The sequence below is a fragment of the Rhodococcus opacus genome (genome assembly GCF_012396235.1).
GTDB lineage: Bacteria > Actinomycetota > Actinomycetes > Mycobacteriales > Mycobacteriaceae > Rhodococcus_F > Rhodococcus_F opacus.
Genome location: NZ_JAAXPA010000026.1, coordinates 57672 through 114434 on the forward strand (window position 1 = coordinate 57672; position 56763 = coordinate 114434).

Annotated in this window: 55 protein-coding genes and 3 pseudogenes (2 of these 58 running past the window's edge); 40 read left to right on the forward strand and 18 right to left on the reverse strand. The window is 65.9% G+C overall.

Features of this window, described 5'->3' with window-relative positions:
* The 3 genes from HGB39_RS28185 to HGB39_RS28195 form a co-directional block, all read left to right on the forward strand.
* Window positions 1–1603, forward strand: the 3' portion of a protein-coding gene (locus HGB39_RS28185; protein WP_064080548.1) for a TniQ family protein. 1373 nt of this gene lie to the left of the window's left edge; only the last 1603 of its 2976 coding nucleotides appear in the window; its start codon lies beyond the left edge, outside the window; the stop codon is at window positions 1601–1603.
* Between the two features lie 453 nt (window positions 1604–2056).
* A complete protein-coding gene (locus tag HGB39_RS28190) occupies window positions 2057–2644 on the forward strand; it encodes a hypothetical protein (RefSeq protein ID WP_064080547.1) in 588 nt (195 codons plus the stop codon).
* Window positions 2645–2656: 12 nt separating this feature from the next.
* A complete protein-coding gene (locus tag HGB39_RS28195) occupies window positions 2657–3238 on the forward strand; it encodes a hypothetical protein (RefSeq protein WP_064080546.1) in 582 nt (193 codons plus the stop codon).
* A gap of 187 nt (window positions 3239–3425) precedes the next feature.
* Here the strand turns inward: HGB39_RS28195 and pgfA are convergent, their stop codons facing one another.
* Window positions 3426–4499, reverse strand: coding sequence for a cell envelope lipid trafficking protein PgfA (gene pgfA, locus HGB39_RS28200; protein WP_248949845.1), 1074 nt, complete (start codon window positions 4497–4499; stop codon window positions 3426–3428).
* A 91-nt stretch (window positions 4500–4590) separates the two neighbouring features.
* Here pgfA and HGB39_RS28205 point away from each other — a divergent pair, with 91 nt between their 5' ends.
* From HGB39_RS28205 to HGB39_RS28215, 3 genes are read left to right on the forward strand one after another with little or no spacing between them, the layout of a single operon-like run.
* Window positions 4591–5757 carry a cytochrome P450 family protein gene (locus HGB39_RS28205; protein ID WP_064080544.1) on the forward strand — a complete coding sequence of 389 codons (1167 nt, stop codon included), beginning with the start codon at window positions 4591–4593 and terminating at the stop codon, window positions 5755–5757.
* Window positions 5758–5794: 37 nt separating this feature from the next.
* The gene (locus HGB39_RS28210; RefSeq protein WP_064080543.1) at window positions 5795–6880 is read left to right on the forward strand and encodes a GAF domain-containing protein; all 1086 of its coding nucleotides are present in this window, start codon (window positions 5795–5797) and stop codon (window positions 6878–6880) included.
* Between the two features lie 29 nt (window positions 6881–6909).
* Window positions 6910–7473 carry an inner membrane-spanning protein YciB gene (locus HGB39_RS28215; RefSeq protein ID WP_064080542.1) on the forward strand — a complete coding sequence of 188 codons (564 nt, stop codon included), beginning with the start codon at window positions 6910–6912 and terminating at the stop codon, window positions 7471–7473.
* Between the two features lie 292 nt (window positions 7474–7765).
* Here the strand turns inward: HGB39_RS28215 and HGB39_RS28220 are convergent, their stop codons facing one another.
* Window positions 7766–8197, reverse strand: coding sequence for a helix-turn-helix domain-containing protein (locus HGB39_RS28220; RefSeq protein WP_064080541.1), 432 nt, complete (start codon window positions 8195–8197; stop codon window positions 7766–7768).
* A 367-nt stretch (window positions 8198–8564) separates the two neighbouring features.
* On the opposite strand from HGB39_RS28220, the gene HGB39_RS28225 reads away from it, so the two are divergent.
* The 8 genes from HGB39_RS28225 (at window position 8565) to HGB39_RS28265 (ending at window position 18794) form a co-directional block, all read left to right on the forward strand.
* Window positions 8565–9254, forward strand: coding sequence for a hypothetical protein (locus tag HGB39_RS28225; protein ID WP_248949843.1), 690 nt, complete (start codon window positions 8565–8567; stop codon window positions 9252–9254).
* A 501-nt stretch (window positions 9255–9755) separates the two neighbouring features.
* On the forward strand, window positions 9756–10013 hold the full coding sequence (locus tag HGB39_RS28235; protein WP_043827435.1) for a hypothetical protein: 258 nt from the start codon (window positions 9756–9758) through the stop codon (window positions 10011–10013).
* A 2046-nt stretch (window positions 10014–12059) separates the two neighbouring features.
* Complete coding sequence (locus HGB39_RS28240; RefSeq protein ID WP_064080540.1) at window positions 12060–12647, forward strand: hypothetical protein; 588 nt, start codon at window positions 12060–12062, stop codon at window positions 12645–12647.
* 339 nt (window positions 12648–12986) lie between these two features.
* Window positions 12987–14222 (forward strand): hypothetical protein, encoded by a 1236-nt coding sequence (locus HGB39_RS28245; protein WP_064080539.1) that lies wholly within the window; start codon window positions 12987–12989, stop codon window positions 14220–14222.
* Window positions 14223–15512: 1290 nt separating this feature from the next.
* Window positions 15513–16295: a ParA family protein gene (locus HGB39_RS28250; RefSeq protein WP_011600537.1), complete on the forward strand. Its 783-nt coding sequence runs from the start codon at window positions 15513–15515 to the stop codon at window positions 16293–16295.
* Window positions 16292–16663 (forward strand): hypothetical protein, encoded by a 372-nt coding sequence (locus HGB39_RS28255; RefSeq protein ID WP_064080538.1) that lies wholly within the window; start codon window positions 16292–16294, stop codon window positions 16661–16663. Before HGB39_RS28250 ends, HGB39_RS28255 begins: the two co-directional genes overlap by 4 nt.
* A gap of 156 nt (window positions 16664–16819) precedes the next feature.
* Window positions 16820–18112 (forward strand): DUF2637 domain-containing protein, encoded by a 1293-nt coding sequence (locus HGB39_RS28260; RefSeq protein WP_064080537.1) that lies wholly within the window; start codon window positions 16820–16822, stop codon window positions 18110–18112.
* 373 nt (window positions 18113–18485) lie between these two features.
* A complete protein-coding gene (locus HGB39_RS28265; RefSeq protein ID WP_005574595.1) occupies window positions 18486–18794 on the forward strand; it encodes a hypothetical protein in 309 nt (102 codons plus the stop codon).
* Between the two features lie 772 nt (window positions 18795–19566).
* On the opposite strand, the gene HGB39_RS28270 is transcribed toward HGB39_RS28265, so the two are convergent.
* Window positions 19567–20511, reverse strand: a complete 945-nt coding sequence (locus HGB39_RS28270; RefSeq protein WP_064080536.1) for a phospholipase D family protein — start codon at window positions 20509–20511, stop codon at window positions 19567–19569.
* Window positions 20512–20778: 267 nt separating this feature from the next.
* Here HGB39_RS28270 and HGB39_RS28275 point away from each other — a divergent pair, with 267 nt between their 5' ends.
* From HGB39_RS28275 to HGB39_RS28305, 7 genes are all read left to right on the forward strand, one after another.
* Window positions 20779–21006: a hypothetical protein gene (locus tag HGB39_RS28275; RefSeq protein ID WP_064080535.1), complete on the forward strand. Its 228-nt coding sequence runs from the start codon at window positions 20779–20781 to the stop codon at window positions 21004–21006.
* A gap of 112 nt (window positions 21007–21118) precedes the next feature.
* Entirely contained in the window at window positions 21119–21304 is a 186-nt protein-coding gene (locus tag HGB39_RS28280; protein ID WP_155756050.1) for a hypothetical protein, read from the forward strand.
* A gap of 238 nt (window positions 21305–21542) precedes the next feature.
* Complete coding sequence (locus HGB39_RS28285; protein ID WP_064080534.1) at window positions 21543–21887, forward strand: hypothetical protein; 345 nt, start codon at window positions 21543–21545, stop codon at window positions 21885–21887.
* Window positions 21884–23971 carry a hypothetical protein gene (locus HGB39_RS28290; RefSeq protein ID WP_081276565.1) on the forward strand — a complete coding sequence of 696 codons (2088 nt, stop codon included), beginning with the start codon at window positions 21884–21886 and terminating at the stop codon, window positions 23969–23971. The genes HGB39_RS28285 and HGB39_RS28290 overlap by 4 nt, the downstream gene beginning before the upstream one ends.
* Entirely contained in the window at window positions 23971–24768 is a 798-nt protein-coding gene (locus HGB39_RS28295; protein WP_064080533.1) for a hypothetical protein, read from the forward strand. The genes HGB39_RS28290 and HGB39_RS28295 overlap by 1 nt, the downstream gene beginning before the upstream one ends.
* 208 nt (window positions 24769–24976) lie before the next feature.
* Entirely contained in the window at window positions 24977–26971 is a 1995-nt protein-coding gene (locus tag HGB39_RS28300; RefSeq protein ID WP_064080532.1) for a cutinase family protein, read from the forward strand.
* Between the two features lie 523 nt (window positions 26972–27494).
* Window positions 27495–27830 carry a hypothetical protein gene (locus tag HGB39_RS28305; protein ID WP_210753029.1) on the forward strand — a complete coding sequence of 112 codons (336 nt, stop codon included), beginning with the start codon at window positions 27495–27497 and terminating at the stop codon, window positions 27828–27830.
* A gap of 809 nt (window positions 27831–28639) precedes the next feature.
* On the opposite strand, the gene HGB39_RS28310 is transcribed toward HGB39_RS28305, so the two are convergent.
* The 4 genes and pseudogenes from HGB39_RS28310 to HGB39_RS28325 form a co-directional block, all read right to left on the reverse strand.
* Window positions 28640–29131: a helicase associated domain-containing protein gene (locus HGB39_RS28310; protein WP_064080550.1), complete on the reverse strand. Its 492-nt coding sequence runs from the start codon at window positions 29129–29131 to the stop codon at window positions 28640–28642.
* A 296-nt stretch (window positions 29132–29427) separates the two neighbouring features.
* Window positions 29428–29703 (reverse strand): annotated as a pseudogene (locus HGB39_RS28315) (TetR family transcriptional regulator); the annotation flags it as partial.
* A 1831-nt stretch (window positions 29704–31534) separates the two neighbouring features.
* Complete coding sequence (locus HGB39_RS28320; protein ID WP_155756049.1) at window positions 31535–31708, reverse strand: hypothetical protein; 174 nt, start codon at window positions 31706–31708, stop codon at window positions 31535–31537.
* A gap of 641 nt (window positions 31709–32349) precedes the next feature.
* Window positions 32350–32487 (reverse strand): hypothetical protein, encoded by a 138-nt coding sequence (locus HGB39_RS28325; protein WP_247607525.1) that lies wholly within the window; start codon window positions 32485–32487, stop codon window positions 32350–32352.
* Between the two features lie 175 nt (window positions 32488–32662).
* Here HGB39_RS28325 and HGB39_RS28330 point away from each other — a divergent pair, with 175 nt between their 5' ends.
* Window positions 32663–32959 (forward strand): hypothetical protein, encoded by a 297-nt coding sequence (locus tag HGB39_RS28330; protein ID WP_064080528.1) that lies wholly within the window; start codon window positions 32663–32665, stop codon window positions 32957–32959.
* A gap of 611 nt (window positions 32960–33570) precedes the next feature.
* On the opposite strand, the gene HGB39_RS28335 is transcribed toward HGB39_RS28330, so the two are convergent.
* Window positions 33571–34137 (reverse strand): TetR/AcrR family transcriptional regulator, encoded by a 567-nt coding sequence (locus HGB39_RS28335; RefSeq protein WP_168442972.1) that lies wholly within the window; start codon window positions 34135–34137, stop codon window positions 33571–33573.
* Between the two features lie 251 nt (window positions 34138–34388).
* Here HGB39_RS28335 and HGB39_RS28340 point away from each other — a divergent pair, with 251 nt between their 5' ends.
* Genes HGB39_RS28340 through HGB39_RS28350 form a run of 3 tightly spaced genes read left to right on the forward strand, consistent with a single transcriptional unit; the run spans window position 34389 to window position 37271 of the window.
* Window positions 34389–35294, forward strand: a complete 906-nt coding sequence (locus HGB39_RS28340; protein ID WP_210753030.1) for an alpha/beta fold hydrolase — start codon at window positions 34389–34391, stop codon at window positions 35292–35294.
* On the forward strand, window positions 35291–36163 hold the full coding sequence (locus HGB39_RS28345) for a metal-dependent hydrolase (RefSeq protein WP_168442973.1): 873 nt from the start codon (window positions 35291–35293) through the stop codon (window positions 36161–36163). Before HGB39_RS28340 ends, HGB39_RS28345 begins: the two co-directional genes overlap by 4 nt.
* Before the next feature lie 25 nt (window positions 36164–36188).
* Complete coding sequence (locus HGB39_RS28350) at window positions 36189–37271, forward strand: PDR/VanB family oxidoreductase (RefSeq protein WP_168442974.1); 1083 nt, start codon at window positions 36189–36191, stop codon at window positions 37269–37271.
* Between the two features lie 387 nt (window positions 37272–37658).
* On the opposite strand, the gene HGB39_RS28355 is transcribed toward HGB39_RS28350, so the two are convergent.
* On the reverse strand, window positions 37659–38264 hold the full coding sequence (locus HGB39_RS28355) for a TetR/AcrR family transcriptional regulator (RefSeq protein ID WP_247607526.1): 606 nt from the start codon (window positions 38262–38264) through the stop codon (window positions 37659–37661).
* A 211-nt stretch (window positions 38265–38475) separates the two neighbouring features.
* Here HGB39_RS28355 and HGB39_RS28360 point away from each other — a divergent pair, with 211 nt between their 5' ends.
* Window positions 38476–40095 carry an MFS transporter gene (locus HGB39_RS28360; protein ID WP_064080826.1) on the forward strand — a complete coding sequence of 540 codons (1620 nt, stop codon included), beginning with the start codon at window positions 38476–38478 and terminating at the stop codon, window positions 40093–40095.
* A 65-nt stretch (window positions 40096–40160) separates the two neighbouring features.
* On the opposite strand, the pseudogene HGB39_RS28365 reads toward HGB39_RS28360, so the two are convergent.
* A pseudogene (locus tag HGB39_RS28365) lies at window positions 40161–40582 on the reverse strand (pyridoxamine 5'-phosphate oxidase family protein).
* A gap of 920 nt (window positions 40583–41502) precedes the next feature.
* On the opposite strand from HGB39_RS28365, the gene HGB39_RS28370 reads away from it, so the two are divergent.
* Both HGB39_RS28370 and HGB39_RS28375 read left to right on the forward strand, forming a co-directional pair.
* The gene (locus tag HGB39_RS28370; RefSeq protein ID WP_064080828.1) at window positions 41503–42009 is read left to right on the forward strand and encodes a hemerythrin domain-containing protein; all 507 of its coding nucleotides are present in this window, start codon (window positions 41503–41505) and stop codon (window positions 42007–42009) included.
* Between the two features lie 813 nt (window positions 42010–42822).
* Window positions 42823–43050, forward strand: coding sequence for a hypothetical protein (locus tag HGB39_RS28375; protein WP_064080830.1), 228 nt, complete (start codon window positions 42823–42825; stop codon window positions 43048–43050).
* Between the two features lie 234 nt (window positions 43051–43284).
* Here HGB39_RS28375 and HGB39_RS28380 read toward each other — a convergent pair whose 3' ends face one another.
* Entirely contained in the window at window positions 43285–43506 is a 222-nt protein-coding gene (locus HGB39_RS28380) for a DUF3263 domain-containing protein (protein WP_064080831.1), read from the reverse strand.
* A 241-nt stretch (window positions 43507–43747) separates the two neighbouring features.
* Between HGB39_RS28380 and HGB39_RS28385 the strand changes: the two are divergent.
* From HGB39_RS28385 to HGB39_RS40335, 3 genes and pseudogenes are all read left to right on the forward strand, one after another.
* Window positions 43748–44149, forward strand: a pseudogene (locus HGB39_RS28385) (MerR family transcriptional regulator).
* Window positions 44079–44303, forward strand: coding sequence for an Rv3202a family protein (locus HGB39_RS28390; protein ID WP_064080833.1), 225 nt, complete (start codon window positions 44079–44081; stop codon window positions 44301–44303). The pseudogene HGB39_RS28385 and the gene HGB39_RS28390 overlap by 71 nt, the downstream one beginning before the upstream one ends.
* Window positions 44304–44653: 350 nt before the next feature.
* Window positions 44654–44965 carry a hypothetical protein gene (locus HGB39_RS40335; RefSeq protein WP_247607527.1) on the forward strand — a complete coding sequence of 104 codons (312 nt, stop codon included), beginning with the start codon at window positions 44654–44656 and terminating at the stop codon, window positions 44963–44965.
* A 278-nt stretch (window positions 44966–45243) separates the two neighbouring features.
* Here the strand turns inward: HGB39_RS40335 and HGB39_RS28400 are convergent, their stop codons facing one another.
* From HGB39_RS28400 to HGB39_RS28410, 3 genes are all read right to left on the reverse strand, one after another.
* Window positions 45244–45636 (reverse strand): J domain-containing protein, encoded by a 393-nt coding sequence (locus HGB39_RS28400; protein WP_064080834.1) that lies wholly within the window; start codon window positions 45634–45636, stop codon window positions 45244–45246.
* Between the two features lie 395 nt (window positions 45637–46031).
* Window positions 46032–46355 (reverse strand): hypothetical protein, encoded by a 324-nt coding sequence (locus tag HGB39_RS28405; RefSeq protein WP_064080835.1) that lies wholly within the window; start codon window positions 46353–46355, stop codon window positions 46032–46034.
* A 68-nt stretch (window positions 46356–46423) separates the two neighbouring features.
* The gene (locus HGB39_RS28410) at window positions 46424–46846 is read right to left on the reverse strand and encodes an Hsp20/alpha crystallin family protein (protein WP_064080845.1); all 423 of its coding nucleotides are present in this window, start codon (window positions 46844–46846) and stop codon (window positions 46424–46426) included.
* 129 nt (window positions 46847–46975) lie between these two features.
* Between HGB39_RS28410 and HGB39_RS28415 the strand changes: the two genes are divergently transcribed.
* Window positions 46976–47506 carry a MerR family transcriptional regulator gene (locus HGB39_RS28415; protein ID WP_064080836.1) on the forward strand — a complete coding sequence of 177 codons (531 nt, stop codon included), beginning with the start codon at window positions 46976–46978 and terminating at the stop codon, window positions 47504–47506.
* Window positions 47507–47767: 261 nt separating this feature from the next.
* Here HGB39_RS28415 and HGB39_RS28420 read toward each other — a convergent pair whose 3' ends face one another.
* On the reverse strand, window positions 47768–48082 hold the full coding sequence (locus tag HGB39_RS28420) for a hypothetical protein (RefSeq protein ID WP_155756096.1): 315 nt from the start codon (window positions 48080–48082) through the stop codon (window positions 47768–47770).
* Window positions 48083–48461: 379 nt separating this feature from the next.
* Here HGB39_RS28420 and HGB39_RS28425 point away from each other — a divergent pair, with 379 nt between their 5' ends.
* From HGB39_RS28425 to HGB39_RS28455, 7 genes are all read left to right on the forward strand, one after another.
* Window positions 48462–48716: a hypothetical protein gene (locus HGB39_RS28425; protein ID WP_210753031.1), complete on the forward strand. Its 255-nt coding sequence runs from the start codon at window positions 48462–48464 to the stop codon at window positions 48714–48716.
* Window positions 48713–48919 carry a hypothetical protein gene (locus HGB39_RS28430; RefSeq protein ID WP_064080838.1) on the forward strand — a complete coding sequence of 69 codons (207 nt, stop codon included), beginning with the start codon at window positions 48713–48715 and terminating at the stop codon, window positions 48917–48919. Before HGB39_RS28425 ends, HGB39_RS28430 begins: the two co-directional genes overlap by 4 nt.
* Window positions 48920–49067: 148 nt before the next feature.
* Entirely contained in the window at window positions 49068–49598 is a 531-nt protein-coding gene (locus HGB39_RS28435) for a SixA phosphatase family protein (RefSeq protein ID WP_064080839.1), read from the forward strand.
* 213 nt (window positions 49599–49811) lie between these two features.
* Window positions 49812–50303: a hypothetical protein gene (locus tag HGB39_RS28440; protein WP_064080840.1), complete on the forward strand. Its 492-nt coding sequence runs from the start codon at window positions 49812–49814 to the stop codon at window positions 50301–50303.
* A 189-nt stretch (window positions 50304–50492) separates the two neighbouring features.
* Entirely contained in the window at window positions 50493–50771 is a 279-nt protein-coding gene (locus tag HGB39_RS28445) for a hypothetical protein (RefSeq protein ID WP_211281156.1), read from the forward strand.
* A 60-nt stretch (window positions 50772–50831) separates the two neighbouring features.
* Window positions 50832–51179: a hypothetical protein gene (locus HGB39_RS28450; protein ID WP_064080842.1), complete on the forward strand. Its 348-nt coding sequence runs from the start codon at window positions 50832–50834 to the stop codon at window positions 51177–51179.
* A gap of 57 nt (window positions 51180–51236) precedes the next feature.
* On the forward strand, window positions 51237–51374 hold the full coding sequence (locus HGB39_RS28455) for a hypothetical protein (protein WP_155756097.1): 138 nt from the start codon (window positions 51237–51239) through the stop codon (window positions 51372–51374).
* A gap of 378 nt (window positions 51375–51752) precedes the next feature.
* Here HGB39_RS28455 and HGB39_RS38220 read toward each other — a convergent pair whose 3' ends face one another.
* From HGB39_RS38220 to recD2, 3 genes are all read right to left on the reverse strand, one after another.
* Window positions 51753–51956, reverse strand: coding sequence for a hypothetical protein (locus HGB39_RS38220; protein ID WP_064080843.1), 204 nt, complete (start codon window positions 51954–51956; stop codon window positions 51753–51755).
* A gap of 282 nt (window positions 51957–52238) precedes the next feature.
* On the reverse strand, window positions 52239–52553 hold the full coding sequence (locus HGB39_RS28460; protein ID WP_064080844.1) for a type II toxin-antitoxin system PemK/MazF family toxin: 315 nt from the start codon (window positions 52551–52553) through the stop codon (window positions 52239–52241).
* A gap of 501 nt (window positions 52554–53054) precedes the next feature.
* On the reverse strand, window positions 53055–55301 hold the full coding sequence (recD2, locus tag HGB39_RS28465) for an SF1B family DNA helicase RecD2 (protein ID WP_064080847.1): 2247 nt from the start codon (window positions 55299–55301) through the stop codon (window positions 53055–53057).
* A gap of 668 nt (window positions 55302–55969) precedes the next feature.
* Here recD2 and HGB39_RS28470 point away from each other — a divergent pair.
* On the forward strand, window positions 55970–56763 hold the 5' portion of the coding sequence (locus tag HGB39_RS28470) for a plasmid pRiA4b ORF-3 family protein (protein WP_247607539.1). The gene runs 679 nt beyond the window's last position; 794 of the gene's 1473 nt are visible here — the first part of the coding sequence; it begins with the start codon at window positions 55970–55972; its stop codon lies beyond the right edge, outside the window.

The following is a 56763-nucleotide window of genomic DNA, read 5'->3' on the forward strand; positions in this document are numbered from 1 at the left end:
CGCCGAAACCCTCACCTGGGACCAGTGGCGTGACCTCGCCTGTTCGGTCGGAGCGCACCCCGGCAAGCACCGTCAAGGACGGCTGCGGCACGCCCAACGCCACCTGCATCAACTGCTGTCCGGTGCCGACCTCGCCGACCACCGCCACCCACTGGCGTTCCGCAGCCCCAATGACCGCGGCACCTTCGTCGAGTTCACCACCGCCATGGCAGCGCCGCTGCGCCGAGCCCTGAACGAACACGCCGAATCCATACTGGTTAACCTCGCCATCGACGAACCACTGACCTGGTCGCCACCAACCGACCTCGCCGACGGGCTCGCCCTGCCGGGCATCGATACCGGCGACCTCGACCCCGACAAGGTCAGTCGCCTGGTCGTCGACGAACACCGCTCCTCGCGGGAGGCCGCCGAGGTTCTCGGCGTCCACCTCGAACACGTCCGCATCGCGATGGAACGTCTCGACCAACCACGACGACAGTGGGCGCCCCATGCGGCACCCGCCGCATGGTTGCGTGAACAACACGCCGCCAGGCTGTTCACCCGCGAGTTCTTCGATCGCGAATACATCCAGGCCGGACGCAGCCTGAACGACATCGCCGCCGACACCGGCATCGGCCGCCACATCGTCACCCGATTCGCCAAACAAGCCGGGATCTCCCTGCGCAGGGCCCGTGCACCCTTCCGCATCGACCCGGTCTGGCTGCGCGAGCAATACTGCGCGCAGCTTCGTTCGACCGCCGACATCGCCGTCGAACTCGGCACCGAGCAGATGCGCGTCAACAATGCCCTGCATCAGCACGGCATCCCGGTTCGGCCGCAAGGCGTCGCGAGCCGCACCGAGATGATCATGACCTTCGACCACCTCCCACCGATCATCCGCGCATCTGTCGAGGGCACCCTGCACGGTTGGATTCGGCTGCACCGCTTCCGGATCACGATGGCGTTCCCTTCCCTGGGCACCGCCGCCGGCTACCTCGGAATCAAGTCGAACAGCCTGCTCCACCAACTCCGACTCCTCGAACGTCACGTCGGAGCACCCCTGTTCCACCGATCCCGTCGCGGCACCGCGCACAAGCCCACACCACACGGACAGACGCTGCTGCGCGAACTCGACAACGAGCACGTTCAGCCACTGATGACCGCCGCCCTGCATGCCTGCAATGCCCTCGCAATGCCCGACGCGAAGACCCTCGCACACGCGGTGCGCGAAGCAATGACACCGCCACGAAACCCTGGCCTCCTCAAACCTTTCGGAGATATCCCCGTCGGTCGGCTGCGGATGACCCGCACCACGCTCACCCTGCTACGCCACCTCACCACAACCGATGCCGAGGAGTTCTATGGCCACGGCCTGCATCAATGCACCAGCATCCAACACGGCACCCTCTACCCACTCCTGAGAAGTCTCGAACAAGCCGGATGGCTCACCAGCCGCGACGAAGACGAGGCCGACTGGCTCGCGGGCGCCCCACCCGGATGCGGACCAGGACGACGCCGCACCTACTACCGACTCACCCCAAACGGGCGCCGCGCCGCCCTCCGCGAACTCAACACGCCAAGAAAGCGACAGAACAGTGAGAACCCAGGAGCGACAAACCCATGAGAAACCACACCATCAGCCCAGGCCGGCCACGACCAGGACGACAAGAAGGACGAGAACCTACAACTTGTAGGTTCTCAAAATTCATTTCGCCGTTCTCACATAGTTTTCGCCGGCCTTTCGCTTCCGGCCGATCGGTGAGAATCCGGAGGCGTATCTGCGGCCCGTTCGTCATGACGCGCCGGAGCCCCGGACGGACGCGGACTCGGCCTGCGCCGCACCAACTACCGGCTCGTCCCGACGGACTCCGCGCCTCCGCGCCTCGGCAGGCCGAGAAGGCGAATAAACGATGAGAAACCTGGAGCGAAGAACCCATGGGAAACCACACCATCAGCCCAGGCCAGCCACGACCAGGCCGAAAAGAAGGAAGAACCTACAGCCACCCATTCGGAGCAGGAAGGATGTGTCATTTATCCTGGTAAAAGGCCGAATTCGGCCATTGGGAAGGAGGATGATGTGAGGGCACGAAGGCTCGTCGTCGTGGTTCTGGTGGTCGCTGTCATCGGATTCCTGGCGTACATGTATCTCTCCCGAACCAACGATGGCGAGGACTCGGCGAGCGTGGCGGCGTCGACGACCACCAGCGCGCCCACGACCACGCCGGCCGCGACGCCGGCCGATGTCGATACGACCGAGCCGCCGACTGCCTCCCGCGACGCTGAAGAGGCCGCCCAACAGGGCCTGACCGTGGCGTTCACCTGGTACCCGGCCACCGACACCAACCAGAACGACGCATACGGGCGGGCCCGAAACTGGCTGACCGGCAAGCTCGCCGACCGCATGATCATCGACGCCCGCACCGAGCGCGGGCCAGGTGGGCAGTGGGACGAGTGGGCACAGCAGCACGCCAAGGTCATCGCAGACGTCAGTATCGGATGCTCCGGCTGCCCCGAGGACACCGACACCGTCGTCCAGCGCGTGGCCACCATCAAGCAGACCGCGATCGCCGGCAGCAACACCGATACGGTCGAACCTGACACCACCGTGTGGGTCCGGGTCGTCCGCGAGGGCGGCCGTTGGCTCATCGACGACATACGCTACTGACCCGGAGGGCCCGTGACCCGCAAGACCGTTGCCGCAGCACTGATCACCGCTGTTCTCGCCGTCGGCCTGACCGCGTGCAGCAGAGATGAGTCGACCACCGCCACCCCCACCAGCGCACCGATAGCGCCCACGACGGTGTCTGTGTTCGGCACCGACGAGTTCATCGCCAACCGGCTGCTCAACTCATCGAGGGCGATCGTCGAGACAGTGGAGGAACGCGGCGGCACACGAGAACAGGCGATCGCTGCTCTCGTTTCCAGCGAAGCCGAGACGGGCTGGCAATCCGGACTGCGGATGTCCCCGCCAGCAACGGACGTCCGGGACATCTTCGGCTGGCGGCTCGCGTACAACCTTCCGGCCGACTCCGCTGAGATAGTCGTCGCCGCCACCAACACATTCATGGACAACGCCGCCACCGTCACGGTCAGCGCCGACGACCCGGCTGCCTACGCCCTGGCCGTCCAGCTCGCAGACCCCCGCGGCTACAACGAGAAGGAACACTTCTACAAAAAGGGCGAGACCGCCGGCACCGAGTACGGCGCCGCCCTACCCAAGGCCCAGGCCGCGTACGCCGAACTGCGCGGTTCGCAGTAACAAGAATGGGGCCGTGTCGTTTGCGCCAGTCAACGACATTGATCTCTCTCCAGTTCACCGCTGCTGACGCAGTCGCGGGGAGTAGATGATGAGGCCTGGCCCGGCGTCCTGTCCGCCGTTTGATGTGAACGGGGGTGGGTGCCAGGCCAGGTCTCTTCTCGGAATCCGGTGATTGTCTTTTCACCTGCTAGACAAAAGTTTTGGGAGTCATTCGTGACCAGCGGCGCGCGAGGATGATCGCGGTCCCCACCAACCCGATGCCGACCACGGCACCGAGGGCGGGCCCATATCGGGTTCCCCACAGGATCGCGGTACGGGCGTCCTTCGCTTGTTGGGCAAGGCCGTTGATTGTTTCGTTGTCGAAGTGGGTGTGCGCTTCGAGCGTGGTCACAGCATTCGGGTCGTCAACCGACCGCGCCAGCCATCGCCTCGGCTGCTCCTCCACAGCAACGATCGCACCAGATGCAGGCTCGACCCACACATCGCGCGTCGTGGAGTAGTGCAGATCCATCGTTGTCGGCTCCGTGCCAGGTAGCCCCCACTTTTCAGCGGGCAAGGTCGTCGTCGCGACACTGCCGATCGATTTCCCAAGGTTCACGGGGCCGATCGTCTGCTGAAAGTGATACAGCCGCATGCCGTCGACCATGCGATCGTCGTCTACGTACTCGATCGGATGCGTCTCCCGTGCCGTCCCGTCGTAGTACGGGTAGCTGACCTTCTCGACGTCGAACGGAAACTTGTACTGAATTCCGGCGCGAGGCGTCTCGGTCGGGGGCTTGCCCTGCTCGGCTTGAGTGGTCGGGACGGGCTCGGCGAGAGGCATGCCTGATCGTCGGTCGATCGTGACGCGATCGACCATTGCCGAGACCAGGCCCAACCCCTCGCCCCAGTCGGTCCGGACCGTCTTCTGCGCCGCCTGCAGAGTTGTCGAAGCGGCCGAAACTGGATCCTCTGTCGTCACGTACACCTGAATCCGCAGCGGGACACCCCGGTCGGTCTTCAGCGGACCTTTCATAGCCACCGAGGTGGCCTTGAGCACCGCCGCGTCTTCCGCAACCGACACTGTCGCCGATTGCACGTCGAGCGGGATGACCTTCAACCTGGCGGCACCGTAGGTGGGAACCAAGACAGCGACGACGAGCAGGCACGAGCCGAGCGCGACGAGAGTGCAGACCGCTGCGGATCTCCTCCAACCCCGACGGTCGGCGGCATCCGCCTTGTGCACGTTTTCATCCAGTACGGTGTCGACCTGAGCACTCACGTAGCGCACCCTAGCCGCCGGAGCAATGCAGAATCCCGGTCAGCCGGTATCTTCGTCCTGAGGTATTTGCCACATCACAGAAGGGAACCTGGTGCTCGATCCGTTTGCGCCCGGCCTGAGTGTCGCGGAGGCCGATCGCTTGCATGCGCACCTTCGCGCCGTCGGCCCAGTTGTCGAGGCCACCGACGCCGACGGACTGCGCGTCTGGATCATCACCCGGTACGACGACGTCTCTCGACTGCTCGCTGACCCCGGAATCGTCAATGTCCGGCCCGGCGGCCCATCAGGCAGCCCGGGTCTTCCCCTACCACCGGCACTGGCCCGCAACCTGCTCAATATGCTCCCCGATGATCACCGGCGCGTCCGCGCTTTGGCAGCGCCCGCGTTCTCACGGCGACGAATCGGAGCGGTGAGGCAGATGGTGACCGCCCGTGCCGACGGACTCCTGGACGACCTCGACCCGAACGAAACCGGTGTTGTCGACCTCTTTCCCGCCTACGCCGCTCCCCTGCCTGCTGACATCATCGCCGAGATCCTCGGCGTGACCGATACGGACGCCGACGAGTTCCGTACCGCCGCGGCGACCGTGATGGCAATGAATCCTGGCGAACCCACCGCGGACGACCCTCGCATCCCGGCCATGACCACGATCGTTCTCGTACTCATGCGTGTGATCGCGGCCAAACGGAAATCGCCCGGTGACGACGTCATCACCGATTGGATCACCGCCCGCGACGCCGAAGACCGCCTGACCGAAGAGGAACTCATCTCCCTGGCGTTCCTGACGTTTCTCGCCGGATTCGAGAACTCCGTCTACCAGATCGCCAATGCCATCGGCATTCTCGCCGGACTCGATCGGGACCAGCTACTCGTCGAAATCGCCGACGACCAGCTCTGGCGCGCCCGGGTGACGCAGCTTGTCCTCGACGCCGCGCCCGGGTCCTATGCGATACGGCGATTCCCGGTTGAGAACATCACCGTCGGCGGCATTCGCATCCCCGCCGGCAGTCCTCTGTATCTCTCCCTGCGCGCGGCGACCAACGACCCCGCCCGCGGTGAGCGCCCGGACCTGGCCTTCGGCCGCGGACCTCATTACTGTCTCGGCGCCGATCTCGCCGTGATGCAGCTCGACATCGCTACTCGCCGCCTGTTCCAACGCCACCCGGGACTGTCCCTGGTGAAGCCATGGGAAACACTCGACCGGCGACATACGTGGCGCACTCACGGCCCCACTGAGATGCCAGTAAACCTGACCTGACCACCCGAAAGCCAGTACGGGAGAAACGGATAAACCGATGACAGTTGATGCCCTCGTGCGCGCCCCCGCCGAACCCACCCACCCGATCCGCGAATGGACGACCGTCTTCGTCGGCACCGGTGACGAGCACCATGTCGTCGCCGAAGGCCCCAAACACCGCGACTGGCGAAAGATCGGCAATGTCTTTCGCGGACCTGCCCGCACAGCTGTCCTGGGGTTGATCCGTACGTGCATCGCCGATCGCGAGCTCAAGATCGAGTCGTTCGAGGGCAAGGTCGCCGACGCCCTGGGCCCGGTCGGGGCAGCCCACCCCATCCTGACTCCCGACAAGAGCATGGTCGTAGCAGTTCAGATCTGGAGCGGTGACCCGAAGAAGAACCCGCCGGACCGCCCCAATGTCGGGGCATGGGAGTGGGTTCTGAGCTCGGAGGACAACCCGCCCCCACCGCAGCTGCAGTTGGACCCCGGAGCTATCGAGCTCATCGGGATGTCCGCCCGGCATCAGGATCGATCGGTTTTCGGTCCTGCAGATCTCTACACCCGTTCGGCCCGCCTGTCCGACACGTTGCGGCATGTACGCCAAATTCGAGACTGCCAGGTCGATGACACCTTCGACGGCACGTTCACCATCCGGGCTGAGACCGATGTCACCTGCGAGCTGCGCTACGCCGAGCGGTGTGTGGAGGGCCCTGTGGGTAGACGCGTGCGCGGGATCTGCTGGGATGCGGGCACCGACGAAGCCCTTGTCCACGAATCGATGCTCGACGCGTGGTTGTCGACGATGTTGGCATCGACATCGGGGATGTACATCGCGGTCGGGGATCTGTCGTACCAGTACCCGTACTGGCTGAAGTGGGTGACCGAGCACGTTCCCGGTCTCGGACACGGTGTGAGCACCGGACAGACCTTCGCGCTCCATGAGGAAGACTGGCCGAAGATCATCGAGTGGGTCCAGCAGGTGCGTAAGGGGCCGGTCTCCGGCACGGTGCGGGCACGACGCGGCGGTGGCGGCTGGCTGAAGGCCGAATTCCGGGGCTTCCTTCTCGATCCCCTCGTCAGCGACTCGATCGGCGTCGCGGTGATCTCCCCCGAGATCGAAACCATCCCTGACGAAACCTCCTGACGAAGAATATATTTCGGAGGACTGAGCTCGTGTGGAGAGTCTTTTACAACGCCGCGTTGGTTGTTGCGTTCATGGCGACCTACAAGACCGCCGGAATCTTCGCGGCGACGGTCGTGGTCATGGTCGGCGTCGTCGGCGAGGTCATCGTGACGCTGGCCCGACGCCAACGGGTCGACAAACTGCAGTGGATCGGTCTATGCCTTGTGCTCGTCCTCGGTGGTTCGACTCTGTTGTTCCACAACGAGACCTTCATAAAGTGGCGTCCCACAGGGGTGTACTGGCTAATTGCCGGCGCTTTCTTGACGTCGTTGATGGTCGCGAAGCGGGACCCGGTGCGTGTCATCATCGGACGATGTGTGAGCGCACCGGACGCTGTCTGGCGCTTCCTGAGCTGGAGTTGGTTCGTGGCACTGGTCGCGGTCGGCGCCGTCAATATCGTGGTCGCCTACACGATGTCCACGGACACCTGGGTCAACTGGCGTGTCTTCGTCGCACCCGGAAGTCTCTTGGCTCTCGCTGTCGCCCAAGCCACCTGGCATCGCAACTACATCCTCACGGCATGGCGCGACCACCAATCCGAGGAAGCTATGTAATATCCCCTCCGACGTTGGTTCGACATAGAGTCCGCCAAGCGGACTGACTGCGCGATGCCCCCTCCGGCACGTGCCCGGTCGGCCGACGTCAGCGCACCTCACCCGAGGTTGCGGCGCGACCTTCTCGCGTTGCCCGCGCAGCACGCAGAAAGCCCCTCCTCGAAGGGGCTTTTCGTCATGCTCGCGAGAAGGTCGAATGATTACTCACTTTGCTTACTGCACCACCACGGTCGCCAACACCCACGTCCAGTACGACTGGAACCGTCCTCTTCGCATCTGCGGCGCCCGAGGGCTACGCGGGAGTGCCGGCGGGGCGGGTTCGTACCCGCTCGTAGCTCGCCCGCAGTTCGCTTTCAGGAATTTGAAGCGCTGCAGAGAGTTTCCTCGCCACGTTGTCAGACAGCGAAATCTCGCCTCGTTCGACACTTCCAACGATTTGGGTGGTGACGCCGGCAGCGGCGCCGAGCTGTGGCTGGGTGAGCCCTCGCAGAATCCGCCAGTCGCCAGGGTAGCGGTCACCCTCCGGAACCTTCACGAGGTCGGAAATGGGCACCCCAATCGCGGCGGTGACACGGGCGAGCAAATCAACCTGCGGCGACGAGTCGCCAAGCTCCCATCGCCGAATCGTGTCGGCATTGAGTCGCGCCAGGCGCGCGAGTTCGCGCTGCGATACACCAGCAGATCGGCGGGCTTTCTCCAGTTGATCAGGCTGGAATCCGCGCATAACTCGACGGCTCACAGACTGAGCCTTACCAGAAAAGTCGTCATCACTAGACACTGTGCAATCCCCTCGTTACGATGCGCACATAACGGTACCTATGAATCAGTAGGTATAGATTCGGAGAAGGGTGATGGAAAGTTCTCGTCAAACGTGAACGGTCCCCCAGCTGTTAGCGCAGCCAGGGGACCGTCAGAACAGCAAGTCGACTGTTAGCGCAGTCGGACAAGCCATGAGACCAGCGGGTTAGCGGCCCGCGGCCTCGAATGCAGATCGGAGCCTGCAAATGAACACGTTAGATGGCGCTGGTGCTCTACGCCTAGCGACTGCAAGTTCTCATGCCGGTAGAGAGAAGGTCGACGGGCACGACCGCGTGACCAACGGCCCTCTCCGCGAGATCCTGGCCAAGCATCGTCCTAACCATGACCACACGTCCTGCACGGCCTGCGGGTTCGTCTACACCCCGGCCCGCCCACTGTGCCCGCCCGTCGCTGGCGCTCTGCGCGAGCTGTCCACGGGCGCCCTCCGGTCCCAGGACCGGTCTCTGGGCCACTACACGACCGGTCGACTCCGCGCGATAGCGCGCGAACACACCGGCGAGGGCCGGTGCCGGCGGTGCGGGTTCGTCTACGCCAGTCAGGTGCGTCTATGCCCGACGTCGCGGCGGATCGCCGCCGAACTCGAGACCCGCGGCAAGGCGCCCGTGACCCAGCCCCACATAGGTCAGGGGCTGTGCGCGGGTAAGGGTTCCGGTTGGACCGTCACCGGAACAACAGCCGCGGCGTGGAAGCGTGCGATGGCGGCCTGCTCGGTGTGCCCGCTGCTCGCGCAGTGCGAGACGCAACTGGAGGACAGGCTCGCTACTGGTGTGAAAGTTCGCGAGCAGATCATGGCCGGACGGCTGTTCACCGTCACCGGCCGCGAGATCGAAGCCGCTGGGGTCGATGCGTTCGCAGTTGCCCGAGGGAGGACGAAGAAGAAGCAGAAGCCCCCTGCCTCACTCCCGGCCCCCACTCCGGCTCCGGCGCGGCAGCCCGCGCACTTCGGGAACGGGGCGGCATGAGAGCCCGCACGGGTTTCCGCCTGTTGGACGCGCCCGCACAGAATGCCCTCGAACGACCGGCCAGCGGCAACTCAATCCGGAGATCCGAGCAACTTCTCGCCGAATGTCCTCTGGTGATCTCGGCTGAGGCGCCGACTCTGAGTGTGGGCGCCCGAGAGAAGCTCACCGATGTCATCGACTTGGTCGTGACGAACCCTGAAACGGCTTCCGTTGAGCAGATCCGTGAGGTCGCTTCGCTCGCCTGTCTACTTCTCCGCCGATATCCCGCGTAGCAGTACAGATTCAGCGCGCTTCAGAGCAGGGTAGATCGTCCCGATCACCCAATCTTGTCGCCCTCATTGGAAGCGGGGTCGCTGAAACCTGCGACCAAGTCCGTTCAGTCCTGATACGCCGAATCGTTCACGAAAGGCAGTCCCCTTCGATGTCCACTTCAGTCACATGCGACACACCGAAGAGCGCCGGTTACCCGTATCGGTTACAGGTTCGATCTAGGGTTTCCTCATGGCACAGCACAACAAGGGGCCCCGCGGTCAGATCGCTACTCGCGCACCCCTCAGACACCACAAGGTTTACGAGAGTCGGGCAGCCGAACTCGGCATCCCTGCTGGCGACTACTCCGTGCTTATCCTCGCCATCACGCATGGGCTCGACATCCCGGATTACATCAGCGAGAAACTTCGACCGGAACAGCTCCGGCTACTCGAAGTCGAGGCATCAGGGTCGTTGCACCAGATCGAGCAGTTGGCGATGGGCGCATGAACGACACCTAGACAGCGAACAACCCCCAGGGCTTGGCGGCATCGGGGGTTGTCCGGTTATGAAATTTCGGGACCTTGCCAGCTCCCTGACCACCACTACCTCGGAAGGAAGAGGCGGTGCTTACTCGATGATAACGCATGGCCGCAAGTCTGGCCTGCCTGCGAACTTCCACTCCGTAACGTGTCTGTCTCAACGAGACCACATGCCGGCTACGGCGCTCCCTCACGCGCCAGAACACTGCGACGGCGCTGCCCCTGTGTTGGCTTTCCAGGGCGCCCATTACGCGACGGAATCTGCGGGTTCTGAGCTGCGACTTCCGGTGCCGCCTATGCGCGCATCGGCCCTTCTGACCGAGGAGGGCGGTGGGCCTGGCGAATAGCGCATTGGAACTAACTCGATAGCTAATTCAAAAGCAGCGGTACAAGCCAAAGGGACCCCCGGCGGGGGTGGGTTTATCCAATGAATCCCGATGGGAGGACTGGCAGGTCCTCCCCGTCTAGGGCGATCGTCTGGCAGGACGGTCATTCCCTGAGGTGAGTAGAAGAAGTTAGCAGCCTCTTCGACTCGGTACTGCATTCCCCGAAGGGACTACCTGTGCTAGGTACGTCTGAGGATAACCCATGTCTTGACGCGATTTCCACGGTGCAACATTCCGATCGCGGCGTGTCGTGGGATAAATCACACAACTCACCGGTTCCACAAACCGCTACGCAACCAGCTACGCAACCACTTCAGACCCCCTGGATTGACGAGCTGCGACGACTCAATACGGATACCGATCAGCGCGGAAATTCCTGGACGCTGCCCGTCAATCCCGGCCAAGAAGCACGCATCCCGATCTGGACAAGCCGCGACGGATGGATGCGACAGGTCCGGTACGCAGTCACCAAGACCGCCGCCGGCCGCGCCGCAGCCGCCCGACACAGGATCGGCGTCGAAAGTATGGTCGCCATCGCTGGCGCGCACGCGTCGTCAGCCGACTCGAAAACTGGGCGCCGTGTTACTGCGACAGTCCAGAACCTCGCGGCCCGCGCCGGTGTGTCTGAATCGGTGGTCAAACGAGGTCGCCGTGTGCTGAAAGCACTACACCTCGGCTTCGAGCTGGTGCGGGGCCGCACCCTGACTGCGCGTGAATTCCAAGCCGCAGAAGTCCACCACGGTGGGCGTCAGCACCGCGCTGCCAGCGTGTGGGCTCTATCCTCCCCACCTGACCTCGTCGCGGCCACTCCCGCTCCCCCAAAGCCGAAGAAGCGCGGCAGCTCCCAGGGCAGGACACACCGCGCGGCGAAGCTGGTTCGCCACACCACTACGCCGGGTTCGAATGACAATCCCCAAGCCCCCGACCGTGACCCCCTATCTTTGAGTGGTTTTTCCCCGAAGGGGATCTCTTGTAGAGAAGTAATCACCAAACGCGCGTGCGCGCGCGAGAATCAACCCTCATCCCCGAATCAGACGAACCCACGCGCAATAAATCTCCAACGAGCCGCCTCGACGCTGGTCGCCGCAGCTCCAGTTATCGCACCCAGCGGCCACATCGGAGCCGTGTGCGACGTCATCGATCGTTCAGGAATCGACACCACCCGCTGGACAGGGCGGGATATCGCCCAAGCTTTGACAGCTGACACCGTCTCGCGAGGTGAGCTCTGGCCGAACACGGTTCGCTCGCCGATCGGATATCTGAACTGGCGTTTGTCCAGAATCGACTGGTCGGGCCCCTCCCCGAGCGAGCGACGCGCCGCCGAGGCCGCGCACAGCGCACAGCGCCGCGCTGAGCGTGACGCCGAACGCGAACGGGCCCGTCGCGCAGCGGCCTCCCCTGAGCACCGAAAAGCTTTCATGGAACAGATCCGCGCTAGCTTGGCACCCCAGAGGCAGGCGGCCTAATAATGCCCATCGATCCTTGGCGCACCCTGCACATAGGGCAACGCTGGTCGGACTGGCCGCGGACGATCACCACCGCGCCGACCGAGGTACCACTCATCGCCAAGTCTCGGCCTTATACTGCGAGAATCATCGTGGCCGACTCGCACAGAACGGAGTGCGCTCGTGGGTAAGAAGAACACCGCGTCCCGATCGACCCACCGCCACCCACGGGTCTATGTCAGCCGGGTCCAGGCGCCTCCCCACATCAGCCGCAACGCAGACTCGATCCGCGAACGCCTCCGCAACGGCGCCAAAACGGTCGTAGTTGACACTGCAGGTCAGCTAATCGAACTCGACGACAAAACATTCGCATCGGCCGGCGATGAGTGGACCCTACGATTTACCGCTGGATCGCAAGCACGGATTCATCTCGACTCACCACTACCCGCCACCGCGCACATCGTCGCCACCGACGCAACGACCGTGGAAGTCACAGGGCAAGTTCATGTCTGGGCCTACACCCACGCGACAGTAACTGCCTTCGACCGGTGCAGGGTCGTAGCTCACAATCACGCATTCATCAGAGCATGTGACCACTCCACTGTGTGGGCCGACGACAATGTCGTTGTTCACGCCTACGACGAGGCCACCGTCCAGGCTAGAGATCACACGATTCTCGCCCTGTCCGACGAGGCACGCGCAGTCGTGGACACCGCAGTTGAGGTTCGCGGTCCGGCCCGCAAGAACATCACCATCTGGGGCACAACATGATTCCCGATCATCGGCAGACTCGGCTCCCTTGACGCACCACCTGTCCAACAGCAGTTCCAAGAGGGCCTTCGTATACCTGGCTGTCGAAGTCGGCCCTCTCAAGAGCGGTGTGCTCTATCCCTCTTGGCTGCCTGGAAGCTACGCAACCCAACCTGACGTTGCTAGCAATGCGAGCTAGCGTCGCTAGACGACTCTAGCGGCCCTGAATAGTTAGGCGAGCGCCGATGTCCCGGCTATCTACGGTTTCTGTCACGTGACGGCAGATACGGACGGCACCGGATCTCACCGGACGGCGCGTCGTGATGGCGCCGTAGTCGGTGTCTGTGGTGGACTGCGGTTATGCCCAAGAGCCGTGGCCGCCGCAAGGGCGGCAAAAGCCGACCCGTTCGCCGTGCTCCCAGGCAAGTTCACCCCGCCGATCTTCTGCTGCGCGACGCTCGGCAACTCCTCGAAATCGACGATGTGCTCACTGCCGAGACCTGGGCCAGCGGCTGGCTCGGCGAGGCGTGGTCGACGGCGGCAGTGACCGAACGCGAGCCCGAGCATCAACTGTGTATGCAGGTCACCGGCCGAGCATGCTCCACACCGTCTCCGCACGCGCTGGCCGCGGTCGACGCGCTTGCGCGGGTCGCACCTGCGGCCGACATCTCCATGCTGACTGAAACCCTCGGCATCTTGGCTGAAACTCAACCACCGCCGGCCTGGCACACTGTCGCGGCGTGGACTCCGACCGCGGCGTGGCGGGCGGTCGACGTGTACGACAGCGAACGAGTCCTGTTCATTGACTTCGACGGACCCCACCCACACACATTGATGGCACATATCTACCAGGTCGGCGGCCTGATGATCGACAAGCTCGCTCTCCTGAATCCCGGCGCAGCCACCACGTGGGACCAGCTGCGTGAGCCCGACGAGGCACCGATGCCGCTCCAGTCGGTCCCGGTCGCCGAGGTGCTCGCCGATCTCGCACACGCGTTGCGCACCACCGACATGACCTGGCCCCGCACCGCCGACGAGGACTTTTGCGATCACCGGGCGCTCGCATGGTCCCGCTGCCGGGACTACCTGCCAGAATGGCCCGAACACACCGGACTCCCCGAGCAAAGGCGCCGCCAACTGGTCGAGGACTTCCTCACCGACATCGGAAGCGACGACGAGGTGAGCCGTTCGCTGGCCGAGCTGTTCCTGGACTACGGCGACGGCTACATCGGCGCCGGACCGCTGTGCTGGAGCCCGGGCGAGGTAATGCTGCTGCTTACAGATTGGCTTCCCCGCAAAGCAGTCCTCGACGCCGACCAACGCAACGCACTGCCCTTCGTGTTGCGCCGATGGCTAACCTTCGCGTTGACCCAACGGGGGGTCGACCGCCAGTGGATCAGTCTCGTCGTTGATGCTGTCGACACCTTCACACCTGAGTTCCAGGACGCGTTCGACGATGAAACTGCCTGGGGCCCCGGCAAACAGGTGGCCGCAGCGCTTTCCGAGAGAGGCATCGACCTAACCGACCGCCACGCCGTCGACGACGCCATTCGGCAACTCAACGCCGAACAACTCGCCCACCGATTACTGCCCTGAACCGTCAGCTGTGAGCACACCCGATTCACACGTCGTGCCGATTCCTTCTGAACCTGGGAATGCTTCCTGCGACGCGCTGCCCAGCGAATGTGCGCTCGTTGGGAAAGCTACGTAACCCCACAGTGCGATGCTAGTCAGGCCATCTATCGGTGCTAGAGACACTAGATAGCAAAGTAACGCTATTCGAGCTAGCTAAATTAGCGATGCGAGCGTTGATTGCTCGCCCGACTAAGGCTACTAGGAGCTACGCAGTAGCTAGCGGTGAAGCGACCTTTGCACTAAGGACGCTGGCGAAGATAGCAGTTCTCGCGCATAGAGATAGGGACGCTAGCCTAGCTAGCGGGGCGCGGCTAGCCCGAAAATCGTGCTGGGTTGATCGGGGGCCAGATCCGCTCGGGGAGCCTGTCGAGCTGAGAAGACTCAAAGCCGGCCGGCTCCGTTTCAATGGGTTCCGCCGCACCCAGGCAGACGCGATCTGGTCGAGGGAAGCGTTTCGCGTGACGGTGCCTCGTGCATAGTTGTCGTGGCGACCCACTGACCTGCTGAAATATCAACGCTAGCTCCTATAGCATTGACGGGATCTGCTTGGTAGCAAGGGAAGCGCAACTATCCAGGCTACCCGGGCTATCGGCTCTAGCCTTCATGTCGCGGATAGTTCTGCTAATGAGACGATCACGGCTACTCGTTCTAGCGCAGCAAGTCTCGCAATCGTGGCTATCAGAGAGATGCCAGCAACGATATCTACGCGAGCTAGACCCCGTATAAGCGCTACAGTAGCGCCGCATTCTATAGACGCTCGCACCTCTAGGCTGACTTGCCTTTCTAGCAATACCAGCCTTACAAGGCTGGCTACGCAGTCTAGGAGTCCTAGGATTGCTTGCAGAGTTATGAGTGCGAACAAAACTACGAGGGCGATGCTTGCTAGAGAAGTTCAACTATCGATCGTTGCGGTCATAGCTATAAGAGCAGACGTATCTAACCGCGCTATGAAGACTAGTGCAGTAACTGTTGCGAGCAAAGCGTTTACAGACAACTTAGATATGGCCGCAACCATAGAAACCATAGCTATGCCTGCCTCCACAGCGTCGATCGCTACGACAGCCAAACTAGAGACGCTAGCTGCGTTATTCGCGCTAGCTCACCTAGCAAAGAACGCTAGCGTTGCTCGGCGTGTCGAGCTAGTTCAGCAGCCAAGCCTGGCTATGCTCCCTACGCGAGCGTGCGGAGTTGCACTAACGCTCATCGCGCGCATCTGGAAGTCTCCTGGCCTCGACGGAACGGAACCAAGTCATGACACGCAAATGCGCGATCTGCAATCAGAAAGGGGGAGTGGGCAAGACCGCCACGACCCTCGGTCTCGCGAGCGCAATAAGCAACGCCGGCGGACACGTCCTCATTGTCGACGTCGACCCCCAGGGCAACGCCACCAACGGCGTAGGCGTCACCATCACCGACGAGATGCTGACAACCTACGACCTGATGAGCCGAACCGAGTCGGGCACGGCGATCGACGCCGTCATTGCCACCCCATGGGACGGCGTCGATCTGATCCCAGCCGACCAGACGCTCGCGAACATCGAGTCGGATGGCGCCAACGACCTCATCTTCCGCCTCGACATCGCCTTCGAGGGCCTCGACCTCTCCGCCTATGACGCAGTCCTCTTCGACTGCCCACCGTCGCTCGGCAAACTCCTCTTTGCTGTTTTCTGTGCAGTGGACGGGGTCATTGCAGTGACCGAGCCCACCATCGACAGCGTTCAAGGCGTCACCAAGCTCTTCGAAACCGTCGAGAACGTCCAGCGACGCCCCAACCCGAACCTGGCTATCGACAAGATCGTCCTCAGCCGACAGCGGGGGACAGGCGAGCACCGATTCCGGGAGAGCGAACTGCGCGAGGTCTACGGCGATCTCGTCGCGCGCACCACCATCCCGGAATACGCAACGCGGCAGGACGCACACAGCGCGCGCACTCCGATCCACAAGTTCACGGGCGGAAAATCGCTGTCATTGCAGCTCGCCTACACCGACCTTCTCAACGAACTACCCATCAAGACCGCAGGAGCGACCGTATGAGCGTCCAACGTGAACCCGCTATCCGCAGGCCGGCGCACCCTGCCGCAGATCTTCCTGAGCGCCCCCGGGTCGTCAAAGACCCCACCAGGTCCGCCGTCGACGAGCAGCCGACGCAACTTCCGACCGAATCGACCATCAGACCTGTCGCCGACGTGCCGGTCACGCCGGTCTTGTCTCCTGCACCCGAGGCGGCATCGCCTGTCGAGAAGCTCAGCGAACAACACAACGTACGGTTGCGGCCCTCGACTAAGGCGCGCCTGACGCGCGGTGTGGACAAGTTGCGCTACGAGACCGGGGACCGGAGCATCACCATTTCATCGGTCACCGACGCCGCGCTCATCGAGTACCTGACCAAGAACGGCTGCTAGCACCAATAGCGACACTAGCTATCGGTGCTAGGTGAGCGCTCGTGGTTCGAGGTACGCCCACCGAAACACACAGGCCGCACCAACACAAGGAGGCCCCCGCCGATTGGACCGGCGGGGGCCTCGTGGACCGGGACCCCGTGGAAGGACACCCCGATCATGAACGACCTTAGTATCCGAGCAGCACGAATCCAGCTCCGCGCCCTCATTGCCGCCCTAATCGTTGCGATCGCCATTGCGGTCGGCATCACCACCGGAGCGTTCGTCCTCTCGTTCGCCGTGCAACGCGACCTCGCATTGCAGGCCGGAATCCCGCACTACCTCACCTGGATCTTCCCCGCCATTGTCGACGGCGCAATCCTCGGCGCAACGATCGCCATCGTTGCGCTAAGCAAAATCAACGGCAGCGCAACGGGGAAGCATTTCTTCCTCTGGCTCGCAGTGGTCGTCGTCTTCATCAGCGTCTTCGGCAACGCCTACCACGCCTACCGCGCCGGGGAAGCCGCCGCACGGAGTGCTGCAGCTGGCATCGACCTGGGATACACCCCACTGACTCCAACCGGCGCATCGCTCATTGCAGTCATCCCGCCACTCTTGGTCTTAGCTTTCACCCACGGCGTCGGAATCCTCATCAAAGCCATCGGCACCGCCCACACCGAGTACACCGCGGTCGTCCGAGACACTCGTGACCGCGAACATCGGAACGGCGAGGACAACGCGGCCCACTACCCGACGGTGGTGGCTGAGTCGATGCCGGCATCCGAACTGAACATTGGCCATATTGCGGACATCACTACTCCGCGCATTGCGCAGGACCCCGATGTTGCGCAGGACCCCGACGTTGCGGCGCGCATTGCTCAGGACCCTGACGTTGCGGCGCGCATTGCTCAGACCGTTGCGCAGTTCGCCGACGGTGCCACGGAAGACGACTCCTCGGCAGTCGACGACAGCAGTGAGGCCGCCGTGACCGGACCTGAGAGTTCCACGCGCGTTGCGGATGCCGCGCAACCAACCGCAACGAACCCAGATGACCTCACCGATGTTGCGACCCTCACCGAGGAGCACGTTGCGCGCAGTGCACTGGACGGACGCAATGCCGATGCACTGAAGGTCGGCAATGCGCTCGAGGACTCGCAGGAGCCATTCGTGTTGCCGGACGAGGCCCAGACTATCGAGAACCTCCTCGACTTCATCGAAACGTGCGCCGACTTCGAGCCTGTAGTGAAGGAGACGGCCCGACTGCGGATCATCGAACAGCACAGCTACGCGGAGATCGCGACACTCACGCGGGCTAAGGCCGCAAGCACCGCAATGCGCCGGTTCGACAAGGTTGCGCAACGCGCGGTCGACGCCGGGTTCCGGACGCCCCCGTTGCCGGAACTCGAGGAGATTGCGGACGGACGCAATGCGGCAACGCTCGATCCGCAGTACACATTGGTCGGGACACCCTGATCACACGCCCCGGCAAGGCGGCGACCGCCAGTCCCTGCTCTCCGCGGCTCGACTGGGGAGACGACCGACCAACAGAACGAAGCACACCCCACACCCAGGGAATCCCGAACCGCCGCAACACCCAGCGCCTCTGACCGCAACACGGCCCGACGTTGCAGACCAACCAGATGGAGTTGCAACGCAACGCCGACAGTGCGAATTGGCAACGCAATGTTCGATTCGGATGCAACGGACAACCGGACGTGTGGGCCGCTAAGCGGACGCAACAACGTCGGCGATCATTTGCGCATTGCAGGTGGGCGAGCGCCGCGTTGCAAGTTGGACGCTGGTGATTTACACAGTTCACCTAAGAAGAGTGGATGAGGGAGCGGTTGTGGAATGGTTCGTATCGTTTTGGGATCTGGAGACTCAGCGGACATCGGTGCGCGCGGGGGAAGCGTCCAATCGCGTTGACGCCATGACTCAGGTCATCGCCACTGGGCGCGAGCTGGCGCGCCGCGACGACGGGTCGGTGGTCAATAAGACTGCCCACATCCGTATCGGAACAGAGCTGGCGGTGGTGGCCGGGTTCGACAATCCACACCTCAGCGACGAAAACCTGCGCTGCCGTATCGAGGCCGCCATCACCGCGAAGCAACAACACGCCCGCACGATGCAGCAACGTATATCCGTCGAGTTGTAGTTGCGGTCTCCTCGGGGGTACCTGGTGACGCTGACATCCGCCGCAGGCACACCCATCCAGCCACTCGATCTCGAAGTGGGCGAGTAGATCCGGTTCCACATCGCCCCTCGGGCCAATGTTGTTTCGGACGTCAGCGCCGTCGGCGCGGCACATTAAGGTCACGAGCTGGTTGAGCCCGGTCTCGGCAAATGCCTTCGCGGCCGCTTGAGTCGTTCGACGGTGCCGCGGGGTGTCAGTGCGCGGTCCGACGCTTTGGATGGGTGGGTATCGATCAGTTGCGGAACGGTTGGCGAACCCATCTCACGCGGCGCTGGTGGCAGGGGAGAGCGGACAGAATTTCATCACTGTGACGTAAATGCCCGGGCCTGGACGGTTGTCTATTTTCTTCACCGGCGGCCGGATGGCTGCCGCGGAAATGGCAACGTCACGAATTGTGCTCCGGAACGCGCCGCGACCGTGACCGCAAGGCGGAGATAGCTAACTCCGCTACGCTAGCTAGCATTGCGATTGTAGGTTACGTATTGCGCAACGGAACGCACCCGTCGTGTTTACAGACCGTCCCTCGATTGTTGGCTCACCGGGCCGACCTCGAACAACGGGTCGACGAGATGTGGAAGGTAGTACTACCCAGGCTGATGCTGGCAGCACCGCATCAGCACCGTTCGAGCGGCGCGCAGCAGTGTCGCGGTATCTAGTGTCGTCTAGTGTTTCAACAGTCGGGCTCGTCGGTTCTGCGGCGCTCACTCTCACACTGACACAGGCTCGCTGACGATCAGAGGTCCCACAACCCCAGCAACGCGGACCTAAGGCCAGGGGAGCGGACGAAGTGGTCAGTCCGCAGCCGTGACCCGGGATGCCCGAGCTCGGTCAGCGCCTTCTCAGCATCGGAGAGGCGGAGTGGAGACAGGCCGGTGCGCAGGCGCAGGAAGTACAGAACTGCTCCACCGGACCGCGGGAGCTTCATGGGGTCGGACACCACGACCGCCGGCGCGTAAATCCACTCGTCATCGGCCGAGACGAAGACGATCACGTCGCCCCGCTTCACCCCGCTGGGCCTGTCGAGACGAAGCGATTCGAGCTGGTACTTCGCCGCCGGGCCGCCGCGGCTGTGATGGCGGCCCCGCAGTTCGTCGAGGACCTGTTGTTCGGTGCGGGTGGGTTCGTAGTCGACGGCGTGTTTGACGAACATCCGAGTCACCGGCGTCGGCAGGAAATCTGTCTCGATGCGAACCCTGCCGGTGACCCCGGGCAGTGGGACCGCGCGGCCGATCTCCCACTCCAGGATCGCGTCGTCGAGGAACACCTGATCGACCTCGGTGATCTCGTCGAGGCCGTCGATGAACTTACGGACACCGGCGATGATCTCAGGGTCGTCGGTGATGACCACAGCGTCGTCGGCGAGGGTGGAGTTTTCCGACGCGTTCGCCGACCCGATCACCGCCCGGGTGTTGGTGACGATCACCTTGGCATGCAGGGTCGGCGAGGACAGCACCCGCACCCCCCTGTTCAGGTAGTACGCGAGGGCGGCGGGGGAGGTGGCGTGCGCACGGATAGCGGCCTTGGAGGCGTTGACGACCAGGACGTCCCCGGCGCGCAGCGGGAGCAGGTCGGGTGCGTCCTGTCCGAGGTAGCCGATCGCGGCGTACCGGGCGCCGCGGGTGCGGATGGCGCGGGTGATGTGTGGCCACGGACTCGGTCCGTGGAAGGTGGTCCCCATACCGACAGACGGTAACCGGCCAGGCCTTGTGCCGGGTGGCGGTCCCTGGCAACGCTAAAAGAAGCTAAAGGGGTCACCGCCGGTCGAGTGCTCCTGGCGAGGTCGACGGTGGCGCGTGGGCGGGTTGACCGCAGTCGCCGGGGGGTGCAGCGATCCGGTCGAATCTCGGTTGCGGACAACGTGTCGGCGTCGGCGGCGGCCACGACCGGCGGCCCGGCGCTCTTACGCTGGTGAGCACCACGAGACGAGACCGGCGGGAGAAGGATCATGAGTTACGAAGCGATCTACGACGGGGTCCGTTATCCGCTCGCTGATGCGGCCGCCGCCCACAGTCTCGAGGACGACATCCGGGGCCTCTTCGCAGACAACGGCAACGGCGGATTCGTCGGCTTCGTCAGCCAGAACTCGACGGTTCGCCTGCTGATCACGCCGGCGACTCCGATCGCGATTCGGGGCAGCGACGAGCCGAACCCGACCGTCGTCCACCGCTGGTAACCCCACCCGCAGCAGCTACCTCCATCGGGTCGCGACGGTGTGTCCGCCCTCGTGGAGGAGTCGGTGTCCGCGAGACTTTCGGCAACGATCCACCGCCGAGCAGAAGGAGGGTATGTGCCCAGCCTCATCTTTGGGCGGCGTCACCTACGGCATCAGCCAGACCAGGTTCGAGGCCACCCGCGAGCTGCTCGCACGGTTCGCCGAGGGAAACACCCTGGGAGTGGCGATGTCGCTCCATGACGGCGCCCGGCACCACCTGTTCATCACCCCCGGGGTGCCGATCACGCTGGTGGAATGACGACTCCGCAGTTGTCGAGTCGTGACGGTTTCCTGCGCTGACGTGCCCGGGCCGTGTCTCCGGCGAGGTCGCCACCAGCGGCGTCAACCCCTCGGCGGGTAACACCCCACCCCGTCACAGTCTGGGCGCAACTCTGCACGCAAACATGCCAGCGAAAATACCGGTAAGAAGGCGCGTAGTGGGTAGGGTGAGGTCCGCGCACGTACACGGGCGGCACACCGAACACGAGTGGGTGGGGATGGCGAAGACAGGAAATTCCGAAGGCGGCGCCCGCCGCCGCCCGACCGGGGCCGGACGAGGCGCCACGGGCTCGGGGAAGCGCGCGTCCGGTGCGGGAGAGTTCGGTGGTGCGAGAACGCCGAGTCCGGAATTGACGGCGAAGCTGGAACCACGGAAGGGCCCGACGAAGGTTCCGCTCAATACCCGGGTCCTGGCCTCGACGGAGGCCCGGTTGAACTGGCTGGTGAACGATCGCCAATCCACGGTGACCAACGTCGTGGACGTGGCCCTGCAGGAGTTCTTCGACCGCTGCAGCGTCCCGCCGGCAGATCATGACGGCCAGATCACCGAGCAGGAGTCATGAGCAGTCCGTGGGAACAGATACCCCTGTTCGCACTGCCCGAGACAACCCTGACGACATCTCCCTCCTCCACCGATGATGTTCTCCCTGACGATGACGTTCTTCCCGACGACGACTTTTTTCCCGACGACGACTTTTTTCCCGACGACGACTTTCTTCCCGACGACGACGCTGTCGCCGTCGATGCTGATGTCTTCGTCGAAGCCGATCATGCGGATTCTGAGCCGGCCGCTGCCGCCCACCCTGCATCGCCCGAGCGGTCGGATGTCGCCGAAGCCGCCGACCCCGCCGAAGCCCCGTCCCCGCCGACACCCGAGACGGACAGCGAAGAAGTGGACAACGCTGCGGTCGACGGCGACGAAGTGCACGACGACGCGGCTGAAAGCGACACGGCTGGAAACGACACGGCTGACAACGAAGAGGCTGGCAGCGAAGAGGCTGGCAACGACGCGGCCGATAAGCCGGTGTGGGAGACGCTGCCCGCCGGAGAAGACGCCGATGGCCATGCGTTGATCGTGACCGCCGACGGAACCTACACACCCTCCGGGCGGGAGTTGACCGGTCCCGTCGACTCGGTCGAGAAGCTGGACAAACTGATCCGCTGGGCCTCGCTGACCCCGTTGGGCGCCCCCGCGCAGATCTGGATCGTCGGACAGGGCGCGTGCGAGCTGCTCGGGTGGATTATTGATCCGGGCAGCGAAGACGACGTCGACGACATGGAGGCCCTCCGCAACCGCGCCGCCCAGGAACTGACCGCCGTCCTCCACGCCACCCTCACCCCACTGCTGAATGCGGGCTGGGAGTTGCGCGGCGACCCCGGGCACGTGGTGCACCTGTCCCGCTCGATCGGGAACTTCACCTCGATGGTCGATGTGGTGATCGAACCATACGTGTGGACCTACTGGAACAAGGACTTCGGTTGGCACAACCGGGTCGGTGACATGGGGATCCTCGGCTCACCGACGGCCGGAACGTATCTCCCGGACGACGACCTCCCGGCGGCACGGGAACTCGGTCGCCGACTGGCCTGGTGCGCCAAGCACCTCGGGGTGCTCCCGGGACCAACGCCCGCGCGGACCGGCGCCGCCCTCGTCGACAAGATCAAGCGTGAACGCACCCGCAGCGGCAAAGGCATCGTGGTCACCACACCCGGGTTGGTCCCACCGCTGGACGGCCCGCCGCGGGGAGATCTCGAACCCGCTGTCGGCTGGACCCGCGTCCCCGACGCGCAGGATGTGGACGGGGCGAGCCGGTTGGTGTCGATCGACCAACGCGCCGCCTACCTCGCCTCCGCGGGCATGCTCGAGTTCGGCTACGGGCAGCCCAAACACCTGACTGGTGACACTGCTGCGGCTGCGGCGGTGGGGGAGAAGGGTGCCCCGTTCGGGCTGTGGCGGATCACCCTGCCGCCCGGGCAAACTTTGTCGCTTCCCGCGAAACTCCCGTTGCCGCATCCGCACATGCTCGCGGACCAGCCGGTGCAGACCTGGGTGACGACGGTCAGCCTCGACGGGCTGTGCTCCCCGGTGGCAGACGGAGGAATCGGCGCGGACCTCGACGACCTCGACATCGCCGAGGCGTGGGTCTACCCACAGCAGGGCCGGACGCTGGACAAGTGGGCGAAGATCCTGCGCGAGGCCCGCAAGGCCGCGGTGGACACCGAAGACGAAGCGACGAAGCGGTTCCTCGGCACCTGCTACAAGGGCTACATCGGGCGAATGGTCAACCCGGACATGTGGACTGCGAAGCAGATGCAACATCACCACCAACCGCTCTGGCGTGCGGCGATCATCGCGCACTGCCGGTGGCGCGGCCGCCGCGTCGCGATGCGGATTGCCCGCGAACACAATCGTTGGCCGGTCCGCACCGTCACCGACTCCTGGGTGTACCTCCTCGCGGATGGTGAGGACATCGCCGATCCGAGTGAGGCGCTGGGGAAGATGTCGGTCGAGAAGGACGTGGTCCTCACCGACACACTCCTGTCCGCCTTCACTTCGGCCCAGGACGTGCACGAGGTGAACCTCGCGATCAAGGCGGCGTTCGCCGACAACGAGGACGCCGACGACGAAGGGGAGGGGGTGCTCTGATGGCCCTGCATCTTCCGAAGCCGCGCACCAAGAAACCCGCGCAGGAGGCGGTCGGCCTCGACGGCCTCAAGGTCTCCGTCGCCAACGCCGCGACCAGCGGCGTCGAAAAATCGAAGCAAGTCAAAAGTGGGGGACTGGCCGGACTGACCAGCAAGGTCTCCGTCAAGCAGCTGCGCAAGGAACTCGGCAACGAGGGCCTGCGTCAGGCCGCGATCGATGCCGGCCGCACACCCCCGTCGGCTCGCACGTTGCGCCGGTGGGCGCAGCAAGGCCGCATCCCACACGCCGACGTCCTCGAGCGAGCCCAACGCCGTGCCGCGATCGAACGCCTCGGCGGCGTCGACGCCGTGGCCGCGAAGATCGGCCGGTCCCGCTCCGCCGTCTCCCGATATCGCTCCGGGGAAACGAACGAGCTGCGCGCCGACGCCAGCAAGAAACTCCGCAACGTCAAAGCCGAGGACATCATGAAACGCGCCGGAGTGTTGCGGCCGGACGGAACCCCCAAAAAAGCGGTCATCCGCGTCAAAGGTGGCGTCATGGTCCGCAACGGCGCCGACGAGGGCTACGACTACCGGGTCCGGACCCTGGATTTCGCGAACTCGGACACACCGTTCACCAGTGAGGAGTCCCGCGAGCTGGCCGCCGCACTGGCCAATGACGATCACGCCCGCGTGGTCGCACTGCTCGAGCGGCACGCCACCCTCGACTACCCCGAGAACAAGGGTTTCGACAAGTACAGCGACCAGTTCGGATTCCACTTCGACCACATCGACTCCGTCCACATCGACTGGATCTAAAACGCTGGGAACCATCCCCCCACCAGCCCGCCGCGGCACGGGTCGGGTGGCCCTTGTCGCATCGCACGTGAAAACACCCGACTCCGGCCCATTCTCGCCGGTCAGCGCCCTAAAAAGGAGCGCCGGGCACCCCGACACCCCGTTGAGGGGAAACGCCGACATGGGTGAAGGTAGGCATCAGTGTCCCTTCCGGCAATTCGAGGTGCCAATGCCCGCCAGACGTTCGCGAACCCGTCGCACGGTCGCACTGATCGCCACTGCGACCGTCGTCGTCGGCGTCGCTCTGACCGCACCCGCGATCGCCAACGCCGCCCCGGTGGGCTGTGCGGCGACGTTCAATTTGTTTATCCCCGGCACGTGGGAGACCAACGAGAACGCCGACCCGACCCGGCCGGTAGGCATGCTCGCCCCGGTCGCAGAGGCGATTAAGGCACAGAACGGTGCCCGCGCGCAGATATACTCGCTGCCGTATATGGCGTCCGCGTTCGACAATGGCCACACCTACGCCGACAGCAAGACCGACGCGGTCAGCAAGGCCACCGCCGTGCTGCGCAACTACCTCGACGAGTGTCGGGGCGCGAAGATCACGATCACCGGATACTCCCAGGGTGCGGACGCTGCAGGCGATCTCGCGTCGGCGATCGGAAACGATCAAGGTCCGGTCGATGCGGACCGGGTCCTCGGTGTGGCGCTGATCGCCGACCCGGGTGCCGGCACGAAGGGCGCCGCACCGGTGGGGCCGACGACGTCGGGGGAGGGGATCGCCGGTCCCCGGTCGCAGGGCATGGGCACGCTGTCGGGGCGGGTCGCCTCGATCTGCGATCCGAACGACCTGTACTGCTCGATCCGCAAGGGCGCGAACCCGTTCCTCGGGTCCCTCGGGTCGATCCTGTCGAAGACCCCCGGCAACACCGGTGCCGGTACCGGCGGAGGTAATGCGGCGGTCGCCCACGTGCTGACCTCGGATTTCAGTGGCGCCGACCTGCCCGGTCTCGGATCGAATGTCGACGCGCTCGGAAAGCAACTGTCCGGCACCGACACCGGCGGGACGGTGGATGTGCATGAGGTCGCCGACACCGCGACCTCACTGTCGAAGACGCTCAGCCCACTGGTCGACTTGCTGCAGTCCGGGGCCGCGAATACCGCCGCCACCGCGAGCCTGGCCGCAGCCCCAGCCGGTACGCCCGAGAACGCGGCCGCACAGGTCCTCACCACAGCCAGCCGAGCGAACCTGACCGGTGCCCTCGACTCGGCGGCCACGATCGCGAACACCGCAGCCAAACTCGCCAATAGTGGCACCACCACCCTGCCCGCCACCGCACCCGAAATCTCTCAACTCGCGGGCACCGCCGCATCACTCGGTACCCAGATCGCACCCGTCGCCGCCACCCCGGCAGATGCCCTCTCCTCCGCGTCGAGCGTGCTGTCGGTCCTCAAACCGAAAGTCGTCGTCGACCAGGCACTCAATGTCGTCACCGGCGTCACTGCCCTCGATATTCCGAAGATCCTGCACAACCTGATCGTGCTCCCGCAAAGAATTGCCGCCGGAGATGTCCGCGCCGCCCGGGACGCCGCCCGAGAGCTGAACGTGCAGTTCGAGCCGGTGGTGAAGATGGTCGCCGGTGTCGACTTGAAGTGGGTCTCCCAGATCCTCGCGATCATCCCGGACCCGTCCGGTTACACCCAGATCGCGGCGCTGGTCACCAGCATTCTCGGCAACGTCGATGTGATCAAGCTGGCCAACATCGCCGGTCAAGCCCAGGAAATTGCGTGGGCCGCCGCGGACAAGCTTTTTCCTCCGCCCGGGGTGTTGCCCGACCCGGTCGGTGCTGCGGCGCAGACCACGGCGTTGATCCCTCTTGGCCTCGAACTCGCCTCGGTGGCCGCGAACATGCTCACCGGCACAGCCGGCAAGACCGACCCCGCGCTGCTCGGCAAGCAGACCAATCCCGTCGGGAACGCGATCACCGCGCAGGCGCAGACGCTCGACCTCGCAGGACTCGCCGGGGCGGTGTCGACGATGGCGCAGTCGCAGGGGGCGGAGGATCTCGCCCACGTTGTCGGCGAGGGCCTGAACGCGGCCAGCTTCTTCGCCTCCGGGGCACACCAGAGCTACCAGAACCTGGTCGTCGACAACGCCGGCCGCAACGCCATCCAGTGGGTCTCGGATTGGCTGAACCTGCAGATCACCCGCGCCGCCTGACGATCCGACATCGTCCCGGTAGGACCACCACTGCGTGCTTCATCTCGCGGCCGACTTCATTTGAACTTCACCTCGACCACGGAACCGAGAACCTCGCAGATAGAGCGGTTGCTGTGTCGAAATCCGACCTGGCCCGGACGAAGAAACGCCGCAGTTCAGGTCACCGCCCCGGCGTTGACGTTCGGTCCGAGAACCTATATCTCCCAGTCGAATAGGAGCACCGGAAAGTGGCCCGTCGAACACACCGCCCGACATCGTGCTGGGTGAGTTGCCCGCACTGTGGCGGCAAACGCACCTACTTCACCCGCAGGGCCGCGCGTGCGGCCCGCACCCACCACGAAAAATGCCAGGGCCTGGCGATCTACCCCTGCCCCCACCTACACCAGGACGGCGAGGTCGGTTTCCACCTCGGGCACCGGCCGGAGGGGTTGGGCCGCGGCCACATCGACCGGGACACGCGCGCCGATAATCAGCGGGCAGCGCTCCAAGGCAGGTCTGCGGGCGGGGGTGCGCGGTGACACTGATGAACGCCAAGGGATCACCCACACCTCCGATCCCACTCGATGTTGGTGGGCGAATCCGCTTCGGTCTCGAACCCCGCCGCCCCTACACCGTCCGCGCACTCTCGGAGCACTTCGTCGTGTGCACCCGCCCACGCGACTTCGCCACCACAGGTGACTTCGTCTACACGGTCATCGACTGGCGGAACGGAATCCGCGGCCCGATCAACGGGCAAGTCGCGGACGTGAGCACCGATGAGCGGTGCCGCGACCTCCTTCACGACCTCGAAGCCGGCCGGTGGGAAATCAGCCACCACAACCGCGTCCAACTCGACATTCTCGACAGGGGCCAATCATGAGAGCACACACCCGAAAGGACCTATTGCGCTGCGCTATCGCTGCTCTGAAGCGCAGGTGCAGTGGTGGGTCCAAACACCGTGAGGGGTACTTCGGAAGCGACCTGCACACCGAGGTGACGCTCGGCGGCGCTAGCCTGGTCTCTTCGACCGTCCATCCCCGGCGACGAATAGCGTTCTACTCCGGCACCTGGCTGAGGGCGTCGTCCAGGCAGTCAAGGACGGTGTCGCCCGGGGCAGCCGGGGCGACACCGCCGTCTACGACATCTGTCGTTCTCGGCGGGTGCGGCTGTTCACCGGAGGAGATCTCGTGAACGACCCCTGAAGCACTGCAACACATGTGGGTTCCTCGCGGACCTCGACCTCGACCTCGGTCTTGATCTCGGTCTCGACGTCGATCTCGGTCCCAGAAGCGGATGGTGCCTGTCTGCGTGTTCACCGGGATGAGTCGGCGGCTCCACTTTGCGAGATTGTGTGGGTCGAGGGTCGGTCGCGCACCCGGTCGGTCGCTCGACCGGGTGCCGCAGTGGGGACCCCCAATGCTCGAGCGTTCGTCACAGTGACGTAAGCGACGCGCCAGTCGGCCTGGAGAGCTTGGGCGGCCGGGCGGGAGCCCTCGACGACGCCGACCACCGGTGTCCCCTACGGGGGCAACTGACGCACAGTGATCAGTGCCGTCACGGCGGCTCCTCGGCGAGTGTGCTGGGTGCTTCGCGGTAGCCGACCGCACGTTAGCTCGCTTTGCGCGCATAGCTAGCGTAGCTAGCAAGCCTGTGGCTGGGTGGCGCAACTGCCCGTACTGTTGCCTGGGTCTATCCGACGGATTGTGCCGATGTTCGTGGGCCCCGTGGGCGTGGGCCGGGGGAGACCCCGAGGGCAGCGAGTGGCCGCCGCTCGTCGTCGGGCAGGGCGTTGGCTCGCCACTTCTTGACCGCCCGGTAGAGCCACTGGCCTACCTGTTCACCGTCGGCGGTGACATAGTTCGCGGGAACGAGTGCGTTGCCGTGCTCTTCGCGGTAGGCGGCGATTTCGGTCAGCATCCGTCGCCGCTTGCCGTCGGCCGGTGACACGGCGGGAAGGGGAAGATCGTCATCGCTCCACACGAACCCGATCGCATCGAGTTGTGCAATGCGTTGGGGCGGAAGGGTGCCGAGCATGCGGGCCACCCGCTGGCGGTCCTGCCAAAGTCCCAATCGGAAACCGCATTCGGTGACGTAGTCGACGGGCATCACGATTGTGGGGTGATGGCGGCGAAACGCGGCGTAGAGCTGCAGAGGTGAGGCCGAGGACCGGGTTTCTCGCATCGAGATCGCATCCTTGTGAAAGCCGTCGAGCGTTATCCGGATAGTCATTAACTCGAGTATGTCGATCAGTTTGACGATCTGTCACGGAAGTCGACACGTGTTGGGTGGCAACTTGTGCGCAGGTAGTGGGAGCTGGTGGAAATCACAAGCTGATCACCAGCGCGAAGGACCTTTCAGCGCCCGCGCACCCGCACGTCGACGTCCTCAGGGTGCTCACCCGCTCCATGGAAATGCGTTCCGCGTCCGAACGTTGGCGTGACCACTCCGGTCGCCCCGCGGCGATGTCGATACCCCTTCTCGTGGCAGAGCATCACGATCTGCTCGAGCGCCGATGCCTCCTGCGCCGCGATGGCCTCGACCGCGGCGATGGAGATCCGGTGTTGCTCGGCGATGATGTGCCGGGCCAACTCCTCCTGGGAATGGAAATGGAAGTACAAGGCGCCCTTCGTCATTCCGGCGGCTTCGGTGGTCTCGATGAGGCTGGCTCCCTCGAACCCGGACTTGTCGAACATCTCCGCTGCCCCGCGGACGATCTGCGCTCGGGTCGCCGCCGCGCGTTGCGGTTGAACCATTCGCCGCACCTTCCGTGCCACCTCGGGTGAGGCCCGGTTGATCGGGTCGCGCCCCTACAGCCTGCGCGAACGCTACCGGCGGTACGTGTTCGCACGCCTTCCTACGAGGTGCCCGTGTCCACTATGCGCCCACCGCTGTCAAAAAAGACCATCCTCCCTGTTTTCTGGTAGGGTTCGGTTGGTCATGGCGGGTCCCATGACGACATGAGTCGCTGGGGCGATTCGCGCGAGGGGTGGCGTGCAGGTGCCGCTCGGTATTCGGGCGGAGTGGCACCTGCACCCGTATCCACCTGCCGCTGGAACACTGATAGAGATGTCACGCCGATCTCACCTTCCCGCAACAGGTGTGATGCGCCGGACTCGTACGCTTGGTGCCTATTCACCACACCAATCCGATGGGTCACCGCTCATGGACAACAAGACATCCCGGACCCCACCGTCTCCGCGCCCGCCTTCGGCCGGTCAACTCTCTCCCCAGGATCTTGCCGGTGTCGTCGAAGCACTCACCGGTCAACGTGTCCTCCCGCGCCAGGGTGTGGGTGAGTCCCGCGACAAGTAGCCCCAAGAAGCACCGCTTGGGTGGCCGTGGTGACTGGGCTGCCAGAGCGCTCTGGTGATCTGCTGGAGTATTGGGTTTTCCCCTAGAGAGTGGGGCCAGAGGCGGCCAGGCGGGTCAGAGCTCGTGGGTGCGGAGAGGGCCACGGTCAGGATCCGGAGCCGGCCGCGCTCGCGATGAGCGCGAAGCGATGCCGGTGCTTCGGGACGGCCCATCCCGGAGCGGGTCCAGGCCTGGGTCGAGCTGGCCTACCTCGTCGTCGTCGACGATTTCCGCGCAGTGTCCGCCGAATGCCCCACCGCCTAGCGGTCGAGCGCGCCGACGATAACCAGCCGGGCTACATGATGACCTCGCCGAATGTCTCCGGGACACAGTCACTCGGGCAATTGGGGACGGCATCAGGTCCCAGTAGCTCGAAGGACGGGCCGGTCGTGGACGATTTCGTCGCGCGGTATGCGCCGACCTCCGACGCCACGGAGAGCACTCACCACCGAAAGTCCCTGGCGCTTCGCCTCGAGGTGGCCAATGACCCTCGGGCCGAATGGTATTGGCAGCTGCTGAGCACCATCAACGGGTGGACCCATCCCGCCTCGCTCGCGCCAGTCCTTGTTTGGTTTACTCAGGCGCTTCGAGCGCACTCCCGGTGCTGGCGGGGTTCGCCCATCCGACGTTCACCGCGCGACCCGGACCAACTCCGTCCAGGCCGACTCGCCTCGGTTTCTGGCCACCGGTCCCGCTGTGACACATGCCATCGCAGTAGCGGATTCCGTACTGGGCAATCGTTCAGTTACAGTCTGTGCGTGAGGCGTTATCGCTGGCTGTGGAAGTCGTGTGCTGTCGCGAGCGCCGTGGCGTTCCCGATGGGCACTTTGGTCGCAGTCGCGTACGACAGCAGTGTTCTCGGCGCGATCGCCGCTGTCCTGCTTGGTGATGCGGTGATACTCGGAATCATCGCAATACGCGGCGGCGTGCAACCGACCCTCGACGAGGCCTCCCGTCAACCGTGTTCGTGCGGTCCCAGATCGTGAAGACAATTCCAGGTGGTCGTGCGCAGTAGATGGTCGAGGTTCGCTCGTAATCGGCAGTGGCGTCGGTTCGCCGCAGATAGGCTGCCCGCGCACCGATTCCGAACTTCGCCGTTTTTGGTCGGTGTAGAGACTCCGTCCTACGTCTGCCGACCTCGGCGGGTTTTCGCCTGCTGCGGCCTTGAGCGACTGGCGGCAGTGAGAACCCACCGCAGCGCGTCACGGCTCAGCCGGTGGGGTTTCTTTGCGATCAGCCGTCGATCGGTTCGCAGATCGCGACAGGCCCGGGGCAACCCGGGGTGGCGCACTCGTACAGGTCAGTCTCGATCAGCACGCCGCCGAGGCTGGCATAAATATGGTGCCGGAACGCGGCCTCGCCGCACGTCACACAGTCCTGATCGATTTGAATCCACTCGCCTCCCATGGCCGGATCCTAGACGGAGACGACGCGGAGTCGCCGGTGAGGTCGAATCGCGTGGGCGACGACCTCATAGGTGCGCGCGGCAGGTTTCGAATGAGCCGCCCCGCGTGGTGCCGCAAAATTGTGTGTCTGGTTGGGGGCGGCCACCAGGACGTGGGCGTCGAGCCGCGCACGCCGTCGAGCAGCGAACCGACTATGCGGTGCAGGTGCCGTAGCTCGCAGCGCCCGGCCGTGCTCAACCGGGTCGCCGGCGTCCAGCCCGCGCTTGCGTGCCGAGGCCGATGGTGCACTTTGCTTCTATGCACAGGTTGCTCGCTTCCGACATTGTCCGAATTGAGCACGCCCCGACTACAGACCGCACTCGTGGCCCTCCTGGGACTGCACGACGATCTGGTCGTGATTGGGCAAGCGTCAAGTGGCGGCGAAGCGGGCGGGCAGGCGTATCGGCACCGTCCCGACGTCGCTGTCTTGGACTGCAGATGCCGTCGGCCGATGGCATCGCCGCAGCCCAGCAGATCCACATCGGGTGCCCGGAGTGCCGTCTTGTGATCGTCACTGGTCACGGTAGGCCCGGCCGCGTCAAACGCGCCGTCCGATACCGCCCGCCACACCGGTGGCAGACAGTGGGAGATCGACGTAGATGCTTAGATGACTGTGGCGTTGTATTTTGCGAGATGGGATCTGACCAGCTCCAACCCGGCCCGGTCATCGAGCATGATCGGGCCCCGGGGCACGGCCACCAGGTCATGCAGCCCCACACCGGCATTGGGCTTGATGGTCATGACGACGAGAACCTGTCCTCGTCGTTGCGTGCCCGGTACTTGATACCGAGAACCCCGTCGGTGATCCTCCACGGGACCCGGGTCCGGCCGGCCAGGTCCCGGCAACACGTCCGAGCTCCCCGGCATACTCACACCACTACAGCCCCCCCACCACACACCGAGAGACGGCATCGCCATGATCAGTTGGACCCTCACCATCGCCGCCGAAGGCGGCACGACCGCCCAGACCGGTGCGGCCCTCGACCTCCGCACTGCCGCCACCGAACTCATCGATGCCACCAGAGCCTCCATCATCGAGTCCGCCGCCGCACACCGGCCCGTCTATACGCTCACCCTCGACGGCGACTGGCTCACCTCGATCGTCACCGGCGACACTCCCACCGGCGCACCCGACCGCGACCTCGCCCTCGATCGGCTCGCCGACATCGAAAACGAACTCGTCGGCCGCGACCGCGTCACCGACCCGAACTAACCGGCACCACGAGCCGCGGCCGCACGGCGGTGACGGACTCGGGCGCGCGACGGCGATCCGGTCGACGAGGACATGGTGGTGGTCACCGTGAACGGGCTCGGCCGACGTGGGTCCCTGCTCGCGGGCGAGGATGACCGTGGGAAGCCACCGAAGGGCGGGCGCTCGGGGAAGCAGCCCGTGCGACGGGCTGGGCACGGTGCCGGTTCGCCGGCGGACGCGGCACCGCACCGGGGGTAGGAGACGTTGCGGATCAGCCGGGGTGTCGGGCTCGGGCGGGATTCCCGGGATGGAGAGCAGGGTTCGGCAGTCTTCGGCATCGTGGGCGCGTGCGGTAACAGCAAGCCGCGCCCGGCGGATGAATCGGGGTCGAGTTCGTGCTGCGCCTCGAACTTCGCCATGGCCTCGCCGAATATCGCGGCGTTGCGCCCCCGATTCGACACCAACACACCTGGTACCCGATATTCGGACTCGGCCGAACAACTTAGTGGGTGCGCCGACCGGCAGATCCGGGCGTATCACCGGCGGCGCCGTGCCGCCACGACGCACCGCGGCTGCCGGTTCGCCCCACACGGATGTGCAGGGCGGCGATGGTGCCGATTCCTCCCGGAGCACTAGGAGAGGTGCAGCCGGATCAGTTCGGCGAGATGCGTTCCGGTTCGATCGAGTGGTTGGACGGAGCGTGACGAGAGGGCCACGATGACGGCACCTTCGACCGCGCACACTACGGTGGTCGCCAGCGACCGGGCGACCGGCCCGTCAACGCCGACACGCTCGAGTTGATCGGAGAGCAGGCTCTCCCAGTCGCCGAAAACTTCGGCTGCCACGGCGGGCGCCGCCGGTACCTCGGGCCCACACAGGGCCGCCGCGACGATCGGGCATCCGGCGGTGAAATCGCTGGCCAGCAGCGTGTCCTTCCACATCTGAATGAAAGCAACGAGGCCCTCGGCGGGGTCGCCGGACCCCGTGAATTCGGCGATGAGCGCACTCATCAACCGGCCGGCCGCTCGGGTCGATTCCTCGATGAGTTGCTCTTTCCCGCGGGGGAAGTTCTGGTAGATCGAACGCCGCGCGGTGCCGCTACGTGCCAGCAGTTCGGTGATGCCGGTGCCGGCGACGCCGCGCTCGCGCACCAGTGCGATCGTGCCGGCGATGAGCCGGTCACGCGGACCCGGAGCCATGGTTCCCCTCCTCGTGTTGAGCGAACAATTCTTGCGGTAGCTCGATCAGTCTACTATCGTGGAAAAAGTGTTACTGACGTTAACACCTAGTTCGCCCCGAATGGCATTTTCGGGGACGTCCGCCGCCGCTTCCACGAAGGACTTCGCATGACACCATCGACAATCCGACTGCCGGTCGCACCGCGCATCCTGCGAAACCCGGATACCGGGCCGGACGCCGCGTGCGGTCGGGCGACGGCTGGGGTTGCGTGATGACCACCTACGTGGACGCCTCGGACGGGGTTCGGCTGGCGGTGCACGTGCGGGGCAACGCCGCCGCGCCGACGGTGTTGTGTGTGCACGGGTTTCCCGATGATCACCGGGTCTGGGACGGGGTGGCGGGCGAGCTCGCGTCGACGTTGCGTGTGGTGACCTTCGATGTGCGGGGGTCGGGCGCGTCCGGGCAACCGCGACGGATCAGGGACTATCGCCTCGACCAGCTCGCGGACGACATCGGCCGGGTTATCGACGCGGTCTCTCCGGGCCGGCCGGTGCACCTTCTCGGCCATGACTGGGGTTCGGTACAGGCGTGGCACGTCGCCACAGATCCGGTGCAGCGCCATCGTGTCGCGTCGCTGACCTCGGTGTCCGGTCCGTGCCTCGATCACGTTCCCTACTGGATCCGGTCCCGGCTCACGGCCGGGCCCCGTGGGTGGAAAGACCTGGTGGGGCAGTGGAAGTCGCCGCTGTACATGGGTTTCTTCCAGATCCCCTGGATCGCCCCGTTGGTGTGCCGACTGGGTCTGGTCGACGCCGCGATCGCGTTGGCCGCGCACTTCGAAACCGGCTCCCGCCCCGCAGACGCCCCGGCGCACCGGGCCCGCGACAATCGCGGGGCCCTGGGGATCTACACCGCGAACCTGCTGCCGCGCTTGCTGCGCCCACAGGAGCGCACCACCCAGGTGCCAGTTCAGGTTCTGGTTCCGCGCCGGGACATCTTCATCACCCCCGCGAGCCAAATCGACATCGGCCGCTGGGCAGTCAATTCGCAGGTCCATTCCGTCGACGGCGGGCACTGGGTCCCGGCATTCCACCCGACGGCCATCGCCGACCGGGTGCGTTCCTTCATCGACGAGCACGAGCGGTCGAACACCAACCCGATCGGAGAAGCACGATGAGCACACACCCCGATACCGACAAGGTCGCCCTCACGGCCCGCAACGTGTCCTGGGACTGGACCGGGTTGCCGATGCACTACTTCGACGCCAACCCGTTCGCCACGCACTACGCCAACGGGATGAACATGCTCCTGCCCGAGGGTGAGGTGTTCTTCGTCGACGTCTTTCAGCAGGCACTGCCGCTGATCGAGGACGACGCGGTACGTGAGGACGTGATCGGGTTCATCGGCCAGGAAGCCACCCATTCCTCCTCGCACCAATCACTGCTCGAACATCTGAATTCCGAGGGGCTCGACACGGATCCGTACGTCGAGCAGGTTCGGTGGTTTTTCCGGCGTCTCCTCGGCGACCGGGACCTCGCCGGCCGCAAAGCCCATTCCTGGCTCCTCGAACGGATCGCCGTCGTGGCCGCCCTCGAACACTTCACCTCCTATCTCGGCGACTGGGGACTCAACGCCCGCGCCTGGGACAACGCCCTCGCGCCGCAGGTCCTCGACCTGCTCCGGTGGCACCTGGCCGAAGAGGTCGAACACCGTCATGTCGCATTCGACCTCTTCACCCACCTCGACGGCCGCTACCCGCGCCGGGTGCGCACGTGGCTGATCGCCGCGCCCACCCTCGCGATCCTGTGGACCCGCGGCATCCGCTACCTGATGTCCGTCGATCCCGAACTCGCCGAGAGGGATCGGCGCATCCGGTTCCGTGACGTCCGGCGGACCTGGCGCAAAGGCCTGATGCCGAGCCCGTGGAGCCTGGCCAAGATGTTCGTCGAATACTTCCGGCCCGGCTACCACCCCTCCCAGTACGGCTCGACCAGCCAAGCGGTCGCCTACCTCGCCTCCTCTCCCGCCGCGCGCGCCGCAGCCTGAGCCGCAAACGCACTGGAGCCCGCTCATGACCGCACACTTCCTCACACCGGTCCCGCCGTCACTGCGCCGGCCGGACAAACCCGACCGGCTGATGTCCGGCTTCCGCCTCGCGGTCCGCGGCTACGCCGCCGTCACCAGCCGGGCGCGCATCACCGAACCCACCCCCGTCGACCGGGTGCTGCGCCTGCTCGTGGCGGACCGCCGCGTCGAGGCCGACGGAGTGCTCAGCCTGCGCCTGAAATCTGCGGACGGGTCCGCCCTGCCGCCGTGGCACCCGGGCGCGCACCTGGACCTGACGCTGCCCTCGGGGAAGGTCCGGCAGTACTCGCTATGCGGCGATCCCGCCGATAGGGGAAGCTACCGGATCGCGGTCCGCCGGATATCCGACGGCGGCGGCGCATCGATCGAAATCCACGACCAGCTGCCCGCCGGTGCACCGGTCACCGCGGGTGGCCCCCGCAACGCCTTCCCCTTCGCCTACCCGCACCTGGCCCGGGCCGACATCTCCCGGGTGGTGTTCATCGCCGCAGGCATCGGCATCACCCCCATCCTGCCCATGGTCCGGGCCGCGGCCGCAGCGGGTGTCGACTGGCACCTGACCTACCTCGGCCGTGACACCGCGACGATGGCATTCCTCGACGAGATCGGCGCACTCGACCCCGATCGAGTCCGGATCCTCACCGGTGCCCGCCGCACGGCTGCCGAACTGTTGGCACACGCCGGTCCCCGCGCCTCCGTCTACTTCTGCGGACCGCCGGGACTGCTCCCCGACATCCGAACCCGGTTCGACCGGACAGGAGCGGCCGGACTGCATTTCGAGAGGTTCAGCCCCGAACCGGTCGTCGGCGGCGAGCCGTTCACGCTTCGCCTCGCCGACACCGCGAAGACCCTCGAGGTCCCGGCGGACAGATCGGCCCTCGCCGCCGTGCGAGAGGCGATACCCGATGTGCCGTACTCGTGCCAGCAGGGATTCTGCGGCACCTGCCGCGTGCGGGTCCTCTCCGGCGACGTCGACCACCGCGGACGATCGGCCTTCCTCGACGAACCAGACACGATGCTCATCTGCACCGACCGCGCGAAGTCAGCCTCCCTCACCATCGACCTGTGACCGCCCGGGAACCGGACGCGGCACCCGGTGGGGGTAGGCGCCCGGTCCGGCCACCCCCTGGCATACAGGATTCGGGGAGCGGCGCCGAACCCCCGCAATTCTCGGTCCTGAAGCGCCCAAGGGGTGATGTCGGTGGTGAGAAAACCGAGCAAATTCACCCTTGGCGAAGGAAACCAGCTGCTTCCGGCGGCGATGTCAGTTTCGCGGCGGCGGCAGCGAACAACGCGTGCGCATGGGTGGCCCGAATCGACGTGTTCCCGGGCACATTGCTTGAGCAGCCGCTGAACGCCATAGGGGCGCGGTGGTTTTAGGCGGGGGCGGGCGGGCCTGCCGGGCTGCGAGTTTCCCACTGGGTGCGGACGGGCGACAACCGGACTGTGTGGGTTGCTACCGGCCGCGTCGCGGGCTGGTCGATGTTGCGTCCTCGATCGCGTCATCGACCACGGCGGTGAGTTCGGTGGCGACCCGATCCAGTGCCTGGGTGCTGCGTTGTGCTTTCGCCAGCAGCAGGGCGCCCTCGAGCGCGGCGATGGACAGGGTGGCGACCGACTGCGCGCGGGACATCCGCACGCCGCGCTGCCACAACGCTGCCGCGATGGTCGACTCCCACGAGGTGAAGGCTTCGCCCGCCGCCTGTTTCGCCGCGGGATACTCGCCGCCTTCGAGCGCGCCGGCTGCCACCGGGCATCCGGCGGCATAGTCGGTGTCGAGGAGTTGCTGACGGAACACGTCGACGATCAGCGCGAGGGTCTGCGCCGGTTCCCCGTCCGCGAGACTGGCGCTGATCATCGATCCCATGAGGCCGCCCGCGCGGCGGGTGGCCTCCTCGGCCAGTTGCGGTTTGCCGCCGGGGAAGTGGTGGTAGATCGAGCCCCGGGGGGCGTGTGCGTGGTCGATCACATCCGCCAGCGAGGTCGCGTCGACGCCGCGTTCGCGGAACAGGGTCACCGCGCTGAGCATCATGTTCTCGCGTGCCGACGTGCGTGTGCCCATGCCCACCCTCGCTGAGTGCCGATTCCTATGCCGTTCAGCATAGCTTTTCCTGCCCGAACGCCGCGGGCGATATGTAGCGCTCGAGGGCTCCCGCTGTCATAACTGCCTGAGAGTCAGTATCTCCCGGCATTGACTGATACTAATAGTTACAGTTACTGTTCCCTCAGAAATATGCTGACCGGCATATCAGTGACGAGGAGTCGATTCCACCATGTCCCACTCGACGGTTGTTCACTCCGCCGCGCATCGGGCCCCCGCGACCGGACCGGGCCGGCGGGGCCGCTACCTCGCGCTCGTCGTGATCTGCCTGGCGGAATTGCTGGTGGTGCTCGACAACACCATCGTCAACGTCGCGCTGCCCTCGATCGGGGTGCAGCTGCACACCGATATGAGCGGTTTGCAGTGGGTGGTCGACGCCTACACACTGACCTTCGCGGGCCTGTTGCTGGCGTTCGGGCACCTCGGCGACCGGTACGGCCGGCGCACGCTGATGATGATCGGACTGGCTGGTGTCGCGGTCATGTCCGTCGGCGGCGCACTCGCCACCGACCTCGGCCAGGTGATCGCCGCCCGCGCCGCGATGGGCGTGTTCGCCGCCGCCGTGTTCCCGGCCACCCTCGCGCTGATCATCAATATCTTCACCGATGCCAGGGAACGGGCCATCGCCATCGCCGCCTGGACGGCGATGGCCGGATTCGCCATCGCGATCGGCCCCACCGCCGGGGGGTGGCTGCTCGAGCACTTCTCCTGGCACTCGGTGTTCTGGATCAACGTGCCGGTCGCCGTGCTCGTCCTGATTCTCACCCGGGCGCTCGTCCCGGAATCGAAGGCGGCGCACGTCGGCAGGCTCGATCTGCTCGGAATCGCCCTGTCCCTGGTGAGCGTCACCGCGCTGGTGTGGACGATCATCGAGGCGCCGCATCGGGGTTGGCTGTCCCCGATCAGCCTGGTCGGCTACGCGTTCGCCCTGGTGTGCTTCGCGGCGTTCGTCCGGTGGGAGCTGCGGACCGCCTTCCCCGTGCTGAACATGCAGCTCTTCCGGATCAGGCGGTTCTCCCTGCCGGCGTTGGCGATCGCGGTCGCCTACTTCAGCATGTTCGGGTTCCTGTTCATGATCACCCAGTACTTCCAGGGGGTGATGGAGTTGACACCGCTGCAGTTCGGGCTGCACTCGTTACCGTTCGCCGCGGCCATCGCGATCGGGGCGCCGCTGGCCACGCTGATCGCCCAGAAGGTCGGCACCACCGCGGTCATCGTGTTCGGCCTGGTGGTGATGAGTATCGGAATGTTCATCGCCGGCCAAGTGAAGGTCGAGACGCCCTACCTGGGACCGGTGGTCATCTCGATGGTGCTGATGGGGCTCGGTCTGGCCATCGTCCAGGGCCCGGCCACCGAATCCATCATGTCGTCGGTGCCGCCCGAGGAGGCCGGGGCGGGTTCGGCGGTCAACGACACCACCCGCGAGGCCGGCGGCACCCTCGGCGTCGCGGTGCTCGGGTCGATCGTGGCGTCGGTGTACACGAGCGAGGTCGGCCCGCGGATCGATGCCATCCCGGACTTGCTGATGACCCCGTACGAGAAGAGCTTCGCCCGCGAAACCGTCATCAGCGTGCTCGAGATCGTCCACCGCCCGACCAATCCCGCGTTTGCGCAACAGAAGGCCGACCTGATCTACGCGATGAAATCCGCGTGCCTGGAAGGCTTCCAACTCGCCTCCTACCTCACCGTCTCGGCCTCGCTGCTGGTCGCGGTCGCGGTCGCCGTCTTTCTGCCGTGGAAGCCCGCAGGCGACTCCGTCCTCCTCGTCCGGAGGGAACGCCCCGAAAAGTGATCCGGAGGGCAGTGCGCGAGCCCACTCGAATCCGGTTCCGGTTTCCTGCGTCTGGTCACACACCTTCATCGCTTGTCACCGTGACGGCGTATCAGCGTGACACATCGGCCTCTCACGTATTCCATGTCGATGACGAGGTGGTAGTCGCCGGGATTGATCGACCACGGGACCGTGCGCCGACCGTGAAATCGGGTCATGGCGTCCGCGGAGGACACATGGGTGGCGTGGCCCATGGCGGTTACGCTCCATCCGATTCGGGTGATCGGATCGAGGTCCCCCGCTTCGAATGCGAGAAACTCCCCATCGAAGCGTTCGAACCACTCGTCGTCGGTGGGGATGACGACTCCGCCCCGACGGCGGCGAAGGTCACCGGACGCAGCGCCGGCGCCGCGTTCTCGGTGAAGACCATTCGCCCCACCGGAACCGACCGCAGCAGGCGTATGCACTCGGCCACGGGGAGCACCGAGTCCGGGGCTGTCGTGGTCATGACGGTCTCCTCGGCTCGAAGGGTCCGATCAGTACAACAATCACCTCACCCCCGGGTGTGGCAACAGAGGACAAGGTCACCCCGACCCGCCGGTCCCCGAGTCACGACCGGGTCCAGGTGCACCGGGGGTTGGGTTTCGCGGTCGGCGACGGGGTGTCTGGTGTTCGCCGACGATGGTGACCTCGAACCGGGCCACCAGGCGAGCATCGGGGTGCTGCGCGCCGGCGCCCTCACCGACGTCATCCGGACGGTTGCGCAACGCACAGCACCGATACCTGTCCTCGATGAAGATCCGGTGACGAAAGATCACCGATCGCAGGTACGAGAACCGTTACCGACGGTGTCCTCGACCAGGGTGGGGTGCCATCGCGGGCCGTCCGGACGGATCGAGGTTGCAGACCGTCTGTTCGCGCCGGTTGTGACACCCCCGAACAGCGGTCGGGCCGGGGGCGGTCGTGACTTCACACCCTCGGCCTGATCTCTGCTTCACAAGGTGACCGTGACCCGCGGTTTCCTTGATCCGCACCCCTTAGGATACGCCGTCCGCAACCGTTCCGATCGGTGGATCTCGCCGATGTTCGCGGCCATCGGGCAGGGGTTTTTCGATCCTGCGGGGACGGTGGGTACGCGGATCGTGCGACGGCGGTGTCGGTTCTCGTCCTCCGTTTCGTCCGGGTCGTGGCCGACTTGGGCTGATGGTGCGGTTTCTCCGGGGTTCTTCGCTCCAGGTTTCTGCGGGGTTGCTGCCGTGTCGTTGTGTGCCAGCGGTTTACACGCGCCGGTCGGGAAGAATCCGGTCGGATGTGCAGTCCGAGGGTGGGATTCGACCGGCGCCGTTTCCCCGGGGACGCCGTCGGGTACTTGTGCGGTGAGGTGTCCCGTCCGGGCCCGCATGCCGGGTTGATGAGGTGAGGTGTGCCATGTCGTCCGATGCGATCGTGATCTTGAAGAACGATCATAAGGAGATCCGGAAGTTGTTCCGCTCCTTCCGCGGCGCGGGGGAGAACGCGGACAAGGAGAAGGGCACGATCGTCGAGAAGATCATCGAGGCCTTGACCGTGCACACCTACATCGAGAACGAGGGCATGTATCCGCGGGTCCGCGAGCTCGTCCCGGAACTCGAGGACGACATCCTCGAGTCGTATGAGGAGCATCATGTCGCCGACGTTCTGGTCACGGAGTTGGCGACGATGTCGCCCGGGGACGAGCGTTTCGATGCCAAGACCACGGTGCTGATCGAGAACGTCGAACACCACATCCAGGAGGAGGAGGACGAGTGGTTCCCGCAGGTGCGTGAACATCTCGGCCGCAAGAAGCTGCAGGAGATCGGCGCGGAGTTGCTCGAGTTGAAGTCGAAGGCACCGACTTCTCCTGCGCAACCGTCCGCCCTGCAGAAGGCCCTCGACGCGGTCCTGGAAGAGTCGTGATTCGGGGGGCGCACTATGCGGATCGGTTCGTGGATGCTGTTCCGTGTTCCGTGTTCCGTGTTCGGTGTTCGGTGTTTGGTGCTCTGCCGTCGATGCCGAGCGACCGCTGAGTCGGAGGGTGTCCGCCGGCATGCCCGAACGGGACGCGTCGGCGGGCTTCCGGCACGGGAGCGTTCCGGTGGGGACTGGGGGCTTCTCGTCGAAAGCGCTGAGATCCTGGAGTATGCAGGAGCGTCCGGATGCATCTTTGTTGACTGCCTCGAGACTGGCGCAGCCGGACACCTCGTGCCGCGGCAGCCGAGGGGAGTACCAGGGCGTGCTCGGCTCGGCTGATTTGGCCGATATCGCCGAGGTCAAGGTGAGACGGGAGAGCGAGTAGGACACCCGAGCTTGGACCGGCGGCCGTCGATCGGTCCACCGATGGCGAGAGTTTGCGGACGGTGGTCGTCGCGTTCGGGCCGATCTCGGGGTGCCGATGGCCAAGTCGGCGGCGGCGGTGATGACCGGGTCCGCTTCGGTGCTCGCCGAGACTGCCCGCGGCGGCGTCGGAGATTCTTGGCGCCTTCTTTTCGAATCGCCCTGATCGCGCAGTTCCTCGTACCGTGCAGTTGCTCGTACAGTTCTTGGTCTTCGAGCTGGGGTTGTGAATCTTTGCGTGGCATGGGTGGTGTCCGGCGGGCGTGATCGGCACGGTGTGGCCGAGATGGTTACCCTGGCGCTGGCCGGTCATTCCGCGCAAGCCCACCATGGCCGGGGACACAGCTTCCGTTCGCGCGGCCACTGATCACCGTCGGAGGAAAGAGGACACGACACATGAGCACGCCGGAGGACGAGGGACACTCGGGACGGGGGGAGGTCGGTGACGAACGCTGCACCGATGGTCCTGCCGAGCGGGCCGAGTACAGGAAGGAATTGTCGGATCTGGTCGACGATATCGAGGATCGAGTCGCCGAGAAACGCCGATCCGAGGCCGTGCCCGGTGACGCGGCCGAGCGTGCGGACACGATCCCGGTCGACGCCGGTGACGAAGCACCAGATTAACGGCTGCCGACCTTCTCGCGTGGTCGCACGCCCCAGGCTTCCCGAGTGGGTGTCGACATGGTTTTTGTCCTGGTTCGCGATCGGATCGTCCAGTGTGCCTGGTGAAGTCGGCAATTCGCCGCCGCCACTGGCTGGGGGGCGGTCCGGGAAAGCGGAGGCCCGTGGTTGTGGACGGGTATCCGACGTCGCACCGATCGAGGTCACGCTTCGGTGTGATGGGGTTCAGGTGCCGAGCTAGAGCCGTTTCCGGGCAACGGCTTTCATTGCCTCCACCGCCTCCGGACGAAGCGGCATCGACGGATTGCCGTCGAGGTGCTCGGTGAGTCGGCGAAAGTACTCGGCGCTACTCATCCCGAAGCGGTGTTCGATCTCGTCTGCGGGGCCGCAGCCATAGGCCGACCATCGCAACGCGAATTCCACCATCCGAGCCGGATTGGGGGCAGGTGCCGCTGTCATGTTCTTCCTCTCGTTCTCGGCGGGGTGCCCGGTGGGTTCGTGCCCTCTGACTGTGTGCCTTCACCCGGTATGCGGGGTGCCGTTGTGCCCCACGGATGTGGTCGACGGTGCCGCGACCGGACGCGCGACCCGGCGCTGCGCAACGGTGGTGGCGGACCGGGCCGCGCACAAGGGCGGCTGGGGCGGTGCTCGCGTATCGTGAGGCAAGAAGGAACCTTCCAAAGACCCTGTGGAGCAGCAGATATCACACGAACCGGAGCTCGCCCCGCGTTCCGGGCGGGGGGTCTACGGCATCGCGGTGACCGCCGAGCTGTCCGGGGTGGCCGCCCAGTCGCTCCGGCTCTACAACGGCACGGGCTGCTCACTCCCGGTCGCACCGCGGGCGGGACCCGCCGCTACAGCGACGACGACCCGATCCGGCTCCAGCGCATCACCCCACTCGTCGGGGCCGAGATCAAATCTGGCCGGCATTGCCCGCATCCTCGAACTCGAGGACGCCAACACCGCCCTCGCGACCGACAACGCCACCCTCCGAGCAGAAAGGACCTCCCGTCCAGAAAGGACCTCCCGTCATGACCGAGCCACTCCCGCCCGAAGTCCCGGACGCCGATCGGATCGAGCAGAACACTCCCGTAGGCGATGAAGTCGACGACGGCGACACCGACCCTTCGGTCGGCCTCTTCCCGTTCGCGACACCCCCGGCATGGGACGCCGACGACGCCGACCAGCTCGAGCAGGCGGTGATCGTCCCGCTCCCGGACGACGACCACGACGACAGCGACGACGGCACTCCCTGAGGCGTCGAGAGTGGCGGCATGGGTCCGCTGGGTCCGGGTTCTTCGGCTCTGGTCCGTGTGCGGTCCCACCCGGGCCGGCGGGCCGCGCGGACCGCTGGCCATCAAACCCCCGCCACCCCACGAAAGAATTTCTGTAGTCACGAATGTAGACATTAAGGAGTTGCCGTTGTCGAGTTTGTCTCGTCGCAAGGAAAGAGTTCACGAAGTGCGGGAGAGGATGAACTACCCGCAGAGCAGTACCGCCCGTCGGGTGGCCGGGGCGAGGGTTGTGAGTGTGTAAGGACCCGGCGCTTTCCGTTCGGCGGCCGGGCAGAGCGAAGGGCCCGGACCGCCGCAGGTGTAGTGAGTAAGTGGAAGTGCAGGAACAAGGTAGTGAAAACCCGATCCGGCCCCCGGTGCCTCACGGCGCCGGGGGCCCCGTCCCGTTTGAAAGGTGTCACCCCATTCCGGAAGATTTCCCCGACCGCAGCCCGGCCGGGAAGTTCGACGACGAGGACTACCCGGCATACAGCATGGGTCATGCCGCCGAGATCCTCGGCGTGACACGGGCATTCCTCCGCAGCCTCGACGCCGCGAAGCTGCTCACCCCGGCCGCTCCGCGGGCGGTCACCGTCGCTACTCCCGCTACCAGCTCCGACTTGCCGCCCGCGCCCGCGAACTGATCGACCAGGGCACCGCACTCGAGGCCGCGTGCCGCATCATCATCCTCGAAGACCAACTCGCCGAGGCCCGACGCATCAACACCGACCTCCAACAGACCCGCCCCGCAGAGCCGGGTCAGGTCGGCCCCGCGCCACGGTGAGCAGCTTTGGCCGAGCGTGCTCGGCCATGGCGGTGTTCGCGGGCGGCAACGGAACGCCGGCGTCCCGGAACCTGGCCTCATCGACGAGGAATGGATGCGAAACGGGGCCGGCGACAGCCGCCGGACCGGTGGCGCACGTCAGCGGTGCCATCGCACCGGGCTGACCCACAACCCGGTGGCGGGTGGCCGCCGCGGCGGCGGGGTACCGCGCACGACGACGTGGATGCGGGTCGGGGCGGCCGGCGGGGTCGGAGACCGCGGCGGTCGCCGAGGTTGGGCATCGGGTTCGGCCGCTGCCGGGTCGGCGGCTGCCGGGTCGGGGGCGGCGCGGTGTGCGGGGTCACGTAACTGGGCGTAGGCGGACAGAATGCGCTGGAGGTATTCGTCCGCCGCCGGATCGGGGGTGTGGTGGTGGGTGCGGGTGTCGGGGTGGTGGTCGCGCAGCAACCGCCGGTAGGCGCTGGCGATCTCGGCCTGGGACGCCGACGAGGACAGTCCCAGCACCTGATACGGATCTCGCTCGTTTGCCATCGCTTGTGTCCCTGCTCGCCGTGCGCACGAAGAAGGTGGTTCCCGGCGTCGGGGTGCCGGAACCACCAGGACGGGACGGGGCCCGACCGCACGAAGGGCCCGCCGCTATTCACGATCCGTGTGATGCTGTGGGCACTCCCCGCCCGGACGGCCGACGAATGCCGTCTGCCAGTTCATGGCCGTGCGCCCCGGTCGATCCGACGCAACCACCACGGTTGTTCTCGGATTCGCGGTCGGCGCCGTCGTGTGGTCCTTTCGTTGATCGGCGGTGCCGGGCGGTGTGCCCGGGGTTCGCCGCGCCGCTCGCGAAGCATTGACAGGTGACGGAGGCGGGAGCGGTCGAACCCCGTGAGCTGGTTCAGTCGTCTGATTCATCACCCCTTTCCCGAACTACATCACATACGAAACATGCTCTTGCGGATGGACTTTCCGGGTTTCGGTGGCGAGCGCTGTGTGGCCCGGATCTCCGGGGCCGGGGGCGTGGACACCGTCCCCGGCATCGACGCGGGAGGGGAGGGGCGCGGCGGGTCGGCCGGTGCGGTGGCCAACCGTGTGAGCAGGACCACGGCCTGCGGTGTGAGTGCGTCGGCGAGGATGCGGTCCGAATCGGCCTCGAGCTGGGCGTAGTCGAGCTCGTGCCACGGCCACACCGTCTCGCGTTCGGGGCGCTCCGGAATTACGGTGGCGTTCACCTCGGTGACCCTGTTCGCCAATGTCATCGCTGTTCACCCCCTCCCGAGCTTGTCGCCTCGGGTCGAGTGTCGACGGTCGCCTCGTCGGCCTCGCCTCAGGCGTTGACCGCCTTCTTCTCGGGCTGTCCGCTGCTGATCTCGATCTTGCGGGGCTTGGCTTTCTCCGCGACCGGAATCGTCAGTCGCAGCACCCCGGCGTCGTAGTTCGCCTCGATCTTGTCCGCATCGAGGTTCTCGCCGAGGAACAGTTGCCGGCTGAACACCCCGCGCGGACGCTCGGCGGCGACCATCTCCTGGTTGTCGTCGAGTGCGGACCGTTCGGCGTGCACCGTCAGCGTGTTCTTGTCGACGTCCAGATCCAGTGAGTCGGCGTTCATGCCGGGCAGATCGAACTCCACCACGAACCGGTCCTCTTCCCGCCAGGCGTCCATCGGCATCACCGCCGGACGGGCCGTCGTGCCGAGGATTTGTTGGGTCAGACGGTCGAGGTCGCGGAACGGATCCGTGCGCATCAACATCATGTCCACCTCCTGAAACCGCTTCATTCCACCAGGTAAACTCCAGCAGATGCTGTAGGTTCGGTATAGCATCTGTCGTAGACTATGACAAGAGGGTGTGCGAGAAAATTCCCGATCGGAGCAAAAAAGATGCCCGAAGGATCCGGCCGGTACGACTCCGAATCACCGTCGCTGCGGGGTGTTTACGGCATTTCGGTGGCCGCCGAGCTGTCCGGGTTCGGGATGGCGGCGCTGCGGCTATACGAGGACTACGGGTTGATCACCCCCTACCGCACCCGGGGTGGTACCCGCCGTTACAGCGACTACGACCTGGCCCGGCTTCGGCGCATCGCCGAACTGATCGACGCCGGCGTCAATCTCGTCGGGATCGGCCGGGTTCTCGACCTCGAAACCCGCACCGACGAACTCGAACGCGACAACTGCCGCCTGGAAGCTGACAACGCGCAACTGCGCGCCGAGCGTGCCCCGGCCACCGCAACAGACCACACGGGTACCGCACGGTCCCCCGAAGTCGAGGACGACGCCGACCAGGGCTGGGCCGCGGGCGAAGCCCCGCCGCCCCTCGCGCAGACCCGTCGGCGCCCGGCCCCCGGGCAGCGCTCCCGCAGGCGGGACGGACCCACCCGCACCCCCGGCACCGGTCAACGCGAACACCGCTGAGAGCACCGCCCCTGCGCTTCGGGCGCAGGACGGGGCGGGACGTCACCAGCGACGCCATACTTGCTTGTCCACAGCGTGTTTCGGTACGGGGTTAGGGTCATGTTCGCCGCTCCTCGACGGCCTCGCGCAGATGATCACCGCCCAGGCGATCGAAAAGGTCGACCGGACGGACGTGTTCGAGGCGATGCGCGAAACCTGAGCCACTGACCGAAAACTTGCCCACCCCACGGACGGGGCTTTCGTCGACGCCGGTGGGTCAGGTCAGTCGACGGGCGGCGTCGGCACCGGCTCGATGCCGTTCGCCCGGTCGAACTCGTCGGTGGTCGTCACCGTGGAGTTCACGATGTCGACCTGGTTCGGGTTCGCCCGCTGCGCGATCAGCGTGCGCACGACCTCACCGGCCTCGGCGGGACCGTCCGCGATGAGGCTGATGGTGATCGCGGTCCCCCGCTCACCCCGCCCGATCGCGGGATGAAACCCGCAGAGCTGATCGAGACGGTGGTCGAGGTCGCGCTCGGTGAGCTGGTCGAACCGTTCGGCGAGTTCGATAGTGGCGTTGTACATCCGTCGGGGCACGGTGGGCCTCCTTCTGGGCGTGTGCGCCGGGGGATTGCCAGCGTGTTCGTCACGGACGGTAGTCCGATGCCTGTCAGGCGCAAGCGAAACCGGACACCGGGGGTGTTGCCGCGGGTATCGACCCGGGCGGAGCGGATCCTCGCGGTCCCCGCTGTTCGCCCCGCCCCACGCCCACCCGGACTCCATGACCGCTACCGGCGGACCGGTGACCACGTGCTCGGGGCCGCAGCGGCCTGCCGGTGGCGTTCGCTCGGGAAACACCGGGCGCTGGGCGCCGCCGTCGGTCACACTGGCCTCCGGAAGCACGCGACGCCGGGACACCTCCCGGCAACGCCGAATTCATTCTCGCCGAAGGGAAGCCCGAATCGGAGGAGACCCGATGCCCGTTTCACCCCACACATCGTTGCGCCGTGTCCAGGATCGCACCACCGACGTACGCCGATGGTTGGATACCGGCGACAACACCGCCGTCCTGACGGCGTATCTGCGTGACGAACCCGTCGACCACCGATGGCTCACCACCTACCAACGACTCATGCACGACCTGCTGAGGGCGGTCAGTCACGCCTGCCCGCGCAGGGTGCCGCACGAAGCGCCGACGCCGAGCGTCGTCCTCCGGCCGCACCGTCGATGAACGACGACCAACGCCGGGCGCTCGAGCGGGTCCGCGACACCTGCACCATGTTGCACAGCTTCCTGACCACCCACCCGAGCGACCGACCCCCGGAACGGGTCCGATCCGACACCTTCGCGCAACTCACCGACGACCTCTTCGACGCCGTCACCGCAGCACAGACCGCCGGTATCCCCGAACACCGCATCTTCGACAGCATGTGACATGCCGTCTGCCGACCAGGACCATGCCCGACCCGCCGGTGCCGCGCATCGATCGCCGGGGTATTCGCGCTGCCCGGCGACCGGCGCGCACCTATGCTGTGCGGCGGCGGCACCGCACGAGGCGGTGTGACGCCGGGAGGGGGCAGAGATGTTCGTTCTGGTGCGGCACGCGGACGCGGTAGCCACGAGCGCCTGGCCCGGTCTGGATGCGGACCGTCCGCTCAGCACCCTCGGCGACCGGCAGTCCATCCACCTCGTCGATGTCCTCGCCGACCTGCCCGTGACCGCGTTGTTCTCGAGTCCCACCCTGCGCTGCCGGCAAACCCTGCAAGCGTTGTCGGTGGCACGGCACCTGCCGATCGTCGACCACCCACTGCTCACGGTGGACGCCCCCATCGACCGGCTGCTGTTCACCCTCGCCCGCTCCGTCGACGGCGCCCTCTGGTGCACGCACGGTGAAGTGTTCGACCGGGTCGCCGCGGTCGCCGCCGACGGCGGCCATGCCGGATTCCTGCCGGCCGCCACGACCGCCGAGGCGGGGGTGTGGATTGTGGACCCCGGCCGCGACCCGCGGTACCTCACACCGATTCCCCCCGGCCGACCGCCACGTCAACCCCGATCGCTTCGCAGATGTGTCCGTGGGGGGCCCGCATCGGGCCATGCATGTTTCGGACGTTGAAGTTTATAGTTTGGAATGCCAAACATTCGGATGTGACGAGGGCTCCGCGATGACGCGGGTGTTCACTCCGCCGTTGCGGGAGCTGTACGCGGGTGCTGGTGCGGCGGGGTGTGGTCGAGATCATCGACTGAACCTCAATCCTTCCGGCCTCCCGAGGACGTCGACAGCACGCGACCGGGGTGTGCCCACGGACCAGGTGGGTACCCGGCGGGTATGGGTTCGGACGTCAGTGGCCGGGCAGATCCGGAGGCCAGGGTGGCCGGGCACCTGCTCACCCTGGTGGCCGATCGGCATCTCACGGCGTTGTCGGCGGAGCTGTCCGCGCTGGTACAGACGCCCAGGGGCCAGCCGGTGCGGCGACCCCTCTACCGCGGGGTCCTGACCTGGTTGGTCACCGCCCTCGCGGACGTGGTCGTCGCCCGCCTCGGTCCCGCACAGGACGGGGAGGCGTTCGTGCTCGAGGTCCGCACCACCGCCGGCCGCACCGTCGGTGCCGGTGAGCTACCGCCGCGGCAGAGCCGGGTGGGGCGGTCGGTGCTGCCGCTGCTCGCCGGCGACCGGGCCCTCGCCCGGGCACAACTCGCGGCCGCCGAACGCGACCCGAATCCGGCGGTGCGGGCCACCACCCTGGTCGAGGCGTTGATCTGGCTCGACGCGCTGCTCGACGCCGAGACGCCGCCCTTCCCGGACCCGCTACCCGAATGAATCCCGCCCGCCCCTTGGCGGGATTTTCTCGACCCTCGGTACAGAGTAATGAATGGCTGACAGGGCGGGCCCGGGTCGGATAGAACTGAGAGAAGGCATCGACACCGGCGCAGGTGAGTCACCCCCGCGATGGGGACCGGCCGACACCAACGTCCGGTGGTCGAGGCGTGCAGCGAAGGAGTAAACGTCGTGCTCGAGTACGAAATCCACCCAGTTCGCACCCCCTCCCGGCCCGCCGACCCACCGCCGCGCCAGCGAACGACTCGTCCGGACCGGTCACCGACGGTGACCACCGGCCGGTGCGGGGCCGTGCGGCGGACCCCGGTCGACGCCGATCCGGATTCGGAACCGGACGACGAGGACCCGCGCGAATCCTCCTCGCACCCAGACGATCCGATCATCTGGCCCGAGCCCAGCCCGCTCGCCGACTGGTGGGACCAGGTCCTCGGTCGGTCCTCCACCACCTGAGGAACCCGCGAACCCTCACCTGCGTGAAATCCGTGCGGTCCGGGTCAACAAGGAGCAACGATGCGACTGGATTCGGTGCCGGTGGCACTGGCGCGCCTGAACTACCGGTTGCTACGGATTCCGCTGCAGGTGATCGAAGACCGGGGGATGTCTCGGATCGACGAGCGGGCGCCGGCCCGGCTGGCTTTCGAGCATTTCCTGATCGACTGCGACCGGGCCGCCGCGCACCTGCTCGGTGACGAGAATGCCGCCGCCCGCGCCGCGGATCTGCGCCGCCACACCACCACCGTCCGATTCACCATCGCCCACCAGCAGGAGCGGATCTACCGCGAACGGCTGATGGCGCTCGCTCAGCAGCGGGCCCGGTTCAACGAGCGCCGCCGCCGAGGCGGCGCACCACGTAGCTGAGGGTGCCCCGCCGCCGGCCGCACCGGAGATGTCGGCACCCCGAGGTGGTCGGTCTACGTGAACGCCGGAGGGCCGAGGGAGCGGCTGATCGCCCGCAAGCAACACCGCAGCCAGCACCGGGGCGTCATCGTCCTCGACGAGCAGCGCGAACGATTTCTCCGGCGTCGACGGCACCACGGCCACAATTCGTTGTGACCTGGGCCACAGTGACACCTCGCGCCCTGCCGGGCCCCCTAGCGTGTGAGCCGGGTCAGCGCGAGTTCGAGGGTGCCGGACCGCCCGGTGAGGTGCTGGGTCGTCGCGCAGAATTGGGTATTTCCGGCAGCGCTGGCCCACCCCACAGTCGACCACAAGCCGACCCCGGCGCTGGTGATCGGAGGCAGCCATGCCGGGGGGGTCCACGATGTGCGGCGGTCAGACTCCCACGTTCAGGCCGAACATGACGTGGAGCCAGTGCAGGAACGCCTGGAACGCCAGGTTGAAGTCGATTCCAGCGGAACCCATTGTGATCACCTCTTCGAGTGAAACGACCCCGCCCCTATCAGCCTTATCGCAGGTCGGGGCGCTGTTGTTTCACACGGTCGGGCCCACCAGCGGCCGGTGCTCGGCGAGACTCGGCAGTTGCCGCACGTTCCGCTCCGGCAGCATGGTGACGTCCTCCAGCTTGGCCAACCCTGTGAGGCTGGCCGCCGTGAGGTCGAGTTGCATCACACCTTTGCGTGGCCCACTCCCGGATATCTTGATGATTTCCAGGGCGAACGGTGCATTGCGATTCATGAGCGCTCACGCCGCGCCATGGCACGGGCCCGCTCGCCTGCGCGGTCTCGGCCCCGGTGGGCGCGGCCGGGCGCAACTGCGCAGCTGCCACCACCGGGTATCGGGCCGTCCGGTCCGCATGTGTGGCCGACCGCCAACGCTCAGCTCGATCCGGGATCGGACCGACGCTCTCGGTGTCTGCGCGGCGGGGGCCCATGTTCCCCCTGCGCCGCGGCAGAGTCTCCGCCACCCAGCCCTCAGTAGCGGATCCGCTTGCGACATCGCGCCGCCGAGCCAGCCGGCTCAATCGGCAAGCCCGAGAAATACCACAAGAGCGCGGTCCAGCCGAACCAGATCGGCATCGGCGAGTTGGCCGAGGCGGTCGCGCACATTCATCCGCGGCATCGTCGTGACCTTGTCGACCATGATCTGACTTGGCTTCTCGATCCCGGTGCTGTCGGTCGGCTCCACCGGGATCCGGACAAGTGGCGCCTCGACCGGATTGGTCGTCAGCGGGCACACCGCCACCGAAGCGGTTGCGTTGAACCGATCATCCTGGACGATGACCACGGGTCTCGGCTTGCCGGCGTAGGCACCACGCGCAGCAGCGATATGGATGTCGCCCCGCCTCCCCCCGGCCGCCGGGCTGCCGCCGCAATTCCTCGATCGTCTGCTCGGCGGCGCGCAGCGCGGTGGTCAGGGCATCTACGCATTCGGAGGCCGATTGCCGGGCCTCGGCCAGGTGTGCGGCATGATCGGCGCGCGCGTGTTCGCGGTCGATGAATCACGGACACCGGCATCGCCCCGTCCACCGGCAGCGTCGGGGACAGCTTCGATAATGCGCTCGCCGAAAATCTGTGGACGAGCCTCGAGATCGAGTTGATCGATTGGCCCGCAATCACATTCGCCACCAGCGTGGAGGCCGAGTCGGCGTTTTTCCGGTATATCGACACCGGTACAGCCCGCGCAGGATCCAGGCCGGTCCCGCGGGACTGTCACCGGACAAGTACGCACGCGCCTGCCATGTCCGGCCCGAGCTGCAGGAGGCAGATATCATCGAACCTGAGCTCACCGGAGCCATGGAGAAAGGTCTCCGGAGAGAAGCAGGGGAAGCTTCAGTTATCTGGTCTGGAGTCGGTGGGTGAGGGCGGTGTGGCGGCGGCCCGCGCCCGGGGTGCGGACCGCCGCGGCCAGGGCTTTGCGGGATCCGACCAGGACGACGAGTTTCTTGGCGCGGGTGACGCCGGTGTAGAGCAGGTTGCGTTGGAGCATCATCCAGGACGAGGTGGTGAGGGGGATGACGACGGCGGGGTATTCGCTGCCTTGGGAGCGGTGGATGGTGACGGCGTAGGCGTGGGCGAGTTCGTCGAGTTCGGAGAAGTCGTAGTCGATGGATTCGTCCTCGTCGGTGAGCACGGTCAGCGTCTGGTCCTCCGTGGTGATGGCGGTGACGACGCCGACGGTGCCGTTGAACACCCCGGCTGTGCCTTTGTCGTAGTTGTTGCGGAGCTGGGTGACCTTGTCGCCGATCCGGAACGCCCGGCCGCCGTAGCGGCGTTCGGGCTGTCCGTCCTTCGGTGGGGTGAGCGCGTGCTGCAACAACGCGTTGAGGTTGCCGGCACCGGCGGGGCCGCGGTGCATCGGTGTCAGGACCTGCACGTCCTGGCGCGGGTTGAGCCCGAACTTGTGGGGGATGCGGCGAGCGACGATGTCGACCACCAGCTTGGCGGTCTCCTCGGCCGGGTGCAGATCCGATTGTTCCGGGGGTTCGCAGGCGAACCAGAAGAAGTCGTCGAATCCGGTGAGCTGCGGGCCGGTTGCGGCGTTGATGCGGTGGGCGTTGACCACGATCCCGGACCGGCGGGCCTGCCGGAAGATTTTCGTCAACCTCACCCGCGGAATCGTGTCGGCGGCCAGCAGGTCGCGCAGTACTTCTCCGGCACCGACGGAGGGGAGCTGGTCGACGTCACCGACCAGCAGCAGATGCGCCCCCTCCGGGATGGCTTTGATGAGTTTGTTGGCCAGGATGACGTCCATCATCGACGACTCGTCCACCACCACAAGGTCAGCATCGAGGGGGTTGTCGCGGTCGTATTTCGGGTCGCCGCCGGGTTGCAGCTCCAGCAGGCGGTGGACGGTGCAGGCCTGGTGGCCGGTCAGCTCGGCCAGCCGTTTGGCGGCCCGCCCGGTCGGCGCCACCAGCACCACCTTGGCTTTCTTCGCCGTGGCCAGCTCGACGATGGAGCGGACGGTGAAGCTTTTGCCGCAGCCGGGCCCGCCGGTGAGTACCGCGACCTTGCGGGTGAGGGCGAGTGTGACCGCGCCTTTCTGCTCGTCGGCCAGGTCCTGCCCGGTCCGGCCTCGCAGCCAGGTGAACGCCGTGTCCCAGTCGACCTGAGTGAACGCGGCGAGCCTGTCGGCCGGAGAGTGGAGCAGGCCGAGCAGGCCGCCGGCCAGGGAGCTCTCGGCGCGGTGGAAGGGCACCAGATAGACCGCGGGGACGCTCCCGTCACCGGCAGGGACCGGTTCGCAGATCACGCCGTCGTCTGTGGCGAGCTGGTCCAGGCAGGGGCCGATCAGGTCCCGGTCGACCTCGAGGATCTTGGCGGCCTCGGTGATCAGGTTCGGTTCGGGCAGGTAGCAGTGCCCGTTGTCGGCGGCTTGGGACAGGGTGTACTGCAGCCCGGCCTTGATCCGCTCGGGGCTCTCGTGCGGTATCCCGACCGCTCGGGCGATGGTGTCGGCGGTCTTGAACCCGATGCCCCACACGTCGGAGGCGAGCCGGTACGGTTCGGCGCGGACGACACCGATGGCGCCGTCGCCGTAGTTCTTGTAGATCCGTACCGCCAGCGAGGTGGACACCCCCACCCCCTGCAGGAACACCATCACCTCCTTGATCGCCTTCTGCTCCTCCCACGCATCGGCGATCTTCTGGGTGCGTTTGGGGCCGAGCCCGTGCACCTCGATCAGCCGCTGCGGCTGGTGTTCGATGATGGTCAGGATGTCGAGACCGAAGTGGGTGACCATGCGTTCGGCCATCATCGGCCCGATCCCCTTGATCAGCCCGGAGCCGAGGTAACGGCGAATGCCCGCGATGGTGGCGGGCAGCACGGTGGTGTAGGAACGCACCTGAAACTGCTTGCCGTACTTCGCGTGGTGGCCCCACTGACCGGTCAGCCGCAAGCTCTCACCGATCTGGGCACCGAGCAGCGGCCCGACCACGGTCACCAGATCCGGGCCGGACCGCTCGGTGGCCAGGCGGGCGATGGTGTAGCCGGTGTCCTCGTTGGCGTAGGTGATCCGCTCGAGCACCCCCTCCACCACCGCCTGGGGTGCGGCATCGGGCGAAGATCGCGCAACGGTCATGGTCATCATTGTGCCGAGTACAACCGACATCATCAGCCGTGGTGCCCGGCCCGCCAGGCGTCCCAGATCCCCAATCGGAGCTTGCCCCTGCACCGAAGAAGTACGACGCCGAGACCCACGAGCGTGCCGTACGGATGCATCGGGACCGGATCCGCGAGCACGCAAGCCCGAAGATCGCAGCCCGTCGCTCTGATGAGAGCTGACCACCGACCGCCGCCACTCTCGGCGGTGCAAAGCCGCACCGCCGTAATGCACCATCACGTACGGCGGCAACGTCCCACCCCGACGCTTGGCCTGACGGCCCTGCTCGGCGATCGCGACCCCCACCGCATCACGCCGGCACCGTCGCGGGTAAGCAAGCCGAGGGAAATCTGATCAACCACCGGCCCCGGCAGCAGTCACCAACCGACACTGGAGGGTGGCGAGCGTCGGGTGGATGCGGCGCCGCGCGCATCAGGTCGAGGATCCTGGGGTCGACTCCGAAAAATTTCGGCGGCTGCCCAATGTCCACGATGGACGATGTGCAACAGTAGTCAGCCGTGAGCAAGCGCACGCCGCCCGCTAAACGCCCGGGAAACCACTGGCCGTCACCACTGGTCGACTCGACAGCTCAACCGCCCGACGATCGTGCCGACGATGCCGACGACGGGAGCGATCCGAGGGCCGTGATGGAGACAGTCCTCACCGGTTTCGCCGAGATCACCGATCCGGTCGAGGCGGAAATCGTCGGCTCGATGTTCCTCGGAACTATAGGCTTCCTCGGCGCAGATGCGGCCGAGGAAGCCACGTCCGAGCTCATCCCGGTTATCGAGGCGGTCGGCGACCCACAGGCGGCCGGGATGCTCGCCGCGCTCGCCACGCTCGGTGAAGGACGAATCGGCGAGGCCGCTGCTGCGGGACTGAACCGACTGCGGGCACACCGCGTCACCGCCCCCGAGTGGACGAGGGCACTGTCGGCTCCGGTGACCGCACGTGACTGCGTCGAACTGTCCGCGGACAGCGAGGCGCTGGTGCTTGCCGCCCGATTCGACCGCGCGGGCGCGGGCCATGCGGTGATGATTCTGCTCGACCCCCTGGAGTGCGGGGAAGCCGCCGAGATCATGTTGCTGGACTCGGGCGATCTGACCGAAGCGCTCGCCGAGCTGGCCCGTAACGTCGAACGGGACAAGGTCCGGCTCACCACGACGACCCTCGACCCGGCCGAATTCCGGTGGCGGGCCGAAGTCGCGATGGACACGCGCGACCATCACGACCGCGACGACGAGGACGACCCGTTCGATCCGGACGACCTCACCGACCCGGACGACCTGTTCGACGACGCGGACCTGCTCGACGAGGACGGTCCCGGATACTACGGCCTCGCGTCGCTGCTCCGGGCCCGGCTGCGAGCACTGCCGCTGTCGACAAAACCCAAGCCGCACGGCGGGTGTGACGAATTCGACGGCACCGACCTGTTGGCGAC

What these genes read in the sequence shown, in the direction of transcription:
- HGB39_RS28415 (WP_064080836.1), top strand. Translation starts at nt 46,976, where the DNA reads ATGCCCGAAGGATCCGGCCGGTACGACTCCGAATCACCGTCGCTGCGG.
- HGB39_RS28320 (WP_155756049.1), bottom strand. Translation starts at nt 31,708, where the DNA reads ATGGGAGGCGAGTGGATTCAAATCGATCAGGACTGTGTGACGTGCGGC.
- HGB39_RS28270 (WP_064080536.1), bottom strand. Translation starts at nt 20,511, where the DNA reads ATGGGGACCACCTTCCACGGACCGAGTCCGTGGCCACACATCACCCGC.
- HGB39_RS28430 (WP_064080838.1), top strand. Translation starts at nt 48,713, where the DNA reads ATGAACGACGACCAACGCCGGGCGCTCGAGCGGGTCCGCGACACCTGC.
- HGB39_RS28210 (WP_064080543.1), top strand. Translation starts at nt 5,795, where the DNA reads ATGACAGTTGATGCCCTCGTGCGCGCCCCCGCCGAACCCACCCACCCG.
- HGB39_RS28310 (WP_064080550.1), bottom strand. Translation starts at nt 29,131, where the DNA reads ATGCGAGAAACCCGGTCCTCGGCCTCACCTCTGCAGCTCTACGCCGCG.
- HGB39_RS28300 (WP_064080532.1), top strand. Translation starts at nt 24,977, where the DNA reads ATGCCCGCCAGACGTTCGCGAACCCGTCGCACGGTCGCACTGATCGCC.
- HGB39_RS28350 (WP_168442974.1), top strand. Translation starts at nt 36,189, where the DNA reads ATGACCGCACACTTCCTCACACCGGTCCCGCCGTCACTGCGCCGGCCG.
- HGB39_RS28255 (WP_064080538.1), top strand. Translation starts at nt 16,292, where the DNA reads ATGAGCGTCCAACGTGAACCCGCTATCCGCAGGCCGGCGCACCCTGCC.
- HGB39_RS28390 (WP_064080833.1), top strand. Translation starts at nt 44,079, where the DNA reads ATGACCGAGCCACTCCCGCCCGAAGTCCCGGACGCCGATCGGATCGAG.
- HGB39_RS28375 (WP_064080830.1), top strand. Translation starts at nt 42,823, where the DNA reads ATGAGCACGCCGGAGGACGAGGGACACTCGGGACGGGGGGAGGTCGGT.
- HGB39_RS28285 (WP_064080534.1), top strand. Translation starts at nt 21,543, where the DNA reads ATGGCGAAGACAGGAAATTCCGAAGGCGGCGCCCGCCGCCGCCCGACC.
- HGB39_RS28235 (WP_043827435.1), top strand. Translation starts at nt 9,756, where the DNA reads ATGGCACAGCACAACAAGGGGCCCCGCGGTCAGATCGCTACTCGCGCA.
- HGB39_RS28435 (WP_064080839.1), top strand. Translation starts at nt 49,068, where the DNA reads ATGTTCGTTCTGGTGCGGCACGCGGACGCGGTAGCCACGAGCGCCTGG.
- HGB39_RS28245 (WP_064080539.1), top strand. Translation starts at nt 12,987, where the DNA reads ATGCCCAAGAGCCGTGGCCGCCGCAAGGGCGGCAAAAGCCGACCCGTT.
- HGB39_RS28220 (WP_064080541.1), bottom strand. Translation starts at nt 8,197, where the DNA reads ATGCGCGGATTCCAGCCTGATCAACTGGAGAAAGCCCGCCGATCTGCT.
- HGB39_RS28330 (WP_064080528.1), top strand. Translation starts at nt 32,663, where the DNA reads ATGATCAGTTGGACCCTCACCATCGCCGCCGAAGGCGGCACGACCGCC.
- HGB39_RS28370 (WP_064080828.1), top strand. Translation starts at nt 41,503, where the DNA reads ATGTCGTCCGATGCGATCGTGATCTTGAAGAACGATCATAAGGAGATC.
- HGB39_RS28380 (WP_064080831.1), bottom strand. Translation starts at nt 43,506, where the DNA reads ATGACAGCGGCACCTGCCCCCAATCCGGCTCGGATGGTGGAATTCGCG.
- HGB39_RS28295 (WP_064080533.1), top strand. Translation starts at nt 23,971, where the DNA reads ATGGCCCTGCATCTTCCGAAGCCGCGCACCAAGAAACCCGCGCAGGAG.
- HGB39_RS28400 (WP_064080834.1), bottom strand. Translation starts at nt 45,636, where the DNA reads ATGGCAAACGAGCGAGATCCGTATCAGGTGCTGGGACTGTCCTCGTCG.
- HGB39_RS28260 (WP_064080537.1), top strand. Translation starts at nt 16,820, where the DNA reads ATGAACGACCTTAGTATCCGAGCAGCACGAATCCAGCTCCGCGCCCTC.
- HGB39_RS28405 (WP_064080835.1), bottom strand. Translation starts at nt 46,355, where the DNA reads ATGACATTGGCGAACAGGGTCACCGAGGTGAACGCCACCGTAATTCCG.
- HGB39_RS28335 (WP_168442972.1), bottom strand. Translation starts at nt 34,137, where the DNA reads ATGGCTCCGGGTCCGCGTGACCGGCTCATCGCCGGCACGATCGCACTG.
- HGB39_RS28290 (WP_081276565.1), top strand. Translation starts at nt 21,884, where the DNA reads ATGAGCAGTCCGTGGGAACAGATACCCCTGTTCGCACTGCCCGAGACA.
- HGB39_RS28305 (WP_210753029.1), top strand. Translation starts at nt 27,495, where the DNA reads ATGAACGCCAAGGGATCACCCACACCTCCGATCCCACTCGATGTTGGT.
- HGB39_RS28410 (WP_064080845.1), bottom strand. Translation starts at nt 46,846, where the DNA reads ATGTTGATGCGCACGGATCCGTTCCGCGACCTCGACCGTCTGACCCAA.
- HGB39_RS28425 (WP_210753031.1), top strand. Translation starts at nt 48,462, where the DNA reads ATGCCCGTTTCACCCCACACATCGTTGCGCCGTGTCCAGGATCGCACC.
- HGB39_RS28440 (WP_064080840.1), top strand. Translation starts at nt 49,812, where the DNA reads ATGGGTTCGGACGTCAGTGGCCGGGCAGATCCGGAGGCCAGGGTGGCC.
- HGB39_RS28450 (WP_064080842.1), top strand. Translation starts at nt 50,832, where the DNA reads ATGCGACTGGATTCGGTGCCGGTGGCACTGGCGCGCCTGAACTACCGG.
- HGB39_RS28325 (WP_247607525.1), bottom strand. Translation starts at nt 32,487, where the DNA reads ATGACCATCAAGCCCAATGCCGGTGTGGGGCTGCATGACCTGGTGGCC.
- HGB39_RS38220 (WP_064080843.1), bottom strand. Translation starts at nt 51,956, where the DNA reads ATGAATCGCAATGCACCGTTCGCCCTGGAAATCATCAAGATATCCGGG.
- HGB39_RS28340 (WP_210753030.1), top strand. Translation starts at nt 34,389, where the DNA reads ATGACCACCTACGTGGACGCCTCGGACGGGGTTCGGCTGGCGGTGCAC.
- HGB39_RS28250 (WP_011600537.1), top strand. Translation starts at nt 15,513, where the DNA reads ATGACACGCAAATGCGCGATCTGCAATCAGAAAGGGGGAGTGGGCAAG.
- HGB39_RS28275 (WP_064080535.1), top strand. Translation starts at nt 20,779, where the DNA reads ATGAGTTACGAAGCGATCTACGACGGGGTCCGTTATCCGCTCGCTGAT.
- HGB39_RS28345 (WP_168442973.1), top strand. Translation starts at nt 35,291, where the DNA reads ATGAGCACACACCCCGATACCGACAAGGTCGCCCTCACGGCCCGCAAC.
- recD2 (WP_064080847.1), bottom strand. Translation starts at nt 55,301, where the DNA reads ATGACCGTTGCGCGATCTTCGCCCGATGCCGCACCCCAGGCGGTGGTG.
- HGB39_RS28280 (WP_155756050.1), top strand. Translation starts at nt 21,119, where the DNA reads ATGTGCCCAGCCTCATCTTTGGGCGGCGTCACCTACGGCATCAGCCAG.
- HGB39_RS28360 (WP_064080826.1), top strand. Translation starts at nt 38,476, where the DNA reads ATGTCCCACTCGACGGTTGTTCACTCCGCCGCGCATCGGGCCCCCGCG.
- HGB39_RS28355 (WP_247607526.1), bottom strand. Translation starts at nt 38,264, where the DNA reads ATGGGCACACGCACGTCGGCACGCGAGAACATGATGCTCAGCGCGGTG.